Genomic DNA, 57,671 nt, shown 5'->3' on the forward strand with positions numbered 1-57,671 from the left:
ACGATCTTCCTCTCCCAACCCGCCCAGGTCATAAGATGATAGCCATCGCCTGACTCACCTCATCTTGACGGGTAGGGCTGACGCTGAGTCCGAGGACTATGCTGACGCCGTCGCCACCTATCTCGGCATCGCTGTGACGCGAGGAATCGACCGTCAGACGTCTGTATCTTCCTGGGATTCGAGTCCCAGTAAAGAGCAGGTGCGTGGGGTCTTTGCTCGTCAGGCTATTTCGATGGCTTGGGACTTTGCTGAAATAAACCCTTTTGTGAAGTCCAGTGGGACCTGGACTGAGAGCGTGGACTGGGTTGTAAAAGTCCTTGAGTTCCTGCCTGATGTCGAACGTCAAGGGGAGGTAAGGCAGGCTGATGCGGCGAGCCGCCCGTACTCCTCTTTTTTGATCAACACCGATCCGCCTTATTATGACAATATTGGCTACTCTGATCTTTCCGATTTTTTTTACGTCTGGTTGCGGCGTACGCTGCGTGGGATTCACCCCAATCTTCTTGCGACAATGCTTGTGCCAAAAACAGAGGAACTTGTTGCAAATCCGTACCGCCATGATGGTAAGGTGGGTGCTCAAGGCTTCTTCGAGGCCGGATTTCGGCAAGTTTTCACCCATGCTCGTGCCACAGCAATGACCGAATACCCCATTGTGGTCTGGTACGCCTTCAAGCAGAGCGAGACAAGCGACGCCGGGGAAGCGTCGACCGGCTGGGAGACGCTTCTCGAAGGCATGATCCATTCAGGGTGGATGATTACAGCAACTTGGCCAAGTCGGAGTGAGCTGGGTAACCGGATGCGAAGCATCGCCTCCAACGCGTTGGCCTCATCGATCGTGCTGGCTCTACGTCCTCGCCCTGAGGACGCTACGACGACGGACCGGCGCGGTTTCATCGCAGCGCTGGAGGCCGAGCTGCCGGATGCGCTGCGAAGGCTTCAGCAGGGCCAGATTGCTCCAGTAGACCTGCCGCAGGCGGCGATCGGGCCGGGGATGGCGGTGTTCAGCCGGTACGGTGCGGTCCTCGAGCCCGATGGCAACAAGATGACAGTGCGCTCCGCGCTGGCGCGGATCAACGAGATTCTTGACGCGGTCCTCGCCGAGCAAGAGGGCGACTTTGACCCGACCTCTCGATTTGCGATCGCGTGGTATAGGCAGTACGGCTATGGTGTTGGCAGGTTTGGAGACGCTGACAGTCTTGCCAGAGCCCGCAACACCAGCGTCGAGGCGATGGACCGGGAGGGTATCCTGCGGAGCCGGGCCGGCAGAGTGCAGCTCATCAAGCCTGCCGATCTTTTCTGGGGCTACGACATACTGAACGACGGCCACACCAGTAACTGGGAGGCGCTCCATCATTTGATCAAGATTTTGGAGCGTGATGGTATCGACCCTGCCGGCAGCTTTCTGCAGGCGGCATTGGGTCGACCGGACGGAGCGATCGACGCGGACCTGGTCAAGGAGCTCGCACATCTGCTCTTTCGCATCGCTGAGGCCAACGGGTGGACGAAGGATGCCCTAAGCTTCAATAGCCTCGTGACGACCTGGCCGGAGATTCTGGAGGTCGTACGTACGCAGAAGAAACCCACCGAGAGGCAGTCCACGATCGACTTCGACGAGGACGACTGACATGGCACTGAGTAACCGCGACCGCATCGACCGGATGTTCCAGATCCTTGCCCCGGCTCTGGATGACTTCATCTCGTCGGTGATCGGCCAGGTCGATCCGGCGTTGGGGGCTGAGTGGACGAAGCTGGTCCACGGGAAGGACGTCAAGAACGGCGCCTCGGCAGACAAGAGCTACGACCCACTGGACCCGCAGGTTCAGTTCCGAATTCTAACTGAGGGTAACATCACTGGCGGCTACAAGAGTGGCTGGTACCCGTTCAGTCAGACGGTGGGACGCGTCGGCGAGACCTACGCCAGCGAGCTCCGCGAGGTCCGCAACGGGTGGGCGCACAATCGTCCGTTCACCGACGACGACGCCTACCGTGCGCTCGACACCGGGGAGCGCCTGCTCAAGCTCATCGGGGCGAACGCCGAGTTCGACCAGGTCCACGCTATTCGGCTCAACCTGCGTCGGGTGACCGCTGACAAGGACGACAGGAAGGTCCTCAAGGCTGCCGTCGACAACCCCGAGGCCACCGGGCTCAGGCCGTGGCGCGAGGTGCTCCAGCCCCATGACGACGTCGCCACCGGCAACTTCCACGCCTCCGAGTTCGCTGCCGACCTCTACAAGGTTGCCACCGGCGGCGAGGTCGACTTCGACTACGCCGATCCGGTCGAGTTCTTCAGGCGCACCTACCTCACCGAGGGCCTGCGTGACCTGATCGGCCGCGCAGTGCGGCGGCTCTCGGGTGACGACAACGCCTCGCCAGTGGTCAATCTGCAGACCAACTTCGGTGGCGGCAAGACCCACTCGATGCTGTCGCTGTGGCATGTTGCTGCCGGGCTTCCAGTGAACTCCTTCCCGCAGGAAACCCAGGAGTTGCTCACAGCCAACGGCTATGCGGAAACCGCGGTGAATCGGGTTGCGATCGTCGGCAACCACTTCAGCCCCGCTGGTGTGACCAAGGATGACGGCACCCAGGTCAACACGATCTGGGGTGAGCTGGCCTGGCAGCTTGGCGGTGCCGAGGCCTTCGCCATCGTCGCCACCGCCGACAGCAGCCGCACCCATCCCGGCGACGCGCTCCATACGCTGCTGGCGCGGTACGCGCCTGCCGTCATCCTGATCGACGAGTGGGTTGCCTACGCTAGATCGCTCGTTGGCCGCGACGATCTCGCGGGTGGTACTTTCGACGATCAGTTCACCTTCGCCCAATCGCTGACCGAGGCGGCGAAGGGCACCTCAGGCCTCCTCCTCGCGATCTCGATTCCCGCCTCCGAGAAACCGAATGGCTCCAAAAATCAGGATGACCCCGATATTGCTGCCGGGAACGCCGAAGAGGTAGGCGGCGCCAACGGCCTTGAGGCCTTGAAACGGCTCCAGAACGTCGTACGACGGGTGGCTGACCAGTGGCGCCCGGCGTCGTCGGACGAGGCCTACCACATCGTCAAACAGCGACTGTTCAAGCAGCCTGATGCTGCCGCGCTCGCCGCGATCGGAGCGACGGCCAAGGCGTACGTGGAGCTGTACCGCAAGTACACCGACGACTTTCCGCGTGAGGCGCGCGACCCGGCCTACGAGTACCGCCTTCGGCGGACCTATCCGATCCACCCGGAGCTGTTCGATACTCTCTACGAAGAATGGTCCTCCCTGGAACGCTTCCAGCGGACCCGTGGTGTCCTGCGTCTGATGAGCACGGTGATTCATGCGCTGTGGACGGGTGAGGACGCGTCCCCATTGATCATGCCGGGTTCAATCCCGCTGGCTACAGCGAATGTGAATGCCGAGCTGACCCAGTACCTCCAGGACTACTGGAAGGCGGTCATCGACGCTGACGTCGACGGCCCGAACTCCGAGCCGGCACGTATCGACAAGGAGAAGCCGCTGTTCGGCCAGCGGGCTCTGACTCGGCGACTCGCCCGTACAGTTTTCTTCGGTGCTGCCCCGACCGTTGCCCCCGGCTCGGTCCACAAAGGCATCGGTACCCAGCGGGTGTTCCTCGGCACCGCGATCCCTGGCGACGTCCCGGGAAATTTCCATGCTGCGCTGACTCAGCTCGGTGACCGAGCGACGTACTTCTACTCCGGGTCTGGCAAGTACTGGTATGATCTCCAGCCCAACATCACCCGGACTGCCAAAGACCAAGCTGAGCGTCTCCACAAGGAAGTCGTGTGGGAGGAAATTGTCGCACGGCTACTAAATCAGGGCCGCGTGAAAGGTGACTTTGTGGGCGTTCACGTCTGCCCGGAGTCCAATGCCGATATCCCCGACACCGGCGAGGCGCGGCTCGTCATCCTGCATCCCAAGTTTGCCCACAAAAGGGGCACCGAGTCGGCTGCCAGGATCTTCGCGCAACAGGCGACTGAACATCGTGGCAACGCCAACCGGACCAACCGCAACATGGTCGTCTACTTGGCCCCCGACGAGGCCCGGCTGGAGGAGCTCGACACCGCCACTCGCGACTATCTTGGCTGGAAGCACGTTCTCGACAACGATGCCGAGCTTGATCTGACGCAGAACCAGAGGAAGCAGGCCGACCAGCGCCAGGCCCAGGCCGACCAAACGGTCACGGCCAGGCTGCTGCAGACCTTCACCTGGGCGCTGGTCCCGGCCCAGCCGGAACCGAAAGAGCCGTTCCTCCTGCGTGAGACCAAGATCGAAGGACAGTCCAACTCTCTGGCCGAGAGGGTGTCCCGCCGCCTCGGTAACGACGGCGACCTCGCGACGCTGCAGGCAACCGCGAACATCAAGCATTCGATCAGTAAGGTCCCGGGAATCTGGAAAGATGGCCACGTCTCGCTCGGAGCACTATGGGGTCTCTACACCCAGTACCCCTACATGCCTCGTCTGCGCGACCGGGCTGTTCTCAATAAAGGTCTCACCAACCTGCCACTATACTGGCAGGCCGATGGCTTTGCGCTCGCCACCGGCTACGACGAGGTGGCCGGTCGCTATATCGGCCTCTGGATACCCGAAGACAAGACCACCGCGCCACCACCGGCCGATTCTCTGCTGCTGGTACGTGCCGACGTCGCCGCCAAGCAGCGCGCCGCCGAAGTCCCCGACGAGCCGGACCTGCCCGATACCGGGGGTGAAGACAGGAGGAAGGAGGAATTCAAAGAAGAAGGTGAGGGTAGCGGCGTCTTTCGTCGCGAGGCCAAGACGCGGTTCTTTGGTGTGAAAACTCTCAACTCCGACAAGATCGGTGCCGACTTCAAGAACGTCGCTGATGAGATCATTGCGAATCTCCGTCAGGACGGCATCGAGCTTTCCGTGAAGGTCGAGATTGAGGCGACAACGAGTGCTGGCTTCGAGGAAGGCCGGGTCCGCACTGTCTTGGAGAACGCCAAGACCTTGAAGTTTGACCAGTCGAGTTTCGAGGAGAGCTAAGATCGACGGTGTTGCCCCGGTGGCGTCGTCGACGGCTGCCGAGGTGGAAACTGGTACCTGGACCGTCGATCACTGAGAGGTTCGTGAATGACGAGGCCAGACGATTTGCCCGGCGAGCAGGCCAACTCGGTTGAGGCTTCCTCACTGCCTGGCGCGCCTGATGGGACGGGCAGCGCCCGGTTGGCTCGTCTTGACGACCCCGAGCGCGACGAGCCAGATGCCGGCGCGCCAAGCCGTGACCGCGGCGCTTCGCTACGTCCTGTGGACTGGGACGGCTCGTCCAGCCGGGTCTGGGACGCCCGCCGCGGCAACGACGTGACCAACCAGCTTGCCGCCGAGGCCGACGAGCGATGGTCTGAGGAGATCCTGCAGCAACTTCGGGAGGAGCAGCAGGAGGCCGAGCGCGAAGAGTGCGACGACCGAGACTGAGCGGGCTGTGTGAAAACCGGCCTGGGTACGGTCGCTCACCAACGGTCCCGTCTCGGCTCGGGCTGGAACAGACGCTCGGCGGGACCACGCTCAGGCCGGATCGCCTGGATCGCGTAGCCCAGGGCCTGACGCGCCCTGATGGTGTCCGGGTGAAAGGGGCCGTCCTCGCGCATCCGCTCGCGTGACGCATCGCGGTAGAGATCGACGGCGGTCTGGAGGTGGCCCGCCAGGCGATACAACTGGCCGAGGCTGTGCTCGTTGTCGCGGGTATCCGGGTGGGGACGTCCGAGAACTTCTCTGCGGACCGCGAGGATCTGCTCGCTGAGTCCGATGGCTCGAGGTAGGTGCCGTCGGTCGGCGGCGCGATAGAGGTTGATCAGGTCGTCCGCGGTGCGTAGGGTGCGGGCGTCCGCGAGACCGGTGGTTCGGGCGTGATGTTCCAGTGCCCGCTCCAACGGCGGTATGGCCTCCTCGTGCTGGCCGTTGCGGCGTAATGCGGTGGCGAGGTCGGCCTGGGTGTCGGCAGTCCTGCGGTGCGCTTCGCCGTGGACCTGGACGTGTCGATCGAGGGCGAGTTCGAGGTGGGGGACGGCATCGCCGGGACGGTCGAGCCGCAGATAGGTCGCAGCGAGCAGCTCCCGGGCAGGATTCGCCGTCGGGTACTCCGGGCCATCCCTGCGCTCGTTTGCGGCAAGCACCCGTTCGAGGTGGGGCACCGCCGTCTCCAGCCTGCCGCTGATCACATGCACCTGGGCGAGGTGGTAGACGCTTTCGACGGTGTCGGGATGGTCGGGGCCCAGCACACGGTCGCGTTGCCTGGCGGCGTTGTCGAGCACGGTCACGGCCTCGTCGCGACGCCCGGCCCGGGCGAGATCTACACCGAGGCGGTGCTGGGTGTGCAGGGTGTCGGGGTGGTCTTCGCCGAGGATCGTGGTGCGGGCGGTGAGGGTGCGGTCGAGGAGGGGGAGGGCGTCGCCGAAGGCGCCGCGGCGGCTGTAGGTGACGGCGAGCTGGTGGGTGGTTTCCAGGGTGGCGGGGTGGTCCTCGCCGAGGAGGCGGCGGCGGTCGGTGCGTACGGCGCGCAGCAGCTCGAGGGCCTGGTCGGGGTGGCCGGCACCGTCGTGGGCGCGGCCGAGCTGGTGGCGGGTGGCGAGGGTGTCGGGGTGTTCGGCGCCGAGCAGGCGGGTGCGGTCGGCCAGGGTGTGGGGGAGGAGCTCCAGGGCGCGGTCGAACCGGCCGACACGTTCGTAGACGGTGGCGAGGGTGGCCTCGCTGGCGAGGGTGTCGGGATGGTCCTGGCCGAGAATGCGGCGGCGTTCGGCGAGCAGCTGGGTGGCCAGTGGGCCCGCTTCGGCGAGGCGGTCGGCGGCGATCGCGGCGTGGATGGCGGTGGCGCCGGCGGTGAGGGTGTCGGGATGCTCGGCGCCTTGGAGGCGTCCGCGGGTTTCGACGGCCCGCAGGGCCAGTGGCAGGGCGTGCCGGCCCTGGTCGTGTTCGACCAGGTAGGCGGCGGCATGCTCGGCGAGCCAGGCGGCGTGCAGGTCGTCGTCCGCTCCGTTCCTGCCCGCAGCCAGACGGCCCTCGGTGCCATCGGTGCCGTCAGCGTCGTCGGGGCGGTCCAGGGAGGCGAGGACGTGGGGGAGCAGCTCGCGCCAGGCTGGCCAGGCGTCGGGGGTGGCGGTGATCTGCTCGGGCAGGGCGGTGCGCAGCAGGCGGCGCAGCGTGTGGGTGAGCTCGGTGGCGTGGTCGGGGTCGGTGTCGGCGCGGACGGCGGCGCGGACCAGGCGGTGGGCGGTGACCGACGGGCCGTCCCGGTGCGCGAGGCCCGAGCGTTCCAGGGCGCCGACGGTGTCGGCGAGGGTAAGCGGGTCGGCGAGGGTAAGCGGGTCGGCGGTGAGCAGGCGTAGGGGCAGGCCCTGGGCGTCGGCGCGGGCGACCAGGCGGAGCAGTTCGGCGGCGGTGGGGGAGTCGGCGGCGAGCGTCCGCAGCGACTCGTCCCACAGGTTCGCGGCGGTGATGCCGGGGCGGCCGGGGGCCTCGCCCTCGGCGAGCAGGCGCCGTGGGGCGTGGATGAGTTCCGCGAGGTAGGTCTCGGCGGGTAACCGTCCGGCGAGGATGCGGTGTGCGGCCTGGTCGAGGGCGAGGGGATGGTCGCCGAGCTGCTCGGCGATGCGGCCGGCGATGGTCGCCTCGATGCTGGCGATCCGGTCGGTGAGCAGCGCGACGGACTCCCGGCGTTCCAGCGGCGCCAGCGCGACGGTCATGCCGAGCCGCTCCCAGTCGGGATTGCGGGAGGTCACCAGCACCCGGCCCGACCCGGATGGCCCCGGGACGGGCAGCCACCGCGGCAGGGCCGCGTCGGGTGCGTTGTCCAGGACGATCAGCCAGCGGGCGTCGGCGCGGTCGAGCTGGGCGAGCACGGCGGCCGGCTGCGTCTGGGTGGGCAGGCCCAGCTCCGGTGCGAGGGCGCGGATGCGTTCGTCGAGCAGCCGCGGCCGGGCGGCGGGCACCCACCAGACGGCGTCGAACTCGGCGCGGTGCGCGTGGACGTACGCGGTGGCCAGGCTCGTCTTGCCGACCCCGGCGAGGCCGGTGACGGCGACCAGCGGCGCCCGGGCCAGCGCCGCGTCCACCCGGGCGAGGGACACCTCCCGGCCCACCAGCGCCGCCGGTGGCGTCGGCACGTTCCACACCGCGGGCAGCTCGCTGGGATGCGGCGCCAGGTAGGGATGCCGGGGCGGAGCGCCGACGCGGGCCTCGCGGGTGTCGCGGCCGGGGCGATCCCCCCACACGGCGCCGAGCAGCGCCTCCCGTCCGACGCGAGCGCTCAGGTTGGCCAGGTCGATCGGTGCGATCTGGCCCAGCAGCCCGGGGATCGGCTGGTCGGTGACCCGCGCGACCAACAGTCTCCGGCCATGTTCCTCAGGCTCGCCGTCACCTTTCGGACGTCCGGGGGAGTCGCGCCGAGCGGACCAGGCCACCGCCCACTCGTCCACCGCGGTGGTGGAACGCAGATAGCCGTCGGAGACCACGGCGATGGTCTGGCGGGCGTCGCTGGTGGACCGGTCGAGCCAGGCGATGCGGTGGGTGCCGGGCACCACGTCCCAGCAGTCGATGGCGACCCGCAGGCCCTCGCTTTCGAGGGTGTGGGCGATCCACTCGGCCCAGGGACGCGCGTCCTGCGCGTACGACACGAAACAGTCGGGAGCGCCCTCACCGCCCCCGCCGGTCACCCGATCAGCATGACATAGTCACGTGAATTGACCTGTCTGCCCGGGTGTAGTCCATGACGGGAGGAGGATGCGCTCTCGCGGGTGGGACAGTCTCAAGGCGTATAGGGAGGGAAAGCCATCGTGGCCACCAGCTCCGCCGATCCCGATGACCTGGGCACCTATGTCACGGATGCCACCGCGGCCCGCACGACGCTGTCGACGGCGGCGGCCGGTGTGCGGGCTTATTACCACGAGGTGGTTGCTCGGTTCGGGGCGCAGTACAGCCTTTCGCATCCGGATCTGTGGGCGAAGCTCGATACACATCTGGCTGATGCTGGGAGCGGGACCGTTTCGTCGGGACGGTGAAGGACGCGTTCGTACCCGCCGACCGGGGCTCGGCGGGTACGGTTGCTGGAACGGTCACGGTCGACGACAGCCGGATCGCCGCCGGCCTGGCGGCGGCCGGCATCGGCTCACTGCCGACGGCTTCCCTGACTGTCGACGCCCCGTAGCTGCTGGCCCGCACGCCGGACAGCGGTTTCGCGGCTGATCCGGTGTGCACAGCGAACGGCAACCTCGTCGAGCAGGAGATTGACCTTCCGTTGCCTGGTCGGGTGGGGCCGGCCGGGTGGCGGCGGACGTACAACTCCCGTGCGCACGACCGGCCCGGCGCGCCCGGGGTGGATCGGTCGACCCAGCTGCCGCTGCTGGGCGCGACTCTGCACGCCGACGGCGCTGGTTTTCGTTTCACCCGGGGGCCGGGGGAGACCTGGTGGTACGACGAGGCGGGCCAGCCCCCTCGGCGGGCAGCGCATCTTCGAGTGGACGCCCGGCGGGCGCCTCGCCGCCGTCACTACCCCGATGGCCCGCCGTGAGACCTACGGCTATGACTGGGCCGGTCGCTGGGTGTGGACCAGCAGCCCGTCCGGGGCACGCACTCTCTACCGCCGCGACGACGCCGGCCGGTTGACCGCCCTGGTCACCCCCGCAGGCCGTGAGACGACCTGGGAGTACGACGCCCGCGGCCAGCTCGCCGCCTGGACCGACCCCCTCGGCGGCCACCACCACGGCAGGAGTCAACACCCCGCGGCACCGAAGCCACCATCGCAAGGACGTGGGCGGGGCAGCCAGGGCGCGTAACTTCACCTTCAGGGACCTGCCTTATGGGAAGCTGGGCGAGACCGACGGGAACGGCAACATCTTTATTCGGCGCGGCCTGACCGGTTGGGTGTTCATGGAAACTCTCCGGCGCGAGACTGTTTATTCGATTCTGACGCCGCCAGCGCCACTGAACAAAATCACTCTGGCCTTGTATGAAAAATCAAGGAGCTACCGGTATGTAGAGGAGGTTGCGGCCGAGGCATACGGAACGGGAAGTCTGTGGCAGGGCCTCAGGTTCCCGATCGCCAGTGGGTATGTGGGGATACCCGGGCTGGCCGCAGAGCTGGCGGGAGTTGGCGCGGCGACCGGCGCCGCCGGATATGGAATTTACGAAGGTGTGCGATGAGGCGACTTGCACGATTTCTTTGCCTGTCGAAGGGAAATATTAGCAAAAATGGTGCCGCGGAGCTTGCGCAGGCCGAGTGCGCCAGGCGCGGCCTCCCCTGGGAAGAGTCCGTCAAGGTGCGTCGCGACTTCGGGGACTGGGAAGTGTTGTGTGGCGGGGTGTGGGTGGCGATATCATCCATCGTGCAGAAAACCTGGAAGTCGTTCTGAGTCCGGAGGGTCAAGTGGTGGCAGTGATGACGAAGTGAGTAATCTGAATCTTCTCCAGCCTGGCCAATTTACTTGAAAATGTGGTCAAGGCGGACGAGCAAACTCTTCATGATCTGGTTAATGACGTTGAAAGGATTCGCTTCACTCTCCTTCCTGAGGGCCAGCGGCCTGCCGTGTGTGATGTTCTTGTGAAAGCGGAGGTGATTTTTATGCGTTACAGCTAGCTTATGAACAAGATCAAGTATCCTGATGTTCGGTACCCGGCGATCTGAACGTCGGCCAGCTCACCTTCGGTAGCACGCGAGTACTCGCGGTCAAGATGACAGGTGCCCAGGGGTGGCCAACGTGAATCCTCATGTAGATCCCGTGTCGGAGAACCTGGCTGTCTGGTTCGCAGCCCGAGGCGGTAGGATTCCCGAGAACTGGGAGATGCGGTAGTGCACCGCATAGGGCGGCAGAGAAAGGGCTACCGGAACAGGTATCCCTCGGGTTCTCCGATAATTGGCTAGGGTGGAAGCTGAAATGGTGGCACTGATACCGATGGCGGAGCTCCCGGAGGGTTTTTCCTACCCCGAGGATTACTTGCGAGTCATAGAGCTCGGGCTGACTGATCTCGAGCCATGGTGGATCATGGACGGCGCCATTCTCTTCAATATATACCGCGGACTCGCCGAGCGTTATCCCGATGACAGTTTTGTGCCTTTTGCGAAAAGGGAGGACAACGACGATGTTGCCTGCTGGGATCTGGCCGGAAGGAACATTGTCATAGTGCATGACTATGCAAGCCCGGGTCGGCATCGGCGCGGAGAGTTCAAGGACTTCTACGCCTGGTTCAGGCAGGCAGTCGAAGACCTGATCGAGTTCGACGGATAGGGTGAAGAGCGGCCTGCTGGCAGCGGCCGGGTCGGATGCCGCTTCGCGGTGGTGATCGTCGGGTTGGTAGGGACGAACGAGGCGTTCCCACCGGCTACACCGCGAGCATGCCACGAGCCCTGGCGGCGCCTCCCGTCCGGCGCGGGGCTCAGATCGGCCAGGTTGATCGGAGCGATCTGCCCCAGCAGCCCGGGGATCGGCTGGTCGGTGACCGCGCGACCGCAGACAGCCGTCGGAGACCACGGCGATGGTCTGGCGGGCGTGACAGGTGGACCGATCGAGCCAGGCGGTGTGGTGGGCGCCGGGCACCACGTCCCAACAGTCGAGAGCGCCCTCGTCATCAGGCCGTTACCGGCCGGGCGACGGTGAGGTCGAGCCGGGCCTCCGGACGCTCGAACCGGACGACCTCGAGGCCCGCCTCCCGCAGTCGGGTGTGCAGCTCCTCGATCGGCGGCGTCCAACGGGCCAGCTGGTGCCGGTCGGAATCCTGGTAGATCGCCAACATCGCGTGCCGGTCGCGAGCGAGCTGCGACCAGGTCCCGAGGATCAGCAGGCCGTCGTCCGCCAGTAGCGAGCGCATGAGGACGAGCGCGTCCTGCAACGCGTCATCGTGGTCAAGAGCACGGTTCCAGCCGAAGTGGGACAGGGTGCCGAGCATGCAGGTGATGGTGTCGAACGGGCCGGTGTCCGTCGGCACGGTGAGGAAATCCGAGCATTCGACCCTGATCCGGGTCTCCTGTGGGCAGTGTCGGTCCAGGGCGGCCTCGGTGAACCGGACACAGTCGAGATCCTCGTCAATGCCCACGAGCTCGCCGTCGGGGCGCACCGCGTCCCGCATGAGCAGGAGGTAGCGGCCGGTGCAGGTGCCGACATCCAGGTAGCGGCCCACCTCCCCCCAGCGGCCCGCAGCGGTGAGGACGGCGCGCACCCGCGCGGCCTCCGCGGCCTTGAGGCGGGAGTCCACCCGGTCGAGGTCGAACTCGTAGTCCACCAGCCAGTTCGACGTGTAGCTGATGTGGGTGCGCGCCGAGTCGAACGCCCGCTGCATGGCCTCGTGATCGCCAGCGGCTCCGCTACAGGCGGTACCGCACTCCTGGCCCGGGATCTGACATGGGCCTCGAGGTGAGCTGTGCGTGGGTTTGCGGCGGCGGGGGGACGGTGCCGGGTGGCCCACAGGGGGGTCCGGCCGGACCACCAGCGTCATCCGAACCAGCAGCGGTGCGGTTCAGGGTTGGCGTGGTGCGGATGGCGTCGGCTGGCGGTGGTGGCACGATCCCGGTGGGCGGCTGACGGATGGGCTCTGCCCGACAGCGAGCAGCCACAGGCGCGGTACAGCTATGACCCGGCCATCACAGTCCGATCGGCGAGATCAACGCGTCTGGCCGGACGACGCGGCTCGCCGTGGACACGCTCGGCATTCCGTCGTCCGCGCCGCATCGGCCATCGGTATGATCAGCCCGGCGACGCCGCGCACCCGTACGGACGGATCGGGCGAGAGCGCGAGGCAGGGGCGGCAGCGGACCGACGTGGCCAGAAGGACGCCTTTGTTGCCAACGAGATGTGCCCGCCGGCTACTTCCGGCCGGCCGCCACCGCGGATGCGGCGGGGCTTTCCAGGCTGGACTTGAGATCCGACAGCTTCAGCGGCCAGCCGTTCGTGACCATGCGCAACACCGCGCTGTCGGGGTCGAAGCCGTCGTGGATGACGGTGAGGCGGACCTGGTCCTCGTGGGGTTCCAGCTCGAAGGCGACCCTGGAGCGTGGTTCCGCCGCGGCGGCGGCGAAGGTCGCGTCGTCCAGGCCAGTGTGCTGCTGCACCTCGGGCGTGAACGTGTGGAAGGTGAAGGCCAGACGCCGGTACGGGTCGTAGTCGAGGACGACCTGCTCCGGGCTTTCGATGCGTAGCCGGTCCTCGTCCCAGACATAGGGCGAACCGATCTTCCAGTCGGTCACGAGACCCATGCCGAGATAACGGCGGGCGAAGACGGGATTGGTCAGTGCCTCCCACAGCCGCTCCGGCGTGGTCCTGATGTAAGTCGTGTACACGAACTCGGGACGGGACATCGGTTCCTCCAGAACGCGTCTGAGATCCGCGAGCGCCTCCATGCGCTCGCGGCTGTACCGGTCGATCCACCGTTCCGCGATCCGGTTGATCGGCTCGGCGTTGAGGTAGTGCAGCTTCTGTCGGCCCTGGCGCACGGTCGTGACCAGCTGGGAGTTCTCCAGCACGGCCAGGTGCTTGCTGACGGACTGGCGGGCCATGTCCAGCTGGGCGCACAGCTCGCCGAGGGTCTGCCCGCCGTGGGCGTTCAGGCTGTCCAGGAGAAGGCGGCGGCTGGGATCTGCCAGCGCTCGGAACACGTCATCGAGCGTCGCGTCCAGTGCGCTCACCTCCCGCCCGGATCGGAGCTCCGCCGTCACCCTCATGCAGCCGACTAGCTGCCTGTTAAGATTATGTAGCCCATCGGCTGCATGTCAAGGATGGAAGGGGTGGCCGCTGAGGCCGGTGATGTGGGTGCGCAGTACTTCCAGCCCGGTGGCGGTGCCGTTCTCGATCTGACTGATGCTGGCCTGGGTGAGGCCGAGCTGTCCACGGATCTCGCCCAGCTGCGCGCCACTGACGGAAGCGAGCATCCGCCCCCGCATCTCGGCGCGGCGGGCTGTCCGCGCGGCGCTGTCCCATGCGGGATCGGCCGCGCGGGCGCGGGCTTTGACGTCACGCCAGTTCGACGGTGCGGTCATGACCCCTCCTGCTCCTTCGGGTCTTTCGGATAGTCGCTGATTCTTTCGTCAGCATGCGCTGCTGCACGCTGACCCGGGATCTGGAACGGCATCGAGCGTGATCTTTGGATGGGCCTGGGTGGGTGTCGGGAGGCGGTGCCGGGTGGCCCACAGGGGGCGGTCCGGTCGGACCCGCGACATACCCTTGCCGATGGACGAGGACGCCGACGAGGCCGGGCGCGCCCCGTGAACACGGGCGGGCACGGGTGCGAGGAGTAGGGACGTCGATGAGGATCGCCGAGGACATCACGCACCTGGTGGGGAACACCCCGCTGGTGCGGCTGCGCCGGGTCACCGAGGGTGCGGGGGCGCAGGTCGTCGCCAAGCTCGAGTCGTTCAACCCCGCGCACAGTGTGAAGGACCGGCTCGGTCTCGCGCTCATCGACGCCGCCGAGGCGGCCGGCGCGATCGGGCCGGGCACCGTCATCGTCGAGCCGACCAGCGGCAACACCGGGATCGCGCTGGCGATGGTGTGCGCGGCCCGCGGTTACCAGTGTGTGCTGACGATGCCGGAGACGATGAGCGTCGAACGCCGGATGCTGCTGCGGGCCTACGGCGCGCAGCTCGTGCTCACCCCCGGCCCGGAGGGAATGGGCGGCGCGATCGCCAAGGCCGAGGAGCTCGCCAGGAGTGACTCCCGCTACTTCATGCCGCAGCAGTTCGAGAACCCGGCGAACGCGGCGATCCACCGGGTGACCACCGCCGAGGAGATCTGGCGCGACACCGACGGGCAGATCGACATCCTCGTCGCCGGCGTCGGCACCGGTGGGACGATCACCGGTGTCGCCGAGGTCATCAAACAGCGCCGGCCGTCCGCGCGGTTCGTCGCCGTGGAGCCGGCCGCGTCCCCGGTGCTCTCCGGTGGTGCGAAGGGGCCGCATCCCATCCAGGGCATCGGCGCCGGCTTCGTCCCCAAGGTCCTCGACACCGCCATCGTGGACGAGATCATCCAGGTCGAGGCCGAGGACGCGATGGTGCTCGCCCGCCGGCTCGCCCGCGAGGAGGGGCTGCTCGTCGGCATCTCCTCGGGTGCCGCGGCGGTGGCGGCGCTGAAGGTCGCGGGCCGGCCGGAGAACGCCGGGAAACTGGTCGTCGTCGTGCTGCCCGACTTCGGGGAGCGGTACCTGTCCACCCCGCTGTTCGCCGGCCTCGAGGACTGATCATGTCCAGGCCCGCTCCGCGCAGGCTCTCCCCACCCCTGCCGACCCGGTCCCGGCCAGCCGGCTCCGGATCCGTGTCCGCGTCCGGTGTCGGCTCGGGGTCCGGCTCCGCTTCGGGCGCTGGTGCCGGTGCTCGTCCGGTGGCGGCGACGGACCGAGCGGCCACGTCCGGCTCGACGGGACCCCGCCTGACGGCCGCTCGGCTGGGCGGGCTGGGCCGTGCCGGGCTCGGGCAGCTGCGCCGCGACCTGCGCGCCGCCCGCGACCGTGACCCGGCCGCCCGCTCCAGCCTCGAAGTGGCCCTGTGCTACCCGGGCGTCCACGCGCTGTGGGCCTACCGGGTCAACCACTGGCTGTGGACGCACGGCCTGCCGCTGCCCGCCCGTGTCGGCGCCACCGTCGCCCGGGCGCTCACCGGCGCCGAGATCCACCCGGGCGCCCAGGTCGGCGACGGAGTGTTCATCGACCATGCCACCGGCGTCGTCATCGGCGAGACGGCCGAGGTCGGCAACGACGTGACGATCTACCACGGCGTCACCCTCGGCGGCACCAGCCTCGAACCCACCAAACGCCATCCGACGATCGGAGACCGGGTCGTCATCGGCGCCGGCGCCAAGGTGCTCGGCCCGTTCACCGTCGGCGCGGACAGCCGCATCGGCGCGAACGCCGTCGTCGTGCGCAAGGTGCCGCCCGGTGCGGTCGTCGTCGGCGTGCCCGGCCAGATCATCACCCGCAGCCGTCCGCAGCCCGCCCACCACGACGACTCCCTGCCCGACCCGCTCGGTCTGAGCCTGCAGTCCCTGCTCACCCGCGTCGACCGGCTCGAGGCGACCGCCGCCCTCCAGGCCGCCACCGCCACCACCGCCGGGGCCGACGGCGACGCCAGCTCCGGCGGCGCCACCGGCACCACCGGAAGTGGGGACGGCGGTGCGGCTCGCCCGGCGCGCACGGGTGGGGCTCCCGGCATCGGCCGGGCCGCGGGGGTCGGGGGCTCAGGCGGTCGAGGCCGCTCCGGCTCGGGCGGCAACCCGCCCCGGGTGACGATCCGCCCCCCGAAGGGCGGCGTCTGGCAGGGTGAGGACTTCGCGATCTGACGGCGGTGGCGGGCTGACGGCTCAGGTGAGGTGATGCAGCTCGTGCAGGAACAGACCCGGTAGCAGGTCCGCGTTGGAGACACTCTCCGCCACGGTGAAAGCGACGCTCACCTGCTCGTCCAGTCCGCCAAGGACGACGCTCAGCGGCCCCTGGCCGCGCAGCGGGAAATGGGCCAGCCCGGTGATCCGTCGCCCGCAGACGGCGAGCGGGCCGGACATACCACGCGGATTGCTGACCGAGATCGGGTATTTCGCCTTGTTCGGATCGCCGAGACGCGTGGAGGTCGTCGCGATCTGGCGGACCAGCGACGCCGGCAGTCGGGCGACGACGGTCCGCTCGAGCAGCGCCGGCTCGGTGTCCCTGAGCACGCGGGTGTGGTTCGAGACACGCTGCAGGCGCAGGTGACGATCCGGTTCACCGACGGGCAACGGCACCCAGACGACTGACGAGTAGTTGCTCAGGGTCCGCGCCTGGTCGGGCGGCCGGACGCTGAGCGGCATCGCGGTGTGCAGGAGTGGATGGGCGGCGAGATCCCAGCCCCGCGGTGCCCAGGCGCGGACGGCGCCGGCGAGTGCGGTGAGAAAGATGTCGTTGATGGTCACGCCGTGGCGCCGGCCTGCCCGACGCAGGGTCGTCAGGGTGGTCTCGGCCAGATGATGCCGGTTCGGCCCCGTGGGGCGACCGCCCCAGATCGTCAGGTCGTTGCGCCCCAGCGGGTTGTGCCGGGCCCGGTTGGCCTCGGCGAGCAGATCACGCGGTCGCACCTGCGGACGGGCCCGTAGCCGGCCGATCGACACCGGTTCCGAATCCTCGCCGAACAGCATCCACAGTGCACTGTGCATGGCCGCACCGTCCTGCTGGATGTGGCTGCAACGGTAATGGATCATAAAACCGTCGGCGTTCCCACCGCCCCGGCGAACGAGGAAGACCCTCCACGGTGGTCGGCTCAGATCAAGACGGGTGGAGGCCGCGATCTCGTCAATCACCTGTGGCCCGGATCTCCGCGGGTCCGACCCGGTCGGCTCAGGCCAGACCGCGGCGTGGTAGTCGATGTCTGCGTCGTTCATCGGAATTGTTGACCACACCGGTTCCCCGCGCCGGTTCGTCGCGAGCCGCTCCCGCAGCGCCGGCTGGCGGGCCATCTGCCCGGCCACGTGGGCCCGCCATTCCTGGTCGCTCGGTGGGCGTCCGTCGACGAACAGCAGGGTCCCCTTGTCCAGGGCGACGCTCGGCGCGCCCTGTTGAAACCCGAGAAAAGCCTGGTCGTACGGGGAAAGACGCCGGGATTCAGGCTCCTCGTGGCTGGTTGGGGAATTCCGTTTCATGGTCTTGATGGACATGTGCGCTCCTCGGCGGGAGATGACCTTCCGGCGGTACGAGACGCTAGCTTTGTGCTCGTGACCCATGCCTTGGATGCAACACGTTCGACATAGCCCGACCGGGCCATTAGCGCTCACGTTCGGCGGTGTCCGGTCCGACCGTATTCAGTCGGAAATATCGTCGTTCCGGGGTGGTCGAAATCAATGACCGGTCTTCTTCGTTGATCGCTGTACACAGACCCCGGTCTGGCCCGGTCCGGCAGCGTGCCCCGGGTGCCCCGGGGCTCAGTGACGGTGATCGGTGGTGGCGGCGAGCAGGGTGCGTACGAGGGCGGTCGGGAGACCGATGACGGTGTCGAGGTCGCCCTCGACACCGATGACGAACGCGGCGGCGCCGCCCTGGATGGTGTAGGCGCCGGCGGCGTCCATCGGCTCGCCGGTGGCGATGTAGGCGGTGAGTTCGGCGTCGCTGACGTCACGCATGGTGACCATGGTGATGGCGACCCCGGCGTGGGACGTGTCGGTCGCCGGGTCCAGGACGAAGACGGCGGTGACCACGCGGTGGGTACGTCCGCGCAGGTCACGCAGCATGGCTAGGGCGTGGTCGGGGGACTCGGGCTTGCCGAGGACGCGGCCGTCCAGGTCGATGACGGTGTCGCTGCCGAGGATGATCCGGTCGGGGCGTAGCGCGGCGACGGCGCGGGCCTTGCGTTCGGCCAGTTCGGCGGTGAGACCGGGCGCGTCGGTGGCGACGGTGGACGACTCGTCCACGCCACTGACGACCACCTCGAAGGGCACGCCGAGCCGGGCCAGTAGCTCCCGGCGCCGCGGTGACGCGGAGGCGAGCACGAGTGGAGCGTCGGCGGTCATGCCACCGGAGGCTATCCCGATCGGGCCATTGTGCGGGGCCGTTCGTCGGGTCGGCCGCGGGGCCGATGGTCGGGGTGGTAACGGGGCGGTCGTCGCGGTGCGGGTGGGCCGGCAGGCCCTCGACGAGCTGCGAACTCCCCTCTCCACCCGCGGGGGAAGGCGTGCGGGAGAGCCGGGAGAACACCAGGTGCGGGCTTTGGCCGCCAGGCCGATGCCGCCGGGTGCGCGTCGATCGTGAATGTCGACGATGAGGCCGTGCGACCTGCGTGAATGACGCCGGGGAACGTATCTGTGCCAGGAAAACAGGCGGGTGCCGGTTAAGTATCTCTCACCGGCCCGGGAGTCTGGATTCGGCCATCGCCGTACTTACACTGGCGGCACCAGGGCACCATCCCACCCACCCGGCGAATCCACATCATCACCAGGAGGGTGACAATGGCTATTCCACCGCGTCAGGCGATTCGGGTCGGCGCCTATCTGGCGAAGCAGAAGATCCTGCGCCGCGAGAAGTTCCCGATCACGCTCGAACTGGAACCGCTGTTCGCCTGCAACCTGTCCTGTGAGGGCTGCGGGAAGATCCAGCACCCGGCGGACGTGCTCAAGCAGCGCATGCCGGTCGAACAGGCGCTGGCCGCGGCCGACGAGTGCGGAGCGCCCGTGGTGTGCCTCGCCGGCGGCGAACCGCTCATGCACCCGCAGGTCGAGCAGATCGTCGAGGGCCTGGTCAAGCGCAAGAAGTTCGTCTACCTGTGCACGAACGCGCTGCTGCTGCCGCGTAAGATCGACAAGCTGACGCCGTCGCCGTACCTGTCGCTGGCGGTGCACATCGACGGGCTCGAGGACCGCCACGACGAGATCGTCGCCCGCAAGGGCGTGTTCGCCCAGGTCATCGACAACATCAAGGATGCCCAGCGGCGCGGTTTCCGGGTCACCACGAACTCGACGTTCTTCAACACCGACTCCCCGCAGAACGTCATCGAGGTGCTCGACTTCCTCAACAACGAGATCAACGTCGACGGGATGATGCTCTCCCCGGCCTACGCCTACGAGAAGGCGCCGGACCAGGACAACTTCCTCGGTGTCGAGGAGACGAAGGAGCTTTTCCGGAAGGCCTTCGCGGAAGGTCGCCGCAAGAAGTGGCGCCTCAACCACTCGCCGCTCTACCTCGACTTCCTCGAGGGCAAGGTGGATTTCGGGTGCACCGCGTGGGGAATCCCGTCCTACTCGCTGTACGGCTGGCAGCGGCCCTGTTACCTGATGAGCGACGGGTACGCGAAGACGTACAGGGAACTCGTCGAGACCACCGACTGGGACCGGTACGGCCGCGGCAAGGACCCGCGGTGCGCCAACTGCATGGCCCACTGCGGGCATGAGCCGACGGCCCTGGCCGCCACCCTCGGTTCGCTGCGCGAGACGATCCGCGCCGCGATCCCCGCGTAGACCCGCACGGTCAGGGTGTGATCCGTGGTCGCTGGGCGCGGTGTGGAGCCGGGCTGAGCGACCACGGAAGGATCGTCGGGGATTCACGCCAGGTGAGCTAGAGCCCGCGGGGGCGGGCGGGTTCACGGGTGATGGTGGCCAGGGTGTGCGGGCGGTCGGACGGTCCTGCCGTCGACACCCGGTACAGCGTCGACACCCGGTCACGGTGGATCGCCTCGGCCGTGGCCGTCACCGGCTGCGACGCCTGCGCGGGTCGCAGGTGCGTGATCCGGATGCCGGTGGTGCGTTCGGGGCCGTCCGGGCCGGCGAGGGCGTCGGTCACCAGGTCGGACAGGCACAGCAGCACACCACCGTGCACCGTCCGGGCAGGGGTGCCGAACACCGAATGTCCGGGCAGGATGAGCCGGCCAAGCTCGCCGTGTCGGGTCGGCCCCGCCGCGGCGAGTCCCAGGGCCTCCAGCAGGCTCCCGTGCGGGGCCGGCCTCCTCTCACCGTGCGTGCCGGTCCCGGTGTTGGTGGCGCTGCCGGTTCCGGTGCTGGTTCCGGTTCCGGCGGTGGTGGCGGCACCGGGGGTGGGGGTGGGGGTGTCGCCGGGCGTCCGGTAGGCCCAGCGGAAACGTCCGGTGGCGAGGGCGGCGAGTCGTCCGGCGCTGTCGCGGACCTCGCAGACCGCCACCGCGCCCCGTTCGTCCCGGCCGCGCAGGCGGGCGTCGGCCACCAGGTGCGGGCCTGACCAGGGCGGTCGGGTGACGATCTCCAGTGACAGTTCGGTCAGCACCGCCCGCACGCTCGGCACGCCGTACGCGCCCGCGGCCTGCGGCGCGCCCGGTACCTCCGGCGGGGACGCCAGCTGGACGAGCCTGCCCAGCGCGTCGTCGACGAGCACGCCGAGCGCACCCGCCGTCGGCTCGCCACCCGGGCCGACCAGCCACGGCCCGAGCTGCGCGACCAGCCGCACCCCGAGCGCGCTGGGGGAGCGCGGCCGGGGATCCACCCGGAACCGGCTGCGCGCGTCCTCCCCGCGTCCGTCCTGCCCACCCCCGTCCCCCCACCACGATGGCACCGCCAGCGGCGGTGTTCTCGGTGCGGGTGTGGTGCGCGCGGCCGCGGTGGTGCGCGCGGCCGGGGTGGTGCGGGTCGCCGAGGATCTGCTCATGCTGCGGCTCGCGTCATCGCCATCCTGCCTGACCGGTAGGCCGTGCGGCCTGACCGACTCGTCCGTTGTCCTACGGATCGGTACGTCCGGGGTGGCGGCGCATCCTCGGGGGTCCGGCATGCGGCGGTACCCGAACGGCGGGGGTGGCTGGGGATAGGGTGAATATCCGGAGGCACCTCCAGATTCGTTCGGGCAGTTTCACTCCGGGAGGACAGGCATGGACATCGGCCTGCACATCGCCGACTTCACCTGGTCCGGCGGGCCGTCGACGCTCGCGAAGGACCTCACCCGGGTGGCGACCGCCGCCGAGGACGCCGGCTTCACCAAACTGAGCGTGATGGACCACGTCTGGCAGATCACCGGAGTCGGTCCGCCCGAGAACGACATGCTCGAGGCCTACACCACGCTCGGTTACCTCGCTGCCCGCACGTCCCGCATCGAGCTGCTCGCCTGGGTGACCGCCGTCGTCTACCGCGAGCCGGGACTGCTCGCCAAAATGGTCACCACGCTCGACGTTCTGTCCGAGGGACGGGCCTACCTCGGCATCGGCGCGGCCTGGTTCGAGCAGGAGGCCCGCGGTCTCGGCCTGGACTTCCCGCCCACCGCCGAACGCTTCGAACGCCTCGAGGAGGCCCTCGAGATCTGCCTGCAGACCTGGAGCGACTCGGACGCCCCGTACCAGGGCAGGCACTACCAGCTCGAGCGCACCCTCGGGGTCCCGCGCCCGCTGCGCCGCCCGCACCCGCCGATCCTCATCGGCGGCGGTGGCGAACGCAGGACCCTGCGTCTGGTCGCCCGTTACGCCCAGGCCTGCAACCTCTTCGGCGGCCCCGACGTCGCCCACAAGCTCGACGTCCTGCGCGCCCACTGCGCGGACGTCGGCCGCGACTACGCCGAGATCGAGAAGACCGTCATGATGCCGCTGGACCCCGGGCCCGACGGCAGGCACATCGACGACCTCCTCGACCAGCTACGCGCCCTGGCCGCCCTTGGCATCACCCACTGCCACGGCTGGGTCCCGGGTGTCGATGCCATCCGCCCGCTGGACCTGCTCGCCGAACGCCTCATCCCCGTCGCCGCCACCTTCTGATCATCCTCGGGATCACCGGATGACGCCTTCGGGCATCCGGTGATCCGGGCCACCGGGCCGCGGACGTGCGGGCGGGGAAGCGGGTCCGTTCGGGGGAGTGCGCGCCGGTGGGATGAGGGGTAGTGATCAGGGTATGTGGTCGAGCCTGAAACGAGCGGTGTCGGGGCGGGGACGGGCCCGCGCGGCGAACGACGGTGCCAGCGGTGGCGGCGGTGCCAGCGGCGGTGGCAAGGGCGCGGCGGGGGTCGCCGGTGGCACGGGGGCGGTGGGCAGCGAGGCGTGGAATCCGACGGGCTGGTGGTGGTGCATGGATCATGGCCGGCCGGAGAATCCGCCGGACGCGCCGGGGCATCGCCGGCTCGGACCGTACGACAGCGCCGAGCAGGCGACCAACTGGCGTCAGCGCCTGGACAACCGCAACGAGCAGTGGGACGAGGAGGACCGCCAATGGTCCGCCGGCCCCGACCGCTGACGGGCCGGACCGCTGACGGGCCGGATGGCCTGAACGGGTCAGTCGGGGTGGGAGCGTGGGCCGGGGCTCGCGCCGTCCACCTCGGCGGAGCCGGCGAGGCGTAGCTTGCGGGCGGCGCGTTCGTAGAAGGTGGTGTGGCCGAGCCGGACGACCTCGACGGCGCCGGGGCGCGGGTGGACGGTCATGGTGGCACCGGCGGTGAGATGGCCGACGACGGTGCCGTCCACCTCGACGGCCAGGCGGGCGCTGCCGGACAGGACGTCCAGCGCCAGGCGGTCGTGCACCGACAGGACGATGCCCCGGTTGAACGCCGAGTGCGGTGCGACCGGGGTGACCAGCAGGGCCTCCACCGACGGGCTGACGATCGGGCCGCCGGCGGAGAAGCTGTAGGCGGTGGAACCGGTCGGTGTGGACACCACCACGGCGTCGGCGGCGTAACGGACGAAGGGCCGTCCGTCCACACGCAGTTGGACGGCGGCGCTGCCACCGTAGCCGGGGACGCGCACGACGGCGATGTCGTTGAAGGCGGTCGCGGTCATGGTGGCGATGTGGGCGTCGACGGCGAGGCGCGGCTCGACGGTGTACTCGTGGCGGTCGATCGCGGTGAGCGCGGCGGACAGTTCGGGGACGTCCACTTCGGCGAGGAAACCGAGCCGCCCCAGGTTCACACCGAGGACGGGGGCCCGGCCGGCCTCGGCCAGACGCATGGCGCGCAGCATCGTCCCGTCCCCGCCGAGGCTGACGAGCAGGTCACTGCGCTCGGCGAGCTGCGCCGACTCGACGGCCACCGCCGCACAGCGCAGCCGCTCGATCTCCCCGGCGACCCCGAGGACGGTCACCCCACGCGACGACGCCCAGCTCAGGATCTGCTCGACCGCCAGCGTCGAATCCCGCCGTGGATGCAGCACCACCCCGACCGTGCGCACAACCGTCCCCGTCCCCGCTGCGACTGCCACTGCCCTTCCCACCGGCCACCGGTCGTCCCAGCAGGCTATTCCTGCGCGGCGGACGTGACACCCGGGACCGGGGCCGCGTCGGGATCCCAGGGGCGCGGCTCGGCGGGGACGGCGGGTAGTGGTGTGATCAGGGGCAGGTGGTACCAGCCGAGGTCACGCCAGGCGCCGAGCTTGTGGCCGATCCCGGGATACACGGCGACCGGGGTGAACCCGGCCGCCGTGTGCAGCCCGACGCTTGCCGGATTCGGCAGCGTGATCCCGGCGTAGACGTTCAGATAGCCAAGGGCACGCAGTTCGGCGAACAACCGTGCGTACAACCGCCGCCCGAGCCCCCGCCGGTGAAACGCGGCCGCCAGGTACACCGACGCGTTCACCGACCACCGGTAGGCCGCCCGCTGCCCATGCGGCGCGGCACAGGCGTACCCCGCGATCACCACACCGGCCCGCCCGCCGTCCGATACGCCGTCCGGTGCGCCGTCCGACGGGAGGGTGGGCGTGGCCTCGGCGACGAGCCAGGGCAGGCGGGGGACGGCGGTCATGCGGGCGCGGATGGCCTCGACGGTCGGGATCTCCTCCTCGAACGTCGCCGGGCTGCCGGTCACGAACGGCCCGTACACCGCCTGGATACCCGCGGCGTCCGACAGCCGCGCCGCCCTGATCCTGACCACCGATCCCATGGCCCTCCGTCCTGTCTGATCCGGTGCCGTCACGCGTCACGCGTCGTGCGTCCCGCTTCGTGCGGTGCTGTCCGGTGCCGCTTGAATTATCCGACCGGGACGATCGGTGCGGCCGCGAACAGGGTGTTCAGTTCGGTACGCAGGATGTCCAGACCGTCCCGGCTGAGCACCGACTCGGGATGGAACTGCATCCCCACGAACGACGGCCCCCGCAGGGCATGCACCGTCCCGTCACCGCGATCCCGCGCCAGCCGCACGGGCCCGAACCCGCTCCGAAACAGCTCCCCTTCGGACGAACCGCCTTCGGATGGGTCGCCTTCGGACGAGTCGCCCCTGGTGCTGGCCACCGCCGCGAACGTGGAGTAGTAGCCAACGCGGCGCGGGCGGCCGAACAGGTCGATGGTGCGTCCCAGGCCCTGGTGCGGGTCGGGACGTCGACGCAGCGGCAGGCCGAGGACGTCCGCGAGCAGCTGATGGCCGAGGCAGACGCCGAGCAGCGGCCGTCCCAGCGCGAGCCGGTACTCGGCGAGCCGACGCAACGCGACCATCTTCGGATCACCGCCGCGATACGCCAGTGGATCACCCGGCCCCGGCCCGAGAACCAGCAGATCCACCGCGTCCACCTCAGGCACCGCGTCCACCTCGGGCGCCGGGGCGGTGCGGTCGTCCGTCGGCGGCGTCACCTGCGACCAGGGGCGGACGGTGACCATCAGCCCAAGCGAGCGCAACTGGTGGGCGAGCATCACAGCGAACGCGTCCTCGGCATCGACGACCAACACCGACCGTCCCGCCAACAACGGTTCCGCGGAACCGGGGTGGGACGGGTGTTCCGCGGAACCGGGTGGGATGGCCTGGGGTGGGAGGGGCCGTCGGGGTGAGCGGTGGAACCAGAAGGTGGCGAGGTCGGTGTTGCGGCTGGCGAGGACGGCGGCGATGACCGGGTCCTCGGTGCGAGGGGTCGGCCGGGTCGGCTGGGTGGGGGCGGGGCGCAGGCCGAAGGCGGCGAGGATGGCGGCGGCCTTGGTGTGGGTTTCGGCGGTTTCGCCCGACGGGGTGGAGTGGCGGACGAGGGTGGCGCCGACAGGGAGGCGGAGCCGACCGTCGGGGGTGAGCTCGGCGGTGCGGATCAGGATGGGGGCGTCGAGGGTCTGGCGTCCGGTGGTGTCGAAGCCCAGCAGGGCGGCGACGCCACCGTAGTAGCGGCGGCCGCGGCGTTCGTGGCGGGCGAGGACGCGCAGGGCGTTGTGCAGGGGGCTGCCGGTGACGGTCGGGGCGAACATCGTCGCGCGCAGGATGTCGCGGACGTCGGCGTCGCTGTGGCCGGTCAGGAGGTACTCGGTGTGCACGAGCCGGGACATGCGTTTCAGGTGTGGTCCGACGACGCGTCCGCCGTCATCGGTGAGCGCCGCCATCATCTTCAGTTCCTCGTCCAGGACCATGGACAGCTCGTCGATCTCCTTCGCGTCGTTGAGGAACCGCATCAGCCCCGCACGCGCCGCCCCGGACGGATCGGACAGGTCGAACGAATCAGGCGGGTCGGACGGTAGTCGGTGGGTGCCGCAGATCGGGTTCATGGTCACCTGGCCGTCGACGGCGCTGACGTGGCGTTCCGGTGTCGCGCCGACGAGGGTGCGCCGGCCGGTGTGGATGAGGAACGTCCAGTAGGCACCGGGTTCGGTGTGCAGCAGATGGCGCAGCGCGGCGAGGGCGGCGTGCGGCGGTGGGCCGTCGAGGGTGGCGGTGTACGTCCGGTGCAGGACGAAGTTGGAGCCCTCACCGTGGCCGATCTCGTCCCGCACGACCGCGCGGACCTGCTCGGCGTACTGGTCGTCGTCGAGGTCGAATCCGCCGCCGTGGACGGAGGGCCCATCGGTGGGCAGGACGGCGAGGGCGTCGCCGAGGGGAACGCGCAGGTGCTCGGTGACGCGCAGCGCCTCCAACGGGCTGCCGTCGTCGACGCAGGGCAGACCGACCTCGGTGAGCTGGCGAAACGGCACGATCGCGAGGACACGCGGCCCGGTGCCGCCCGGCGGCAGCGGCAGATCGGCGATGCGCGCGACGGTGATCAGCTCGCCGCGCAGCAGCTCCAGCTCCAGCTCCAGCTCACCACGGTCGGCGTCGGCGTCGGTCCCCGCGCGCCGCAGCAGCGCGAACGGCCCGGGATCCTCACCGGCGGCGCACGCGGCGACCAGCCGGCGCAACACCTCGGCCGGCGGTGGTTCGGTCGACGGCGGCTCGGCCGGCAGCAGTTCGGCCGGCGGCAGTGCGGGGTGGTGTGGGTTCATCGGTGACGACCTCGTCGAGTGGGACGGGACGCGACGCCGTGGACCGGGGTCGTCCGGTGCCCGTTCGCGAGCTCGTCCCAGGTCGAGAAGAGTGACCCGAGGGAGATGCCCGCCGCAGGAGACAACAGCGACCGCCGGAGGGGCGGCCGCGTGCTCGGATGCGGGTTACGCGCGCGTGGAGACGGCCGCCAGGATGACGGCCCGCCACAGACCTCTGCGCGCGAACATGCTTCTACTCTAAGGGATATGACGACCCCGGACGCCGCTGCCCAGCTCGCATGGCAGCGCGGGTTGCCCCGCAAGCGGATGAACGCGGCGTGTCTGCTGGTCGACGGTCACAGCCGCGTCCTGCTGGTGAAACCGACCTACCGGCCAGGCTGGGACCTGCCCGGCGGAGTCGTCGAGCAGGACGAGTCGCCGTACGCCGCGGCCCGCCGGGAGGTCGGCGAGGAGCTGGCCCTGGACCGCGTCCCCGGCCGACTGCTCGCGGTGGACTGGGTGCCGCCCTCGCCGCTGCGTACCGAGGGCCTCGCCCTGGTCTTCGACGGCGGCCTGCTCACCGACGACGCCGCCGCCCGCATCCGCCTGCCCGCCGACGAACTCGCCGACTGGACCCTCGTCCCCGAGGAGAACCTGTCCGACGTCGCCCAGCCGCACATCGCCCGCCGCCTGCACGCCTGCCTCGCCGCCCTGCGCACCGGCAGCTCCCTCTTCCTGGCGGACGGCCTCCCACCCGGCTAGTACTGCAACGGCACTTGTGTTGACCGTGATGGATGGATGGATGGATGGATGGATCTGGGCTGTGGTGGTGGAGTCATGGGCAGCTGAGCTGGACGGTTGGTGCGAGCGGATCGGTGGCCGGTTCGGCCGGGCGGAGCCGCGTCGGCAGGTGGCGGAGTATGTGTCGACCAGGTGTGTCGTCAGCTTGCCCGCGAGGCGCGGCCGTTCCCGAGGCTGCGGCTGGCCTCGGCGGCCAGCCTGTTCGACTGCACCTACGATCATTTCGCGCTCGACGGCTACGATCCGCATCCTGCCATCGCCGTGCCGGTGGCAGTGTGATCGGGCTTGTCTGGGCGCAGTCGGTGAACGGCGTCATCGGCCGTGATGGCATGCTGCCCTGGTATCTGCCCGAGGACCTGGCGCACTTTCGCGCTCTGACCATCGGCGCGGCCGTGCTCATGGGCCGGCCTACTTGGGAGTCGCTGCCGCCCCGATTCCGGCCGTTGCCCGGTAGACGCAACCTCGTGCTGTCCGGCACGGCGCAGCCCGGTGTGACGACGTTCCCCGACCTGCCGCAGGCGCTTGCCGCGGCATCCACAGAACCATGCGCCCGACATCGGACGCCCTCCCGACAGCCGCGGAGCGTGGCAGGAGTCATCCACCGGCCTGCACTACCGGTTCCTCACCTGGAACTGAGCGGCACTCGACTGATGCCGTGATCACGCCAGCCTTTCAAGGTGAGCCGAGGCGGCCACCGTCCCGTCGGATCAGTGGAAATCGTGGACAACCTGTATCTCGCCGATGATGTGGGCGTTGAACTCATCGAGTTCTTCGGCCGGAACCCATAGTTCGAGGATCGTCTGTCCGCCTGCCTGCTGGATGGGGTGCCGGGAGAGGAACTCGGTACCAACCTCGAAGCAGGTCACGAAGCCCGCCCCATCGTGCTTCACGTTCCAGTCCTTTGCGATCCGGATTGCGTAGTCCTCGTTGAGAACCGGATAGAAGATCGACTGCTCGGGCAGCCGGGGCGGCCAGGAGCGTCAGTCGAGCTGTCGCACCATCTCCATTTTCTTGGGACCGGCTGTACGCCACAGGGTCTTTGTTCCAGGCTGGCTGGTCATCAGATCACCCTCTGTGGCTCATCCAAGCAAAGGAGCTGGTCAAGAAGGCAGATGGTACTCTGCTATGGACGGTTGGGCGGCGCGATATCACGCGAAGCCGGCCGTGGACACTGAAGGATCCATGCGTCACATCAGGCGGATAGTCAGCGCTGTACCGGTCTTGTCCTTTTCTGCAATACGGGCCGGGTTACCGTTCGACGCCGCGTAGCCATCCGAAACCGGTGAACTTGTCGCAGCCGCTGGGCTTGTTGAGCTGGCAGTGGGGTCAGGCGGAAAGGTGAGGTCGTCGAGGCCGGTGGGGCGCGGGGAGTCGAGAGTGGTGGCAGAGGCGCTGCGGGCGGCGAGTTCGGGGGCATCGATGGTGCCGGAGCACACGACGTTGCAGGTGATCGCGCCGGTCACGGTGAGGGCGGCTTCGTCTAGTCGACGCCGAGTCGATCCCGGCGGTTCCCTCTTGCCCAGCGGGTGCTCCTGAGCTGTGCGGTCGCTGGGACCGTCGGCCCGGTATCTTGACGTGGTTTCTATTCATGGAGTCGAACGTCGGGTGCTGGTCGCCATGCACATCTACATTGGGCCTCTGGGTGTCAGTGGACTCTCTGGGGCATTGTAGAGTGCGCGGCATGCGCAGGGCGTCCGGACGATCAATGAGGCCCGGCTCGGCACAAGGGGGCTCGCGGATCGTGGACGAGTCCCCGGTCGCCAGAAGAAGGGAAGAGCGTCGTGGCCACCAGCTCCGCGGACCCCGAGGATCTGGGCACCTATGTCACGGACGCCACCGCGGCGCGCATGACGCTGTCGACGGCGGCGGCTGGTGTGCGGAGCTACTACGACGACGTGGTCGCTCGATTCGGTGCGCAGTACAGTCTTTCGCATCCGGATCTGTGGGTGAAATTAAGTGCGCATCTGACTGACGCCGAACAGCGGGATCGTTTCGTTGGCACGGTGAAGGATGCGTTCGTCGCCGCCGACCGGGGCTCGGCGGGTACGGCCGCCGGCACGGTCACGGTTGAGGACAGCCGGATCGCCGCCGGGCTGGCGGCGGCCGGGATCGGTACGTTGCCGACGACGACGCTGACGGTCGATGATCCTGTGCTGCACGGCCACCCGCCGGACAGTGGTTTCGCGGCCGACCCGGTGTGTACCGCGAACGGCAACCTGGTCGAGCAGGAACTCGACCTGCCGTTGCCCGGCCGGGCGGCGCCGGCTGGCTGGCGGCGGACCTACAACTCCCGCGCGCACGATCGGATCGGCGCACATGGTCGGGGCTGGTCCAGCTGGGCCGACACCGCACTGGACGTCGGCGACGAGCAGGTCGAGTGGCGGGCCCCGGACGGCGCCCGCTCTGTGCTGGTGCGTCCCGGCGTGGGCCGGCCGACCGAGCTGCCGCTGCTGGGCGCGACCCTGCACGCTGATGGCGCGGGCTTCCGTTTCACCCGTGGGCCGGGGGAGACCTGGTGGTACGACGAGGCCGGCCAGCCGGTGCGGGTGCGCGTCGACCGGGCGGAGTTGCTGCTCGCCTGGTCGGACGGCCGGCTGAAGCGGCTGTCGCATCCCCGTTCGGGCCGGTCCCTGGAGCTTGTGTGGGATGACGAGCGTGCCCTGGTCGCGGCGGTGCGGGCCAGCGATGGCCGGCAGGTCCGATACGCCTACGACACCCACGCCAACCTGGTCGCCGTCGAGGGGGGCCCACAGGGTGCCCGCCGCTACCGTCACGCCGACGAGGCAGGCGCCGGCACCGGACCGCTTGCCGAGATCGTCGACGCGGACGGTGTGACGCTGGCCCGCACCACGTTTGACGAGGCCGGTCGGGTGCTGACCCAGCTCAGCCCCGAGGGCCGTCTCGTCCAGTTTGCCTACCGGGAGGGTCGTCGCACCCTGGTCACCGATGCGGCGGGCGGGGCGATCAACGAGTACCGTCATGATTCGGCTGGTCGGCTGGTCTGCGCGGTGGATGACGCGGACCGTCCATTCTACCGGGTGTTCGACGAGGCTGGGCGGCTGCGCGGGATTGAGGAACGTTCCGGCGCGCGTTGGACGATGGACTACGACGACGCGGGCAACCTCGTCCACCGTGCCGGCCCCTGCGGCATCACCGAGCGCTGGTCGTGGGATTCTCTCGGTCGTCTGACCGGTTACGTTGATCCGCGTGGCCATCTGACCCGATGGGTCTACGCGGCCGCCGCGCGGACCCCGGTGGAGATCGTCGACGCGGCAGGCGCACTGACCCGGATCACTGTCAACGATGATGACCTACCGACCTGTGTCGTGGATCCGGACGGGGTCACGACGAGGTTCCGCTGGGACGACGACGCCCAGCTCATTGACATACGGGTCGCTGGCGGTGGGCGGACCAGGCTGCGCTACGACCCCGCCGGCCGGCTGGCTGCGATCACCGGACCGACGGGCCAGACCCGTGAATGGGACAGCGACGACGCCGGGCGGGTGGTCTGCGAGCAGGGCCCGGACGGGGCAGGCAGCTCGTATCACTACACGCCTGCGGGCCGTCCTGATGGCTATGTCGACCCGGCCGGGGGACGGTGGGGTTCGTCGTACGGTCCGCACGGGCGGGTTGAGCAGGTCGTCGACCCGCTGGGCGCGACGCTGGGCTTTGAGTACGACCTGTTCGGTAACACCACGCTGATCGTCGCCCCCGATGGCGAGAAGTTCCACTTCGACCACGACGGTCTCGGCCGACTGGTGGCGCTGAGCGACCCAGCGGGCGCGACGTTCCGCCGTGGCTACGACCCGGACGGCCGCCCGAACGTCGAGTCGGACGCCGAGGGCCACGAGTGGCGGGTCGAGTATGACGAGGCCGGGCGGGCGTTCCGCCGGACCAGCCCGGACGGGCGGGTCTGGCAGCGGGCGTATGACCCGGCCGGTGCCGTCATCGCTGAAACCGACCCCGCGGGCGCCGTTAGCCGTTACGAACATGACCCGCGCGGGCGGGTGGTGGCGGTCACCGACCAGCTGGGCGGGCGGCGCACCCTCGAGTGGACTCTCGGTGGACGGCTCGCTGCCGTCACCACGCCGCTGGGCCGCCGCGAGTCCTATGGCTATGATCGGGCCGGCCGTTGGGTGCAGACGACCGCGCCGTCGGGAGCGCGCACCCTGTACCGGCGCGATGCCGCGGGCCGGTTGACCGCGCTGGTCACCCCCGCCGGTCGCGAGACGACCTGGGAGTACGACGCGTACGGCCGGGTCGTTGCGGTGACCCGGCCGGGCGGGCGGCGCACGACGATCGAGCACAACCCACTCGGCCTGCCCGTGGCCATCACCGACGGCACCGGCGCCGTCCGACGCTACACCTACGATGCGCGCGGCGCCCTGACCAGCGCCACCGACCCGCTCGGCGCCGTCACCCGCTACACCTACGATGCCCGCGGCCAGCTTGCCGGCTGGAGCGACCCCCTCGGCGGCCGCCACGAACTGCGCCACGATGAGGTCGGACGCCCGACCGCCACGACCGACCCGCTCGGCCGGACCACCACCGTCGTCCGTGACCACAATGGTCGCGTCCATGTGGTGCGCCACGCGGACGGCACCGGGACGCGCAGCTGGTGGGATTCCGCCGGGCGGCTGATCGGACGCGGTCTGCCGGACGAGCGGGCCCCGCGGTTTCAGTACCTCTATGACGCGGCCGGCCGCCTCGAGCGTGTGCGGACTGCGTCGGTGGAGGGTTCCGCGGATCCGCTGAGCGGGACGGGCCGGGAGGGCACCGCAGACCCGGATGTCCAGGTGGCGTTGGACTACGACCTCACCGGACGGTTGACCGCACGCACCACCGCCGCGGGCCGGCTCGCCTGGTCCTACGACGGTGATGGGCGGTGTGTGAGCGTCGGGCGGGCCGGTGGGACGCCGGTGCGCTATGAGTATGACGACGACGGACGCCTCCGGTCGGTGGCGCATCCAGCGCTCGGCCGCCGTGTCATCGCGCGGGACCCGGACGGTCGGCCTGCCCGAGGTCCCGGCCGGACCGTGGAACGTGACGGTGCCGGCCGGATCATCCGGGTGGTTGACGGCGGGGAAGACCTGCGGTTCGGCTATGACCGGGCCGGCCAGCTCGTCTCGGCGCGAGGGCCGTGGGGCCGCTGGGCCTTCACCTGGGATCCGGGCGGGCGCATGGTCGCCGAGGACCGGGGCGATCCCGAGTCCGTGATCCGCTGCACCTACGATGCCGCTGGCCGCCTGGTCGAACGTCGAATCGGGGACGGCCTGCCGACCACCTTCGGCTACGACGCCGCCGGGCGGCGGCGGACAGAAGACGGGCCGACCGGCGTCGTCTGCTACGACTGGGACGCGCTGGGCCGGCTCCGCGAGGTTCGGCGAGAGCCGACCGGCACGATGGCGACCGGCCCGCATGCAGCCGGCCGGTCGGACCGGCTTGTGGTCGACGCCCTCGGGGATCCGCTTGAGGTGAACGGCCAGGCCGTGCTCTGGGACCCGGTGGCCTGGCCGGGCCAGGCGCATGCCGTGGGCGGGCGCACCTACGCTCGCGCCGGGTCCGCCATCGGTGTGATCGAGGATGCCGTGACAAGCGGCTCGGGTGCGCTCCCTCCCGCGACCGGGCGGTGGCTCGAGCTTGACTGGCAGGGCTCTCCCGGCCATCACGACGTGTGGGGCCTGCCGATCGCGACAGGCGCCGGCACCCGGACCGGCTCCGGTTCGGCTGCGGCCGGGTCCCGCCTTGGAACCGGGGACCTGCCCGTAGGTGCACCGGGCCTGGACAGTGCCCTCGGCTACCGCGGTGAGCTGGTCCTCGGTGATCTGGTCTGGCAACGGGCCCGCGTTCTCGATCCGCGGACCCGTTCCTTTCTCTCGCCCGATCCGCTCGCGAACATCCCCGGGATGCCGGGCCAGGCAAACCCGTATCACCACGCCTGGAACGACCCGGTCGGAATGGTCGACCCGACCGGTCTGCGCCCGCTGACCGACGCCGAGTACGACGGCTACCGCAACCAGGCTGGCAAGGGCATGTTCGAGAAAGCCTGGGACAATGTCAGAAAGGATCCATGGGGGAGCCTCGGCGCCGCCGCGGTCATCGGTGTCGGCGTCGGGCTGATGTTCGTCCCCGGAGGGCAGGCCGTCGGCGCCGGAATACTCATCGGTGCCGGAAGCTCGGCAGCCATAGGCCTCGTCACGGGAAACTTCGACCCACGCACTGTCGCCCTCGCCGGAATCGCCGGCGGCGTCGGTGGCGGAGTGGCCGGCGGGCTCGCCAGAACAGGACTCTCCGCAGCGGCCAGCAACGCCATCGGCGGCGCGGCCCAGGACCTTGCCACCCAGAGCATCGTCCACCCCGGACAGCTTAACCTCGGCGAACTCGCCTTCAGTACCGCCACCGGGGGCCTGGCCGGAAGGTTTGGCGGAGCGCGCTCCGTGGCGGGTGGGGACGGCCTCGCAGCCGCGGAGATCGGGGTCGCATCGAAGCTTACGGGCGCGCCGATCCGCATCTACAGGGGTTCCAGCCGTGTGCTGGAAGAATATGGCTTCGAGGAGACGGGCCTGGTCATGAGCGATGCTGCCCTGCACGCCTATGGCGCCACGGGTGATCTCAGCGCGGCACTGAGAATCTCGCAGGAGGCACACCAGGCAGGAATCGCGGCCTGGGGAAGCGAGCCGGCCTATGCGGAGGCCCACGTCATGTTCGGTACAGATATAGACGAGATCGGGGAGAAGTCGATGATATCATTCACGGCCGACCCGGGTGTCGCGAAGCGATTTGCCAACGGGGGAGTGGTCTACTCGACAACGATAAATCCCGGCGATGGCATAGTAATACCAAATTCATCGGATTCGGAAATCTTGATACGACACATGATTGGAGTGGAGCGTTGGTCGCAATAAAAGCCGAGGTAGTCGACTATGAAGTCGACTTCTGGCCTGCAGGTGTGCCGTTCGAGAGTGTCGGTGAGGTGCGCAACTACTTTCACTGGGAGGATCCGTACTGGGCCTCCCGGGAGAATGTGCGGCGTGTCACAGCTCGGTTCTTCGGGCGTGCGCCGGTCTACTACCTGGTGCACTGGAACGAGGGGGCGCTGCCTGCAGACCTGGACGCGCGGGTCGCGGACGGCACTGTGTGCGCGGCGGACTTCGAGGGTGCGGTGCTGGCCGAGCCAACGAACTACACCTGCCTGTTCTGCGACGCGCAGCTGCGGGCCGCGGTTGTCGACGGCGCCAACCCGATCCTTGGCAAAGGCCGTGCCGCGCGACTCCGGGCTCACACCTTTGTCCGGAAATGTCCGGTCTGCCACCATGAGATCGCGGGGGGTGTCGTGGAATTCCTACCGCCGCTCTGACTCCAACCCTCGACTGGAGATCGAAAAGACGGCCTCAGCGTCGGACGGGCAACCTCAGAGAAGACGCGTCGGGCGGGATTTCGATCTGGGAGAGCAAGGTGGCGGAATGCAGGCCGTGTGGCTGGCGAGAGGAGGTCTGGCATATAAGAACCACATCTCCGACAGGATTATCGAGTGTAGGAGGTGGCGGAGTCGGCATGCCTGATCTCATTCCGCTGACCGAGCTGACGTCGGGGTTCAACTATCTGCCGGAATATCTTTGGTCCTCGAGTTTTCCCTGGCCAATCCTGATCCGTGGCGGATCGTGGAGGGCGGCGTTCTGTTCGCTATCGAAAATCTTCTCGCCGAGATGTTTCCGAGCGAGCGGATCGTGCCCTTCGCTAGTGTCCTGAGTCGTTAATCCGTGCGCAGTAGGCGGCGAGGGTCTCGAGTATCTCGTCGGCGGTCCTGGCCCAGACGAACGGCTTGGGATTCTTGTTCCAAGATTTGATCCATGTGTGGATGTCGGTTTCGAGTTCAACGACCGAGCGGCGCGTCGATCGGCGCAGCTTGCGGTTCGTCAACTCGGCGAACCAGCGCTCGACCAGATTCATCCACGACGACGAGGTGGGGGTGAAGTGCAGGTGGAAGCGGGGGTGGCGCAACGGCCAGTTCTTCGCCGCCGGAGTCCTGTGGGTGGCGTAGTTTTCCAGGATCAGGTGCAGGTCGTAGCCCTTGGGTACCGAGGCGTCGATCAGTTTCAGGAACCGGAGAAACTCCTGGTGGCGGCGACGCCGGAACGACTGGGAGATCACCGACCCCGAGGTCGGGTCCAGCGCCGCGAACAGGCTGGTCGTGCCGTTACGGACGTAGTCATGCGTCATCCGCGCCACCGTCCCCACCGACACCCCGACGGCCTCCGCCACCTGGCCGTTCGTCCTACCCTCCGCGCGCTCCAACACGATCCGCGACCGCAATGCCAGCGCTGTCTTCGGGCGACACATCCAGCCAGCCAGAACCTCCCGCTCAGCGTCGGTCGGCATAATTTCCACGGCACGCGGCCCAGGCATGCCCCAAGCCTACGATCCACAGGCGAATCAGAGACTCAGGACACTAGTGCGGCAGCCGTCGTTTTGTGATTATTTGATGTGGGTGGGCTGCCGGTGGGTGGCTGGTACCGGTGCTGGAACGTGAACAGCCACCGGTGATCATGGCGGGTTTGTGAGGACGCGTCAGGATCTGCTGGTGGCTGCGGGCCCCAGCATAGACAGTGATCGTTTTCAGGGTGAGTTCGAGGGGCTTCTGGGGCTGGTGAGGCCGCGGTTCACGTGGGCGGCGAGCCGTCGGCGGGTGCGGTCGTTCCTGCTGGGGTTGCTGGCGGGGTTGCCGCGGGCGAACTGCTGGACGGTCGCGGAGCATGCCGGGGACGCCAGTCCGCACGGGATGCAGCGTCTGTTGGCCCGGGCGGTGTGGGACGTCGACGCGGTCCGCGACGACCTGCGCGGCTATGTGGTCGACCGTCTCGGGAGCGCCGGGGCGGTGCTGGTCGTGGACGAGACCGGGGATCTGAAGAAAGGCACCCGGACCGTCGGGGTGCAACGTCAGTACACCGGCACGGCAGGCAGAATCGACAACGCGCAGGTCGCGGTGTATCTGGCCTACGCGACCGACCGGGGGCACGCGTTCATCGACCGTGCTCTCTACCTGCCCCGCGGCTGGACGCAGGACCCCGCGCGCTGCCAGGAGGCCGGCGTCCCGGAAGGAAGCGGGTTCGCCACCAAGCCGGCGCTGGCGCGGCGGATGCTCACCGCCGCCTTCGACGCCGGGGTGCAGGCGGGCTGGGTCGCCGGCGACGAGGTCTACGGCAACGACCCGAAACTGCGCGGCGAGCTCGCCCGCCGCGGTGTCGGCTATGTCCTGGCCGTGGCGAAGAACCATCCGATCGTCACCGGGATCGGGACCCGCACCGCCGTCGAACTCGCCGTGCGCCTGCCCGAGAAAGCCTGGCAGCAGCGTTCCGCCGGCCCCGGGTCGAAAGGCCACCGCTCCTACGACTGGGCCCTGATCGACACCGTCGACAAGGACCTTCCCGGCCGCCACTGGCTGCTGGTCCGCCGCCACCAGACCAGCGGCGAGTACGCCTTCTACCGCGCCCACGCCGCCGGCCCGGTCCCCCTCGCCGCCCTGGTCGCTGTCGCCGGCCGACGATGGACCGTCGAGGAAACCATCCAGACGTCCAAAGAACTCACCGCCCTCGACCACACCAGGTCAGAACCTGGACATCCTGGCACCGCTGGACCATCCTCGCGATGCTCGCGCACGCCTTCCTGGCCACCACCACCACCGCCGCCGACAACAGACACGACCAGCCCGACAACCCCACCCTGATCCCGATCACCGTCAACGAAACCCGCCGACTCGCCCTCGCGATCATCGGCCTGCCCGCCGCGACCCTCGACCACGTCCTGCACTGGTCCCACTACCGACGCCGCAACCACCAACCCAACTGATCACAAAACAGCGGCTGTAGTACTAGGCGGGCCACTGAACGTTTCCGGCTGCGGAAGCGGCTGCGGGCCGCCACCTTCTCGCCCCGCCGCCGCGTCCCTCGCGGGACGGCATCCCTCCGGCTGACCGCGGCGTGGCCGGGGCCGCGATGGCACCTGCCGGGTAGCCCTGACGCGCGGCCGGCGGTGCGGTGACCGGCGCCCATGGCGAGTGGCTTGACCTGCGCGGATGTGCGTTGCCGCGAGGCGTCCAGGCCAGGGGTGGGGCGCTGTAGGCGGTGGCCCGGTCAGGCGGAATGGCCTGCCCTTTTTGGCTGCTAAGACAGTATTTGCCCAGATGTTCGGGCCAGTGAGTTCGCCATGTGCTGCCGCCGTCGCCGCGTTCCGATCAGGTGGGAGTCTCCGCATGCCCCAGTCGCGCCAGGTCCCGGGCTCCCCTCGAGACGGCGCGGCCACCTCGCGTGCGCGGTGGCGGGCCCGCCTGGCCGGACGGTCGGCGCCAGCCCAGCACGACCTGCTCCTGGCGGCCATCCGCACCGCCATCCACGATGCCACCGCCACACCCAGCCCTGCCGCCACGCCTAGCCCTGCCGCCACGCCCAGCTCCGCGGCCGCACCCAGCGCCGCTCCCAGCAGGGCCGCTGCCGGCTTGGACGCGCAGGCGTCGTGGCGGGCGCTGGGGGTGTACCGGGGGATCGCCGAGCGGCTGCGTGCGGTGCTCGGGGAGGAGACCGGGGTCGTCCTGCCGGCGACCATGTTGTTCGATCTGCCCACACCGGACGCCCTCGCCGGCCATCTGCGTCGCACGCTGCTCGGGGAGCCGCGCGACACCGCCACGTCAGCCGGCCCGGGCACCGCGTCCGACCCGGTGGGCAGGCCGCCTGCGCTGGCGGACGATCCGGTGGTGATCGTCGGGATGGGCGTCCGGTTGGCGGGGGGCGTCGACTCGCCGCAGGCGCTGTGGGAGCTGGTCGGCGCCGGCCTGGACGCGACCGGTGACCTGCCGGACGACCGGGGCTGGGACCTCGACGCCCTCTACGACCCGAGTCCGCATGCGAGTCGGGCGGGCACCGCCTACACCCGGCGGGGTGGGTTCCTGGCGGGCATCGACCGGTTCGACGCGACCTTCTTCGGCATCGGGCCGCGGGAGGCGGCGGCCATCGACCCGCAGCAGCGGCTCATGCTGGAGACGTCCTGGGAGGCGCTCGAGCACGCCGGGATCGACCCGCGTTCGCTGCGCGGAAGCCGCACGGGGGTGTTCACCGGCACCTCCCTGACCGACTACGGACCGTCCTGGCATGTGGCGCCGGCCGCCGCCCAGGGACAGCTGCTCACCGGGACCGCACCCGGGGTCATCGCCGGACGGGTCGCCTACACCTTCGGCCTGGAAGGCCCCACCCTGGCCGTGGACACGCAGTGTTCCGCCTCGCTGGTCGCGGTGCATCTGGCCGCCCAGTCACTGCGGGCGGGGGAATGCGAACTGGCGCTGGCCGGCGGGGTCACCGTCATGTCGACGCCCGGCATCCTGGTGGAGTTCAGCCGCAAGCGCGGCCTCGCCCCGGACGGACGGTGCAAGGCCTTCTCCGTCGACGCCGACGGCACCGGCTGGGCGGACGGCGCCGGTGTCCTGGCGCTCGAACGGCTCTCCGCCGCCCGGCGTCACGGCCACCGGGTGCTGGCCGTCATCCGGGGCAGCGCGGTGAACTCCGACGGTGCCAGCAACGGGATGACCGCGCCGAACGGGCTGTCCCAGCAGCGCCTCATCCGCGCGGCGCTCGCCAACGCCGGACTGCGCGCCGCCGACGTCGACGCCGTCGAGGCCCACGGCACCGGTACCGCTCTCGGTGATCCGATCGAGGCGTCCGCGCTGCTGGCCACCTACGGTCAGGACCGCCCGCTCGACCGTCCGCTGCGCCTGGGGTCGCTGAAGTCCAACATCGGCCACAGCCAGGCCGCCGCCGGTGTCTGCGGCACCATCAAGATGGTGCAGGCGCTGCGGCACGAGACCCTCCCGCGGACCCTGCACGTGCGCGCCCCCTCCCCGCACGTCGACTGGTCCGCCGGTGCGGTCGCGCTGCTCACCGACCCGCTGCCCTGGCCGCACCACCCCGGTGGACGCCCCCGCCGCGCCGGTATCTCGGCGTTCGGCATCTCCGGCACCAACGCCCACCTCATCATCGAGGAAGCCCCACCCGAGCCCGAGCCCATCCGCGTCCCCCCGGCTGTTCCCGCGGCCGGCGCGCGGCCGGTGGCGCTGGTGCTGTCCGGACGGACCGACGCGGCGCTGCGCTCGGGCGCCGCGCGCCTCGCCGCGCACCTGCGCACCCATCCACACCTGGATCTGTCGGACGTCGCCCATACCCTCGCCGGACGGACCCGCTTCGAACACCGAGCCGTCGTGCTCACCGACCTGTCCACCCCGACCTCGGTGCGGACAGCCGCCCTGTCACCCGTGCCTGCCGCGGTGTCGGCTGCCGGCCAGGTATTGGCTGCCGGCCAGGTGGCGGCTGCGACTGCCGGGGTGTCGGCTGCCAGCCGGGTGGCGGTGGTGCTGGAGCGGCTGGCCGAGGGGCGCGGCGCGCCCGGCGTCGTCCGGGGTACCTGTGCGCCCGGTGCGCGGGGGCGCCTCGCGATGCTGTTCACCGGCCAGGGCAGCCAGCGCCCTGAACTCGGCCGCGAGCTCTACCAGGCGTTTCCGGTGTTCGCCGCCGCACTGGACGAGATCGCCGCCCGCTTCGACGCCCAGCTGGGACGTCCACTGCTCGACGTGATGTTCGCCCCGGCGGGCACCTACCTGGCCGCCCTGCTGGACCGCACCGAATACACCCAGCCGGCCCTGTTCGCCCATGAGACCGCGCTGTTCCAGCTGGTCACCTCGTGGGGGCCGCGTCCGGCGCTGCTGGCCGGCCACTCCATCGGCGAACTCGTCGCCGCGCACGTCGCCGGCATCTGGACCCTCGACGACGCCGTCCGTCTGGTCGCCGCCCGCGGCCGACTCATGCAGGCCTGCCCGGCCGGCGGCGCGATGATCGCCATCCGCGCGACCGTCGACGAGGTGACCGCCGCGCTGGCCGGCACCGGCGGACGGGTCACCCTCGCCGCCGTCAACGGGCCGTCCGCCGTCGTGATCGCCGGCGACACCGACGCCACCGCACACGTCGCCGCCACCTTCACCGCCCGTGGCGTCGCGACGCGCCGGCTCACCACCAGCCACGCCTTCCACTCCCCGCACCTGGACGGCATGCTGGACGACTTCCGCGCGGTCGCCGCCACCCTCACCTACCACGAGCCGATCATCCCGATCGTCTCGACGCTCACCGGCGAACTGTCCCCGCGCTGGATGCTCGAACCCGACTACTGGCCCCGCCAGGCCCGCGGCACGGTGTACTTCGCCGAGGCGCTGCGCCGCCTCGCGGCGGAAGGCGCCGACAGCTTCCTCGAGCTCGGTCCCGACGCCATCCTCACCCCCCTCGTCCCCGCCACCCTCGAAGACGACGACACGGGCGCCGGTGCCGGTGCCGCCGCTGGACGGCGTACGCCGTTGGCGGTCGCGACGGCGCGGGCGCGACGCCCGGAGCCCGAGATGGTGCTCGGCGCGGCCGCGGCTCTGGACACCCACGGCATCGACGTCGACTGGCACGCCGTCCCCGGCCGCCCCGGCCGCCCCGGCCACCTCGTCGACCTGCCCACCTACCCCTTCCAACGCCGCCGCCACTGGCTGGGCACCCCCGCCACCGTTCCCTTCGAGCCATCCACCCCGCCTGGACCATCCACCCCGCCCGGGTCATCCACGCGTCCGTCGTCGACGGGATGGCACTACCGCACCGTCTGGCAGCCACTCGCCGATGCGGACGTGACCGCCGTGCTCACCGCGTTCGCCGGGATCAGCCCGTCCGGCCGGAGCGGCCCGTCCGGTCAGGGCGGCCCGTCCGGTCAGAGCGGCCGGGTCGGCCAGCGCGGTCAGGTCGGCGGCGATGATCCGGGCGGGCGATGGCTGGTGGTCGTCCCACCGCGAGGTGCGGACCGGACGTTGGTCGCCCGGCTCGGCTGGGTCCTCGAGCGTCTCGGCGGCAGCGAGATCATCCAGCTCGAACATGCCGACCGTGCTGAGATCGCGGCCCGGCTCGCCGCTGTTCGGGCTGGTCACCCGACGCCGATCGGCGCCGTCCTCTCCCTGCTCGCGCTGGACGACACCCCCCATCCGGACCACCCGGGACTGACCCGCGGCCTCGCCCTGTCCGTCGTCTGCCCGCAGGCACTGGCCGACGCGTCCATCGACGCCCCGCTCTGGATGATCACCACGGGTGCCGTGGCCGCCGACGACGACCACCCCGTGACCCAGCCCGACCAGGCCATGGCCTGGGGCCTCGGCCGCACCCTGGCCCTGGAACGTCCCCACACCTGGGGCGGCCTGATCGACCTGCCTGGTCTGCCTGGCGGGGACAGCGGGGACGGCGGGGCTGGCGGGCGTGGGATCGATGACCAGTCGCTGCTGTGGCTCGGTGTCGCGCTCACCGTGGGCGATGCGGCTGGCGGCGAGTTCCAGTTCGCCGCGCGGTCGACGGGGCTGCGCGTCCCACGGTTGGTGCGGGTGCCGATGCCGGCGGACGGGCTCGCGGAGTCCGGGTTGGAACCCGCGTCGGGGTCCGCGCCGGGGGCGGGGACGGGGCGTGCGGGTGGGCCTGCCGCGAGGTTCGAGCGGGTCGGGCGGCGGGTCGGCTGCGTGCTGATCACCGGCGGGACGGGGGCTGTCGGTGCGCACGTCGCCCGGGCGCTCGCCCGCGGCGGGGTGCGACGGCTGGTGCTGGCGAGTCGGCGCGGGCCGGCGAGTCCGGGTGCGGAGGCGCTGGTCCGCGAGCTTGACGCGCTCGGTGCCCGGGCCAGTGCGCAGGCCTGTGACGTCGGCGACGAGTCGGCGCTGGCGGCTCTGCTGCGCCGGCAGGTGGACGCCGGTGAGCCGGTGACCGCGGTCGTGCACGCCGCTGGTGTCGTCGGAGCGTGCCGTCCCCTGCTTGAGCTCACCCTCGGCGAGGTCGCGGAGGTCGTCGCCGGGAAGGTCGCGGGTGCGAGCGCCCTCGTCCGGCTGCTCCCGACCCCGGACGGTGACAGCATCACCGAGATCGCGTTGGTGTCCTCGATCGCGGCGGTGTGGGGCAGCGGCAACCAGGCCGCCTACAGTGCGGCCAACGCCTACCTGGACGCCCTGGCCGGACGCGCCGACACCGGCCGCTGCCGGATCACCGCGCTCGCCTACGGCCCCTGGGACGGCGACGGTCTGGCCGCCACACCCGCCCTACGCGAGTTCCTGACCCGTCGAGGCCTGCGTCCCCTCGACCCTGCCCAGGCCGCGGCCATCCTCGCCGCGTCGCTCGGTGCCGGGTCGCTCGGTGCCGGGTCCCTCGGTGCCACGTCCCTTGGCGCGGGGCATCCCAGCGATCCGGTCGCCGCCGGGGCGCGTACCAGGACCATCGTCGACGTCGACTGGGACCGCTTTCTCCCGTCGATCACCGCGGCCCGCGACAACCGTTTCTTCACCGCGCTGTCGCACCCCGACCCGTCCGCGGCGCCGGGGGCGGGCGGTTCCGCGGAACACCTCGGGATCGCGGCGCGCACCTCGGGCGGTTCCGCGCGGCATCCGGGGGACGCGGTGACCGCGTCGGACGGTTCCGCGGAACACCCGGGGGCCGCGTCGGTCGCGGGGGAGCCGTCCCGGTGGGGGCTGGTCGAGCTGGTGGAGCTGGTGCGCGCGCAGGCGGCGGACGTCCTGGGGTACGAGTCGGCGCAGGAGGTGGAGCTCTCGCGTCGCTTCCTCGAGCTCGGCTTCGACTCGCTGGCCTCGGTGGAGCTGCGACGCAGGCTGGTCGCCGCGACCGGGCTCGGATTCGGGACCCAGGCCGTGTTCGAACATCCCACCGTCACCGAACTCGCCGCCCATCTCGCCGGCCTCGCCGCCGCCGCCCCGGCCACCATGCGTCCGGCCGCCGTGCCTTCGGCCACCACGAGTCCGGCGGCCGTGCCCTCGCAGCTCGCTCGTCCGGCGTTGGCCCACCCGGCGGCGGGCGGCGAGGCGGTGGGGGTGCGGGGGGTGTACCGGCAGGCGTGCGCGGAGGGGAAGTTCGCGGCGGGAGTGGGGGTGCTGCGGGCGGCGGCGAAGCTGCGCGCGGTGTGCACGTCCGTGGAGGGATTCGGGGCGCCGGGACGGCCGGTGCGCCTGGCGTCGGGGCCGGCACCGTTCGCGCTGGTCTGCCTGCCGTCCATGGTGGCGCCGTCCGGGCCGCACACCTTCGCTCGCCTCGCCCTGCACCTGCACGGACGCCGCGACGTCCACGCGCTGGCGCATCCCGGCTTCGGTGACGGTGAACCGCTACCGGCGACCGCCGACCTCGTCATCGCCCGGCACGTCGACACGATCACGCGGGCGTTCGCGGGGCGTCCGATCGTGCTGGCCGGCTACTCCTCCGGTGGCTGGCTCGCGCACGCGATCGCGTCCGTCCTCCAGGATCGCGGGATGCCCCCGGCGGCCGTCGTGCTGCTCGACACCTGGCTGCCCACCGACCGCATCCCCGAACACGACATCCAGGAGGAGCTGCGCGGCATCGCCGTCAACGAGCAGGCCTACGCGCTGATGACCGAAGCGCAGGTCACCGCGCAGGGCGCCTACCTGGACCTGTTCGAGAACTGGCGGCCCCGGGCCGTCGCCGCGCCGGTCATGCTCGTGCGGGCCCGCGTCCGCCCGCGGCGCGGCGGCCATCCCAGCACCGTCGCCGAGGACGTCACCGGCATCGGCCAGACCTGGACGTCCGAGTGGACCCTCGAACACGACAGTTTCGACGTGGCCGGCGACCACCAGTCGATGATGCACGAGCATTCCGCCGCCACCGCCCACGACCTGCACCGCTGGCTCAGTGGCGTCGAGGGACGACAACCAGCGCATGCGGCGGGTCCGCCGACGCCCTGACGGATGCACCCAAACAGCCCTCGGTTTACGGCCTCACAGGGGGAGGGCTGCCTGGCGGTGACGGCGGCGGTGGGGCAGCGGGGTATCGTCACCCATCCCCGTCATGTCCTGGCCGGGGTCAGGTCCTGGCCAAGGTCGGGCCGTGCAGCTGCCGGAGCGTGGGTCGGGCGGCGGGTGCGGGGCTCGCGGCGTCCATGCAGGCTCGCGGCGGAAGGTTCCACCATGGCTTTCGGCGGCCCCCTTTATGCGTTCTACACCCGGCGGCTGCGTCGGCAGGTGATGGACGGGCCGCTGCCCGCCCACGTTGGCCTGGTCATGGACGGTAACAGGCGGTGGGCCCGGGAGATGGGGATGGCCAACCCCAGCCTCGGGCATCGTTACGGCGCCGAGCATGCCGAGGATGTGCTGTCCTGGTGCGAGGCGGTCGGTATCCGCCACGTCACGGTGTTCGTCTGCTCGACGGAGAACCTGCAGAGCCGGGGGGACGCCGAGGTCGCCTACCTGATGAGCGTGATCGAGCAGGTGGTGTCCGACCGGCTGGCACGTCCGGACGCACGGTGGCGGGTGCACCTGGCCGGCATGCTCGACGTGCTGCCCGACTCGACCGCGCGGGTGCTCAAGAACGCGGTCGAGACCACCCGCGCCTGCACGACCGGCTTCCATGTGACGCTCGCCGTCGGGTACGGGGGGCGTCAGGAGGTCATCGAGGCGATTCGGGAGCACCTGTACGAGCGGGCCGAGGCCGGCGACTCGCTGGCGGACGTGGCCGCGGCCCTGACCGGGGACGACATCGCCCGCAACCTGTACACGGCCGGGCAGCCGGACCCGGACCTGGTGATCCGGACGTCCGGCGAGCAGCGCATGTCGAACTTCCTGCTGTGGCAGAGCGCCTACTCCGAGCTGTACTTCTGCGAGGCCTACTGGCCGGCGTTCCGCGAGATCGACTTCCTTCGGGCACTGCGCAGCTTCGCCGCCCGGGAACGCCGCCACGGCTCCTAGCCGGTCTCGCGCGGCGCCAGCCGGGCTGTCCACGCGCGTTTCCCACGGTGGTGACGTGACCGCGACGGCGCGTGTCTGGCGGGGTGGCAGGGTCTGGCGGGCTTGCGGCCATCTTCGCCGAGCTTGGGTGAACCGCTTTTCTTTGGCACCCGGTGCCACTACAGTTCTGCCCCAGCGGGGCAGGAAAAGGTCCCGTCCGGACCAGCAATCGTCCAGGCCATCCGCGTCCGGACTTCCCTTGTCCGGAGCGTGACCATCCGGGCTGGTAGCCGTCCGGATCTTGGCTGTGCGGCCCAGGGGAGTGTGTATGGAACCGACCGCGATCCAGATCGACCAGACCGTCGAGGCGTCCGAGGCGGAGGCGCCCATCGTGGCGGATCTTCTCGTCGAGGAGGTCTCCATCGACGGCATGTGCGGCGTCTACTGAGCGCCGATCCGGCCACGTCCGCTGGACCCTCCGGACCGGCCGCGTCCGTCCTTCCCTCGACCCCCGGCAGCGTCGCCGGCGGCGCAGGTGGGGCGGACGCGGCCTCCGTGGCGGCTCCCGGTCCGGCCGCGACGCCCCGCGGGTTCGATCTGGACCGGGCGTGGCGGCTGCATCCGCAGGTGTCCGTGCGGCCTGAGTCGTTCGGCGCGCTGCTCTACCACTTTGGTACCCGGCGGCTGTCGTTCCTGAAGGAGCCGGGGCTGTTGGCGCTGGTCGAGGCGCTGGCGACGCACGATTCGGTGCGGGCCGCGGCTGTTGCGGCGGGGTTGCCCGCCGCTGACCTCGGCCGATATCAGGGGGCACTGGCGACCCTCGCCGCGTCCCAGATGCTCGTCGAGGGGAGCGGTCCGTGACCAGCACGACGATCAGCATGGCGACGGCGACATCCGGTGCGCCGGCGACATCCAGTGCGGTGGCGCCGACGCGGCTCATCGACCACTTCGCGCGGGGGCTCGCGGCGCCGATCTGTCTGACCTGGGAGCTCACCTACGCCTGCAACCTGGCCTGCCGGCACTGCCTGTCCAGCTCGGGGCGGCGTGACCCGCGGGAGCTCTCGACCGACGAGTGCAAGGCGGTCATCGACGAACTCGAGCGGCTGCAGGTGTTCTACGTCAACATCGGCGGCGGCGAACCGACGGTGCGCGCCGACTTCTGGGAGCTCGTCGACTACGCCACCGAGCATCACGTCGGGGTGAAGTTCTCCACCAACGGCGTGCGGATCACCCCCGAGGTGGCCCAGCGGCTGGCCGCCAGCGACTACGTCGACGTGCAGATCTCCCTCGACGGTGCGACGGCCGAGATCAACGACGCGGTGCGCGGCGAGGGTTCGTACGACATGGCGATCCGCGCGATGGAGAACCTGGCCGCGGCCGGGTTCCGCGGGTTCAAGCTGTCCGTCGTCGTCACCCGGCACAACGTCTCCCAGCTGGACGGGTTCGCCGAGATCGCGAACCGCTACGGCGCGCAGCTACGGCTGACCCGGCTGCGTCCGTCCGGGCGCGGCGCCGACACCTGGGACGAGCTGCATCCCAGCGCCGCCCAGCAGCGTGAGCTCTACGACTGGCTGGTCGCCGCCGGTGAGAACGTGCTGACCGGCGACTCGTTCTTCCACCTGTCCGCCTACGGTCAGGCGCTGCCCGGGCTCAACCTGTGCGGCGCCGGCCGGGTGGTCTGCCTCATCGACCCGGTCGGGGACGTCTACGCCTGCCCGTTCGCCATCCACGACGAGTTCCTCGCCGGCAACGTGCGCGACACCGGCGGCTTCACCACCGTGTGGCGCGAGTCGGAGCTGTTCGAGGTCATGCGTGAGCCGCAGACCGGCGGGGCGTGCGCGTCCTGCGGGCACTACGACTCCTGCCGCGGCGGTTGCATGGCGGCGAAGTTCTTCACCGGTCTGCCCCTGGACGGCCCCGATCCCGAGTGCGTCCAGGGCCATGGAGTGGACGCCCTGCTGGCCCGCGGTGAGGTCGCGCCGCCGCGTTCGACGGTCGACCACTCCCGTCCGACGCAGGTGGGCGGTGCGGCTGGCCGGTCGAGTTCCCGGTCCCGGCCAGGCGGCGGTCGCCGGGGTGGCGGTGGGCCGGTGCCGGTCACGATCGGGCGGGCACCGAGCACGCTCTCGCCCGCGCTGCCCCCGGTCAGCGCCTGCCAGGAGGACCCGCTCGCCGGCTTCGATCCGGTCGCGGCGGCCGCCAGGCCCTGATCCACCGGATGGGTCGGTGGCCGGACGCGCCGGTAGGCCGCCCAGACCTGTCGCCGAACGTCGATCACAGGCCGCCCGTGCCTTCGCGCGCGGACGGCCTGTGGCGATCCCGCGATCCCGCGGTCCGGCGCCCAGGGGCGAACCCGGTGGGCTGGTAACAGTTGCGGTGGCGGCCGGACTGTGGGCATGGTGGTGATCCGGGGTATGTCGGCGTAGTCGGTGTACGTCCGGGGAGCACTGACCGAGGGAACACCGCACCAAAACTTAACGTTGTTAAGTTGCTGGCGGGTGAATGGGTCGGTATGCAGGTAGGTAGGTAGGTAACCAAGTAGCGGCGCGGAGTGGGAGGGAGTGGGGCTGATGCCAGGTCACGGACCTCGCCTCCCGCGGGCGCTCGTCGCGGTGCCGGACGCTGCGCACGCGCCGCTGTTCTCGCCCCCGCTACGGCTGGTCGCGCGCTTCCTGTTCGATCAGGGCTTTCCAGCCCCGCATCAGGGCGGCGAGCTGAAGATCGAATGTCTGGTCGACGGATCTCCCGGTCGCCTCGATCACCCGGCGCAGGTTTCTGGTCCGGTCGATACCGGTCGGCCCGACACCCGTGGTGGCTCCGCCGTCGGAACCGCTCGCGGCACCCGGCTCGGTGGCCCTGGGGGAGTCGAGGCCCAGGCGGGTGGCGACGGGCAGGCGGTTGGGGTTCATCAGCGCCGAGCCGAACGCCAGGATCTCCGCGCTCTCGATGATCGGGTAGCACAGGTGATCGGGCACACCGCCGGTGAGCATCCGTCCCACCATGTGCTCGCGGGCGGTGTTGCCGCTGTAACTGGTGGGCAGGCTGCCGGGGGCCAGCAGGGGTGCGGCGTTGGGGTGCGAGACGAGCACGTGACGGAAGCTGGTCGTCGACTCGACGAGGATCTCCTCCCAGCTGCGCGTGGTGTCCTGCGGCAGGACCGCCTGCGACAGCACCATGGACACGACGCCTCGCAGAATCTCGTCCTTGTCCGTGAAATGGTGGTACAGGGCCGCGCCACTCACGCCGAGTTCGGTGCCCAGGCGGCGCAGGTTCAGTGCGGCCAGCCCCTCGGCGTCGATGATGTCGAGCGCTTTGACGATCGCCTCCCTGCGGTCCACCAGTGGCGATTTGGGCCGTCCCACGTGTCGATCTCCTTTGCGCCCCGACCAGTGCCGCGCCCGAGCGGCCATCCGCATGCGGTGTTCGTGCCCGGTGCCTCACAGTCTGCCTGGCCGGCCGCCCTTTCCGCGAGCGTCCCGGACAATCGACCGCGTTCGCCGGTCGCCCACCACCATCCGTACCGCCGGCACCGGCTGCGCCGTCACCCTCGGCGTGGACGGTTCCCGCCCCACCGGCGGCCCGCCGCCGTGCTTCCAGACGTCATCCACTCGGTGAGAGCGCACCAGGAGTAGCGAATGTCCAGAGTTCTCGATTTCCCCGTCTTCGACGCGGACAATCACATGTACGAGACGACCGACGCGTTCACCAAGTACCTTCCGGCGAGCCACGCCGGCCTGGTGAAGTACGTTCAGATCAACGGTCGCACCAAGATCGCGCTGCGGAACGTCATCAGCGAGTACATCCCGAACCCGACGTTCAACGTCGTGGCGCCCCCCGGCGCGCAGGAGATCGAGTTCCGGCTGAAGAACCCGTCGTCCAAGACGAAGGCCGGCGACATCGAGGCCGCCCCGCCGCCCAGGTACATCAAGGCCCTCCCGGCGTTCTTCAACCCGGCCGACCGGCTCGAGCTCATGAACGAGCTCAGCATCGACCGGGCGATGATGTGGCCGACGCTGGCCAGCCTGCTCGAGGAGCGCCTGGCCGACGACCCGGAGTCGACCGTCGTCGTCGTCCACGCCCTCAACGAGTGGATGTTCGAGCACTGGTCGTACAACTTCGAGGAGCGGATCTTCCCGACTCCGGTGATCACGCTGCCGTTCGTCGACAAGGCGCTGCGGGAGCTCGACTACGTCTTGGAGCGCGGCGCCCGCGCGATCCTGGTCCGCCCGGCACCCGTGCCCGGCTACGGCGGCGTGCGCCGCTCGTTCGCGCTGCCCGAGTACGACCCCTTCTGGAAGAGGGTCGAGGAGTCCGGCGTCGTCGTGGGCATGCACGCCTCCGACGACGGCTTCCAGCGTTACATCAACGAGTTCGAGGGTGTCCGCGGCGAGTTCCTGCCCTTCGACAGCAAGCCGTCGGCCTTCTCGCAGATCCTCAACAGCGAGCACCGCTACATCAAGGACGTCGTCACCTCGATCATCGCCCACGGTCTGGCCACCCGCTTCCCGGCCATCCGTTTCCTGCCGGTCGAGAACGGCAGCTCCTGGGTCCGTCCGCTGGTCAACCAGTTCCAGAAGCACTACGACCGCAGCCCGGGCATGTTCGACGAGGACCCGATGGTCACCTGGCGGCGCAGCATCTTCGTCCACCCCTTCCACGAGGAGGACGTCGTCAGCCTGGTGCAGACCATTGGCGCCGACAACGTCGTCTTCGGTTCGGACTACCCGCACCCCGAGGGCCTGTTCGACCCGGTGACCTTCGTCGACGAGATCGAGAGCCTGCCGCTGGCGGACCAGCGCAAGGTCATGGGCGAGAACCTCGCCAAGATCATGGGTGTCGACCCGGCCAAGAAGGCCCTGGTCACTGCCTGACCGCTGCCCGGTCGCCGTCTGATCGGCGGCCGATGACCAGCTGATCGCGGGCGTCCCAGGACGCCCTGACCGCACCAGGACGGGGCGGGTCCCACGGGACTCGCCCCGTCCTCGCGTTGCGGCCGGATGCGCCGGAGGGGGCCCGCGGTTACAGTGGCACTCGGTGCCAAATCAAATGGCATCCCCTGGTGGACGAGGCGGGAGTGCGATGGCCAGCACGAAGGATTGGTTCGAGACGGTCGCGGAGGCCCAGCGGCGGGCGAAGAAGCGGCTGCCCAAGGGCGTCTACCTGGCGCTGGTCGCCGGGTCCGAGGCCGGCGTGACGATGGACGACAACCTCGCCGCGTTCGCCGAGCTCAAGGTCCGCCCGCACGTCGCCGACCTGCCGCACACCCGCGACCTGTCCACCACGGTGATGGGGCAGGAGATCAGCTTCCCGGTCATCATCTCCCCGACCGGCGTGCAGGCGGTGCACCCCGACGGGGAGCTCGCGGTCGCCCGGGCCGCGGCCGGCGCCGGGACGGCGATGGGCCTGTCGGCGTTCGCGTCCAAGCCGGTCGAGCAGGTCGCCAAGACCATCGACAAGCTGCTGTTCCAGACCTACTGGCTGGGCTCCCGCGAGGAGATCCTCGCCCGCGCCGAGCGGGCCCGCGCCGCCGGCGCCAAGGGGCTCATCGTCACCCTGGACTGGGTGTTCGACTCCCGCCGGGACTGGGGCAGCCCGTTCATCCCGGACAAGCTCGACCTCAAGGCCATGGCCCGGTACGCCCCGCAGGTCGCGATCAGGCCGCGCTACCTGGCCACCTGGCTGCGCAGCGGGTCGCTGCCCGACCTCGGCGTGCCCAACCTCGGGCCACGCGAGGCCACCCCGCCGACCTTCTTCGGCGCCTACGGCCAGTGGATGGGCACCCCGCCACCCACCTGGGCGGACCTCGCCTGGCTGCGCGAGCAGTGGGACGGCCCCTTCATGATCAAGGGCATCACCCGGCCGGACGACGCCCGCCGCGCGGTGGACGTCGGCGCCAGCGCCATCTCGGTGTCCAACCACGGTGGTAACAACGTCGACACCACACCGGCGTCGATCCGCTGCCTGCCCGGTGTGGTGGACGCGGTCGGTGACCAGATCGAGGTCGTGCTCGACGGCGGCATCCGCCGTGGCAGCGACGTGGTCAAGGCACTGGCCCTCGGTGCCCGCGCGGTGATGGTCGGCCGGGCGTACCTGTGGGGGATGGCGGCCGGCGGCGAGCGCGGCGTGATGAACGTGCTGGAGATCCTCCGCCAGGGCGTGAGCGAGACACTGCTTGGCCTGGGCCACTCCTCGGTACACGAACTGTCGCCCGAGGACCTGCTCGTCCCGGCCGGCTTCGCGTTGGACCGCAAGCTCTGACCCTAGCGGTTCGCAGGCTTCACCGTAAACCCTTTTGACGGTTTGTCCTACCGGATCGCAGGTAGGGCGCGATTCGATCGGATGTACGCGGAAAGAAACGCGTGAGATACATTCGAGTTATCGGCAGGAAACTCGGCCGCCCCGGGTGGAAGTAAAGGCGGGTGCAACGCCCGGTTGCACCCGGGGCGAAACCGACTTGCACGGTTGTCCGTGTCTGCTGGGGTGTGCACCATAGTGGCATGCCCTGTCGCCCTCGCAATGCGGCCCCCCTGGTCCCCGCCCCCCGGCGTCCGGATGAGGTCATTTCCGGACCGGACAGCATGCCGAACGTTCCGGTGGAATTCCCGGAGAATCTCCCGGTGGTCGGTGGTGAGAATCCTTTCCGCGGTCGCGTCGTGGTGCCGGCCGGCCGGCTGGTCCGGCGGCCCGTGCTCCAGGCCGGACGCTGTTTCCGGCGGCCCGGCGGCGGAATGACCGGCGTGAATGCGCATGCCGAATGACCCCGCCGAGCCCGCACCGGCCGGGCCCGCGCACCCCCAGCATCCCGGCCCTGCGCCTTCCCTCACCGGCTCTGTCGGCCCCGCGCATTCCGACCCCGCGCATTCCGGCCCCGCGCATTCCGACCCCGCGCATTCCGACCATGCGGGTCGCGGGCTCGCGGACACCGAGCCATCGGCTGGTGGCAGCACGGGTGCCGATGTCCCTGCGGGCGGCCCAGCGGCTGCGGGCGTTGCGGGTGCCGGCCTCATGGTCGGCGGCATGGACGCCTGCACGGTCGCGAGCTGCGACGCTGCGACGGGCGGCCCGGCGACGTGTGGGGACGGGGATCTCGGGGACGGGGATCTCGGGGTCGCGGCTTGCGGGATCGGGAGCGGCCGGGCGGCTGCGGGCGATCGCGCGGGGAACGCGGCCGCACCGGCGGGAGGCGGGGCGGCTGGCGGCGTGGATGGGGCTGCCGGCGATGCTCTCCCTGCTCCTGGTCGGGATCTCGACCTGCACCCGCACGCCCGGTATCGCATCGTCGTGCGGGGATACGACCAGCATCCCGGGGCTGACGAAGAACGAGATCAGGCTGGGTCTGGTGCTGCCCGACTCGGGGGTGCTGGCGCCCGGCTACCGGGCCGTGCGGGCGGGCGTCGACGCACGTATCGGCGCCGTCAACGCGGCTGGGGGAATCAACGGCCGTAGGATTTCCTACACCTGGCGAGACGATGTGGGCACCGCGCAGGGAAACCTGATCGCCGCACGTGACCTGATCAACGGCCAGGGCGTGTTCGGCCTGCTGGAGTTCACCAGCGCCGCGGCTGGAAGCGCGCCGTTTCTCGCCAGCCGGGGAATTCCGGTGGTCGGTTCGGCCACCGAGGATGTCTGGCTGCGCAGCCCGAACATGTTCGGGATCGTGAACTCCGTTGGCGGCGCGGTCGACACCTATGGCCGCGCGGTGGTGGCCCGGGGCGGCACGCGGGCGTACGTCGTCCGTACGGGAATGTCCTCCGGTGTGGCCGGGGCCGCCGACCGGATCGGTCAGAGCCTGCGGGCGGTCGGTGTCGATGTGGTCGGCGACACTCCCTATCTGGCCGGTGCGGACAATGTGAGCGCGCTCGCCGCCCGGATCGTCGACTCCGGCGCCGACACGGTGATCACCATGCTCGCCTCGGGTGCCCTGCCGGCGCTGCTCGACGCCATCCACCAGGCCGGCGGCGAACCGGACGTGGTCCTCGCCCTCGGCGGCTACGACCACGACCTGCTGCGCACCGGCGCGACGGCGCTCGCCGGAACCCTGGTGCCCATCTCCTACCGTCCGTTCGAAACCGGCGGCCCGGCCACGGAGCGCTACCTGGACGCGATGCGCCGCTACGCCCCGCAGCTGTCCGACCCGCGGCAGGAGGGCTCCCTGGTGTCCTACATCGACACCGACCTGTTCCTGCGTGGCCTGCGCGCCGCCGGACCCTGTCCGACCCGCGCCTCCTTCGTCACCGCCCTGCGCTCGATGACCAGCTACACCGCGGACGGCCTGCTCGGCCCGACCAACGTCGGTACCGCCCGGGCCCACCCGACCACCTGCGTCGCCCTGCTGCGCGTCAACGCCACCGCCACCGCCTTCGACTCCGAGGACCGCGGCCTGTGCGGCGCCGAACTGACCCCCACCCTGTAACCCCGCACCGCCCGCGACGCCCTGTCCGACCCTGACGGCGCCCGCGCCGGGCGGGACGTAACGTGACGGTTCGGAGAACCTCGGCGCGCCGTCGCCAGGCGGGAGGGTGCGGACGATGCCGCTGTGGCAGCAGGCGGGGATCGCGGCCGGCGTGCTGCTGGCGCTGGCACTGGTGGTCCGGGTCGCGGCCAGGCTGTCCGAGCCCCGGGCATCTGAGCCCCGGGCATCTGAGCCCCGGGCGTCCGGGGGTGGGGCGTCGGGGGTGGGGCGTCGGCGGGTGCGGCGGGTGCTGGGGTTCGTCGGGGCGGCCAGCCAGGAGGCGGGGACGATCCTGGGGCTGTTCACGCTGTGGCAGATCGCGCGCATCCTCGGGGTGACGCGGGTCGGCGGCGCGATGGAACGCGCCGACTGGATCTGGCGGACCGAGCGGATGCTGCGGCTGCCCAGCGAGCTGGCGATGGAACGGTTCATGCTGCACCACGAGTCGTGGCTGCGGGCGGCGAACGTGTTCTACAGCTGGGTGCACTTCCCGGCGATGAACGTGTTCCTGGTCTGGTTGTTCCTGCGCCACCGGCGGGCCTACCCGTCCGTGCGCACGACGATCGTGCTGTTCACCGGGTCGTCCCTGCTGTTTCACATGTTCCTGCCGACGGCGCCGCCGCGGATGCTCACCTCCGTCGGGTTCGTGGACGAGGCGGTGGCGCTCGGCCAGTCGGTCTACGGCGAGTTCGGTGCCGGGGTGGCGGCGCAGCTGTCGGCGCTGCCGTCGGTGCATGTGGGCTGGGCATGCCTGATCGCCTACGAGGTGATCCGGATCAGTCCGAGCCGGTGGCGGTGGCTGATCCTCGCCCATCCGATCGTGACGAGCCTCGTCGTCGTCGTCACCGCCAACCACTGGTGGGCCGACGGGATTCTCGCCGGGGCACTGCTCGCCCTCGCGATCGTGGTCGGCCGCGCCCTGTCGGCGCTGCGGCGTCGGCTGCTGGCCCGGTCGCCGTGGGGGCGGGTCGCCCGGCCAGGCTCCGTCGTCGCCGGTTCCGCGGCGCGGCGGCCGGTGACTCCCCGAAGTGACACCGGGGCCGCGAGCGCGTGGTCCGGTGATCCGGCGGTGCCGGCCGGGATCGGGGTCGGGCTCGGGGGAGCCAGCCCGGTACGGGATGGACATCAGGACCAGGATTCCCGTCAGGATCACGCCGGTCAGTAGCCGGTGGCAGGCAGAAGACGCTCCGCGCACTGCTGTACGTTCTTCGCCGGACTGCCGGGGCGGTGAGCGCGGCACCGATGCGATCCCGCTGCCCCGGCGCATGCGGCCACATCCGGACAGCGCGTTGCTCGCCTATGACACCGGCCGGGAACCAGGCGATGTCCTCGGTGGGATGACCGCGGTGCGCGACGGTGACGCTCGGTGCAGCGACAGGTGGCCGGTGACCGGTGATCAGGTCAGGGGCCCGAACCGCCACCTGAAGCCACGCGGCCGGGTGACCAGCGCCTGACCGTCCACCCGGCGGCGGCCGCGAACTGAGGACGGCCGGCGGCCGGCGGTCGAACGCGGTGATCGTTTCCCCGGGGTGCGCGGTGGCTGCTGGGGAGCAATGTCACGTCGCTTGACAAGGTGGGCGAGCTACGACAGTGTTGTAGGAGATAAGTTAAAGCTTACTTAACCGCATGCTTCTGATCGACTGCGTCTGATCGGCTGTTCCTGATCGTGATGCGTGCGGATGGGATCACCGAGGAGGCACCGTCCGAAGGGCACCGCTGAGAAGGCACGGAGCAGGCCGGCTCGGTGAGCCCGAACCCAGCCCCGGTCGCCTGCGCGCGGTGGGCATATGCCCGCCGGCCGTGGCCGCGTCGGTGCGGGGTTCCTGAACCCCGGATCCGTTTCTGCTGAGTATGACCTTCGGTGTGGTGCGGCGTGACACTTTTCGGGTGACTGTTCCGGGCCGCCGGTGCGACTGAACGGCGCCTGTTCGACTGCCTGAAAACACCTGGCTCTGAGGTTCTCTTCGGCCTGCCCGGAAACAGGACGAAGACGAAACAGAGCGAAGACGTTGTCCTTCTGTGGGAAACCATCGACCCGGAGGTGCGAACCGCATGTCCAGCAGCCTCTTCGACGACGCGAGTGGATCGTTCCTCGCCCTGGTCAACGGTGCGGGTCAGTACTCGCTGTGGCCGACGTTTCTCGACGTCCCGGCCGGCTGGCGGGTGGCGTTCGGGCCGGATTCCCGCGGGCAGTGCCTCGACCATGTCGAACGGACCTGGACGAACATGCGGCCGGTGGGTCTCGCCAGCCCGGTCGAGCGCGGGGAGTCCCAGCCGTTCTGACCTACCGCCCGTCGTACGCGGCGTTTCGCCTGCGGCGGGCGCCGCGCGGGCGTCGTCCGCGCGTTCCGCCCCCGTCCCGCTTCCGTGGACGCCGGGCACCCGTACTGGCTCAGAAGCCGGGTAGCTGATCCCGGGCAGGAAGTGAGGTTTCCACCCGTGACCACCGACCCTCGTGCGGACACCCTGACGCAACGACGCGCGCTGCTGCGGCGGATGCTCGCCGCCCAGGACGCGGACGCCCCGCGCACCCCGGCCTCCAGCGCGGAGCCGATGCCCGGCGGGCCGTCCGAGGTCGCGGGGTCGGTGGGGTCGACGGAGTCGATGTCCGAGGTGGCCGGGGGAGCGCCCGGATCGCCGCCGCTGTCGTCGGGGCAACGGCGGATGTGGTCGTTGCAGCAGCTCGACCCGAACACCACCGGCTACAACGTGCGGATCGCACTCGACCTGACCGGTTCGGTGCGGGTGGACGCCCTGGTGGCGGCCGTCGACGCGGTCGTCGCGCGGCACGACATCCTGCGCACCACCTACCAGGTGGAGGCCGACGGCCAGCTCGGGCAGGTCGTGCATCCGGTGCTGCGCCCGGTGTTCGACGTGCGGGATCTGACCGACCTGCCCGCGGGGGAGCGTTCCGCGCGGGCAGGGGCGCTGTGCGCGGCGCTCGGCTCGACCCCGTTCGACCTTGCCACCGACTCCCCGCTGCGCGTCGGTCTCTACACCACCGGTGTGGACGCCACCGGTGCCAGCGAGCTGACCCTCCTCGTGGTCGCCCACCACATCGCCTGGGACGACAGCACCTCCGAGATCTTCTTCGCCGAACTCGTCGCCTTCTACCGTGACGGCGACGCCGCGCGGCTCTCGCCACCGAACCAGTACGCCGCCGTCGTCGCCACCGGCGCGGGTGTCGACGCGGGCAGCGCTGCCGGATCGGCGGGGGGCGCCTACTGGCGGGACGTGCTCGCGCCGCTGCCGGATCCGCTGGTGCTGCCGGAGCTCACCGGGCTCGAGGCGGCGGGGGGAACCGACCAGTCCCGGACGCTGCGCCCGGGGCTGGCGGCCCAGGTCCGGGCGGTGGGACGGGCGCAGGGCGCGTCGTCGTTCATGGTGCTGCTCGCCGCCGTCACCGACCTGGTGCACCGCTACACCGGGGCGTCCGACGTCGTGGTCGGGGTGCCGGTGGTGAACCGGGACTTCGCCGGCGCCGGACGGGTCATCGGCTATCTCGGCAACACGATTCCACTGCGGATGCGGATCACACCGCAGGACACCTTCGCGACCCTGCTCGCCCGCGCCCGCGCGGTCTGCCTGGACGGCTACGCCCACCAGGACGTCGACCTCGACGACATCGCCCGCGCCGTCGACCCGGACCGCACCCGCGGCGACGCCGGACTGTTCAGCGTCGTGCTGTCCCTGCGCTCCGGGGTGCTCGAACCGCTGCGCGGGCTGGGGCTGAGCGCCACCCGCCGGCATGTGCCCGGTCAGGACGCCCGGTTCGACCTCACCCTCGCGGTGGAGACCGACGGCGACGACCTGAGCGTCGAGGCGAACCATCCGGCCACCGCGCGGGGCCGGGAGCTGGTCGCGGGCCTGCTCGGCCAGCTCGACCGGCAGCTCGCCGCGGCCACCGCCGACCCGGACGTCCCGCTGGCCGAACTCGTCACGCTCGAGGCGGCCGAGCACGACCTGCTGCTGCGCGGCTGGAACGACACGTTCACGACGCCTGCGACCGACACGTTCCCGCGGCTGTTCGCCGCGCAGGTGGCCGCCACCCCGCAGGCCACCGCGGTGCTGCACGACGGCGGCCGGCTGACCTACGCCGAGCTCGCCCGCCGCGCGCACCGGCTGACCCGTCTGCT

42 protein-coding genes and 3 pseudogenes (1 of these 45 running past the window's edge) are annotated in these 57,671 nt (G+C 70.2%); 31 read left to right on the forward strand and 14 right to left on the reverse strand.

The genetic code is table 11. The annotated features are described in order from the left end of the window. Positions 1-346 precede the first annotated feature (346 nt). The 3 genes and pseudogenes from MXD61_RS17495 to MXD61_RS17505 all read left to right on the forward strand — a co-directional run. Positions 347-1,624: pseudogene (locus tag MXD61_RS17495) on the forward strand (DUF1156 domain-containing protein); the annotation flags it as partial. Between the two features lies 1 nt (position 1,625). Further along, positions 1,626-4,994: a Swt1 family HEPN domain-containing protein gene (locus MXD61_RS17500; RefSeq protein WP_248814552.1), complete on the forward strand. Its 3,369-nt coding sequence runs from the start codon at positions 1,626-1,628 to the stop codon at positions 4,992-4,994. An 87-nt stretch (positions 4,995-5,081) separates the two neighbouring features. Next, the gene (locus MXD61_RS17505; protein WP_248814553.1) at positions 5,082-5,423 is read left to right on the forward strand and encodes a hypothetical protein; all 342 of its coding nucleotides are present in this window, start codon (positions 5,082-5,084) and stop codon (positions 5,421-5,423) included. A gap of 35 nt (positions 5,424-5,458) precedes the next feature. On the opposite strand, the gene MXD61_RS17510 is transcribed toward MXD61_RS17505, so the two are convergent. Then, entirely contained in the window at positions 5,459-8,656 is a 3,198-nt protein-coding gene (locus MXD61_RS17510; RefSeq protein WP_248814554.1) for a toll/interleukin-1 receptor domain-containing protein, read from the reverse strand. A gap of 120 nt (positions 8,657-8,776) precedes the next feature. Between MXD61_RS17510 and MXD61_RS17515 the strand changes: the two genes are divergently transcribed. From MXD61_RS17515 to MXD61_RS17540, 6 genes are all read left to right on the forward strand, one after another. Then, a complete protein-coding gene (locus tag MXD61_RS17515) occupies positions 8,777-9,001 on the forward strand; it encodes a hypothetical protein (RefSeq protein WP_248814555.1) in 225 nt (74 codons plus the stop codon). Further along, positions 8,998-9,147: a hypothetical protein gene (locus MXD61_RS17520; RefSeq protein WP_248814556.1), complete on the forward strand. Its 150-nt coding sequence runs from the start codon at positions 8,998-9,000 to the stop codon at positions 9,145-9,147. Before MXD61_RS17515 ends, MXD61_RS17520 begins: the two co-directional genes overlap by 4 nt. A 42-nt stretch (positions 9,148-9,189) precedes the next feature. Beyond that, positions 9,190-9,510, forward strand: coding sequence for a DUF6531 domain-containing protein (locus MXD61_RS17525; protein ID WP_248814557.1), 321 nt, complete (start codon positions 9,190-9,192; stop codon positions 9,508-9,510). Next, complete coding sequence (locus MXD61_RS17530; RefSeq protein WP_248814558.1) at positions 9,497-9,775, forward strand: RHS repeat domain-containing protein; 279 nt, start codon at positions 9,497-9,499, stop codon at positions 9,773-9,775. The genes MXD61_RS17525 and MXD61_RS17530 overlap by 14 nt, the downstream gene beginning before the upstream one ends. Beyond that, positions 9,750-10,142 carry a hypothetical protein gene (locus MXD61_RS17535; RefSeq protein ID WP_248814559.1) on the forward strand — a complete coding sequence of 131 codons (393 nt, stop codon included), beginning with the start codon at positions 9,750-9,752 and terminating at the stop codon, positions 10,140-10,142. The genes MXD61_RS17530 and MXD61_RS17535 overlap by 26 nt, the downstream gene beginning before the upstream one ends. 731 nt (positions 10,143-10,873) lie before the next feature. Next, positions 10,874-11,224: a hypothetical protein gene (locus tag MXD61_RS17540; protein ID WP_248814560.1), complete on the forward strand. Its 351-nt coding sequence runs from the start codon at positions 10,874-10,876 to the stop codon at positions 11,222-11,224. A 340-nt stretch (positions 11,225-11,564) separates the two neighbouring features. Here the strand turns inward: MXD61_RS17540 and MXD61_RS17545 are convergent, their stop codons facing one another. From MXD61_RS17545 to MXD61_RS17555, 3 genes are all read right to left on the reverse strand, one after another. After that, entirely contained in the window at positions 11,565-12,272 is a 708-nt protein-coding gene (locus MXD61_RS17545) for a class I SAM-dependent methyltransferase (RefSeq protein ID WP_248814561.1), read from the reverse strand. A 523-nt stretch (positions 12,273-12,795) separates the two neighbouring features. Further along, the gene (locus tag MXD61_RS17550) at positions 12,796-13,614 is read right to left on the reverse strand and encodes a metalloregulator ArsR/SmtB family transcription factor (protein ID WP_248814562.1); all 819 of its coding nucleotides are present in this window, start codon (positions 13,612-13,614) and stop codon (positions 12,796-12,798) included. An 84-nt stretch (positions 13,615-13,698) separates the two neighbouring features. Continuing rightward, positions 13,699-13,965 carry an XRE family transcriptional regulator gene (locus MXD61_RS17555; RefSeq protein WP_248814563.1) on the reverse strand — a complete coding sequence of 89 codons (267 nt, stop codon included), beginning with the start codon at positions 13,963-13,965 and terminating at the stop codon, positions 13,699-13,701. 266 nt (positions 13,966-14,231) lie between these two features. On the opposite strand from MXD61_RS17555, the gene cysK reads away from it, so the two are divergent. Beyond that, complete coding sequence (gene cysK, locus MXD61_RS17560; RefSeq protein WP_248814564.1) at positions 14,232-15,164, forward strand: cysteine synthase A; 933 nt, start codon at positions 14,232-14,234, stop codon at positions 15,162-15,164. Between the two features lie 212 nt (positions 15,165-15,376). After that, positions 15,377-16,258 (forward strand): serine O-acetyltransferase, encoded by an 882-nt coding sequence (gene cysE, locus MXD61_RS17565; RefSeq protein ID WP_374629134.1) that lies wholly within the window; start codon positions 15,377-15,379, stop codon positions 16,256-16,258. Positions 16,259-16,279: 21 nt separating this feature from the next. Here cysE and MXD61_RS17570 read toward each other — a convergent pair whose 3' ends face one another. Together MXD61_RS17570 and MXD61_RS17575 are read right to left on the reverse strand one after the other, a co-directional pair. Beyond that, positions 16,280-17,599, reverse strand: a complete 1,320-nt coding sequence (locus MXD61_RS17570; RefSeq protein ID WP_248814566.1) for a WS/DGAT domain-containing protein — start codon at positions 17,597-17,599, stop codon at positions 16,280-16,282. A gap of 264 nt (positions 17,600-17,863) precedes the next feature. Beyond that, positions 17,864-18,448 (reverse strand): nucleoside triphosphate pyrophosphatase, encoded by a 585-nt coding sequence (locus MXD61_RS17575; protein WP_248814567.1) that lies wholly within the window; start codon positions 18,446-18,448, stop codon positions 17,864-17,866. A gap of 435 nt (positions 18,449-18,883) precedes the next feature. On the opposite strand from MXD61_RS17575, the gene hpnH reads away from it, so the two are divergent. Further along, positions 18,884-19,888, forward strand: coding sequence for an adenosyl-hopene transferase HpnH (hpnH, locus tag MXD61_RS17580; protein WP_248814568.1), 1,005 nt, complete (start codon positions 18,884-18,886; stop codon positions 19,886-19,888). Positions 19,889-19,985: 97 nt separating this feature from the next. Here hpnH and MXD61_RS17585 read toward each other — a convergent pair whose 3' ends face one another. Further along, a complete protein-coding gene (locus tag MXD61_RS17585) occupies positions 19,986-21,044 on the reverse strand; it encodes a PaaI family thioesterase (protein WP_248814569.1) in 1,059 nt (352 codons plus the stop codon). A gap of 217 nt (positions 21,045-21,261) precedes the next feature. Between MXD61_RS17585 and MXD61_RS17590 the strand changes: the two genes are divergently transcribed. Further along, positions 21,262-22,134 carry an LLM class F420-dependent oxidoreductase gene (locus MXD61_RS17590; RefSeq protein ID WP_248814570.1) on the forward strand — a complete coding sequence of 291 codons (873 nt, stop codon included), beginning with the start codon at positions 21,262-21,264 and terminating at the stop codon, positions 22,132-22,134. A 133-nt stretch (positions 22,135-22,267) separates the two neighbouring features. Beyond that, complete coding sequence (locus tag MXD61_RS17595) at positions 22,268-22,606, forward strand: hypothetical protein (RefSeq protein WP_248814571.1); 339 nt, start codon at positions 22,268-22,270, stop codon at positions 22,604-22,606. 38 nt (positions 22,607-22,644) lie between these two features. Here MXD61_RS17595 and MXD61_RS17600 read toward each other — a convergent pair whose 3' ends face one another. From MXD61_RS17600 to MXD61_RS17610, 3 genes are all read right to left on the reverse strand, one after another. Continuing rightward, positions 22,645-23,532, reverse strand: coding sequence for an NAD(+)/NADH kinase (locus MXD61_RS17600; protein WP_248814572.1), 888 nt, complete (start codon positions 23,530-23,532; stop codon positions 22,645-22,647). A gap of 65 nt (positions 23,533-23,597) precedes the next feature. Then, positions 23,598-24,239 carry a GNAT family N-acetyltransferase gene (locus MXD61_RS17605; protein WP_248814573.1) on the reverse strand — a complete coding sequence of 214 codons (642 nt, stop codon included), beginning with the start codon at positions 24,237-24,239 and terminating at the stop codon, positions 23,598-23,600. Positions 24,240-24,325: 86 nt separating this feature from the next. Continuing rightward, positions 24,326-26,524 (reverse strand): anthranilate synthase family protein, encoded by a 2,199-nt coding sequence (locus MXD61_RS17610; RefSeq protein ID WP_248814574.1) that lies wholly within the window; start codon positions 26,522-26,524, stop codon positions 24,326-24,328. Positions 26,525-26,770: 246 nt separating this feature from the next. Between MXD61_RS17610 and MXD61_RS17615 the strand changes: the two genes are divergently transcribed. From MXD61_RS17615 to MXD61_RS28930, 3 genes are all read left to right on the forward strand, one after another. Beyond that, the gene (locus tag MXD61_RS17615; protein ID WP_248814575.1) at positions 26,771-27,265 is read left to right on the forward strand and encodes an NUDIX hydrolase; all 495 of its coding nucleotides are present in this window, start codon (positions 26,771-26,773) and stop codon (positions 27,263-27,265) included. A 171-nt stretch (positions 27,266-27,436) separates the two neighbouring features. Further along, a complete protein-coding gene (locus tag MXD61_RS17620) occupies positions 27,437-27,583 on the forward strand; it encodes a thymidylate synthase (protein WP_248814576.1) in 147 nt (48 codons plus the stop codon). Between the two features lie 50 nt (positions 27,584-27,633). Next, positions 27,634-27,963: a dihydrofolate reductase gene (locus MXD61_RS28930; RefSeq protein ID WP_251080140.1), complete on the forward strand. Its 330-nt coding sequence runs from the start codon at positions 27,634-27,636 to the stop codon at positions 27,961-27,963. Between the two features lie 48 nt (positions 27,964-28,011). On the opposite strand, the pseudogene MXD61_RS28935 reads toward MXD61_RS28930, so the two are convergent. Then, positions 28,012-28,365: pseudogene (locus tag MXD61_RS28935) on the reverse strand (hypothetical protein). 126 nt (positions 28,366-28,491) lie between these two features. Next, positions 28,492-28,767 (reverse strand): hypothetical protein, encoded by a 276-nt coding sequence (locus MXD61_RS17635; RefSeq protein ID WP_248814579.1) that lies wholly within the window; start codon positions 28,765-28,767, stop codon positions 28,492-28,494. Positions 28,768-29,085: 318 nt separating this feature from the next. On the opposite strand from MXD61_RS17635, the gene MXD61_RS17640 reads away from it, so the two are divergent. Beyond that, positions 29,086-34,209: a DUF6531 domain-containing protein gene (locus MXD61_RS17640; protein WP_248814580.1), complete on the forward strand. Its 5,124-nt coding sequence runs from the start codon at positions 29,086-29,088 to the stop codon at positions 34,207-34,209. Positions 34,210-34,253: 44 nt separating this feature from the next. Further along, the gene (locus tag MXD61_RS17645; RefSeq protein WP_248814581.1) at positions 34,254-34,661 is read left to right on the forward strand and encodes a hypothetical protein; all 408 of its coding nucleotides are present in this window, start codon (positions 34,254-34,256) and stop codon (positions 34,659-34,661) included. 380 nt (positions 34,662-35,041) lie between these two features. On the opposite strand, the gene MXD61_RS17650 is transcribed toward MXD61_RS17645, so the two are convergent. Next, positions 35,042-35,710: an IS630 family transposase gene (locus tag MXD61_RS17650; RefSeq protein WP_374629129.1), complete on the reverse strand. Its 669-nt coding sequence runs from the start codon at positions 35,708-35,710 to the stop codon at positions 35,042-35,044. Between the two features lie 232 nt (positions 35,711-35,942). Between MXD61_RS17650 and MXD61_RS17655 the strand changes: the two are divergent. The 6 genes and pseudogenes from MXD61_RS17655 (at position 35,943) to mftC (ending at position 47,293) form a co-directional block, all read left to right on the forward strand. After that, positions 35,943-37,150 (forward strand): annotated as a pseudogene (locus MXD61_RS17655) (IS701 family transposase). A 403-nt stretch (positions 37,151-37,553) separates the two neighbouring features. Beyond that, positions 37,554-44,105: a type I polyketide synthase gene (locus MXD61_RS17660; RefSeq protein WP_248814583.1), complete on the forward strand. Its 6,552-nt coding sequence runs from the start codon at positions 37,554-37,556 to the stop codon at positions 44,103-44,105. A gap of 222 nt (positions 44,106-44,327) precedes the next feature. Beyond that, on the forward strand, positions 44,328-45,104 hold the full coding sequence (gene uppS / locus MXD61_RS17665; RefSeq protein WP_248814584.1) for a polyprenyl diphosphate synthase: 777 nt from the start codon (positions 44,328-44,330) through the stop codon (positions 45,102-45,104). Positions 45,105-45,411: 307 nt separating this feature from the next. Beyond that, positions 45,412-45,531, forward strand: a complete 120-nt coding sequence (gene mftA / locus MXD61_RS17670; RefSeq protein ID WP_248814585.1) for a mycofactocin precursor MftA — start codon at positions 45,412-45,414, stop codon at positions 45,529-45,531. Positions 45,532-45,638: 107 nt separating this feature from the next. Continuing rightward, positions 45,639-45,944, forward strand: coding sequence for a mycofactocin biosynthesis chaperone MftB (mftB, locus tag MXD61_RS17675; protein ID WP_248814606.1), 306 nt, complete (start codon positions 45,639-45,641; stop codon positions 45,942-45,944). Positions 45,945-45,961: 17 nt separating this feature from the next. Continuing rightward, entirely contained in the window at positions 45,962-47,293 is a 1,332-nt protein-coding gene (mftC, locus tag MXD61_RS17680; RefSeq protein WP_248814607.1) for a mycofactocin radical SAM maturase, read from the forward strand. A 441-nt stretch (positions 47,294-47,734) separates the two neighbouring features. Here the strand turns inward: mftC and MXD61_RS17685 are convergent, their stop codons facing one another. Continuing rightward, entirely contained in the window at positions 47,735-48,445 is a 711-nt protein-coding gene (locus MXD61_RS17685; protein ID WP_248814586.1) for a TetR/AcrR family transcriptional regulator, read from the reverse strand. A 273-nt stretch (positions 48,446-48,718) separates the two neighbouring features. Here MXD61_RS17685 and MXD61_RS17690 point away from each other — a divergent pair, with 273 nt between their 5' ends. The 6 genes from MXD61_RS17690 to MXD61_RS17715 form a co-directional block, all read left to right on the forward strand. Next, entirely contained in the window at positions 48,719-49,954 is a 1,236-nt protein-coding gene (locus tag MXD61_RS17690) for an amidohydrolase family protein (protein ID WP_248814587.1), read from the forward strand. A 208-nt stretch (positions 49,955-50,162) separates the two neighbouring features. Continuing rightward, complete coding sequence (gene mftD / locus MXD61_RS17695; protein WP_248814588.1) at positions 50,163-51,341, forward strand: pre-mycofactocin synthase MftD; 1,179 nt, start codon at positions 50,163-50,165, stop codon at positions 51,339-51,341. A gap of 679 nt (positions 51,342-52,020) precedes the next feature. Continuing rightward, positions 52,021-53,496, forward strand: coding sequence for an ABC transporter substrate-binding protein (locus tag MXD61_RS17700; RefSeq protein WP_248814589.1), 1,476 nt, complete (start codon positions 52,021-52,023; stop codon positions 53,494-53,496). Between the two features lie 115 nt (positions 53,497-53,611). Further along, on the forward strand, positions 53,612-54,700 hold the full coding sequence (locus MXD61_RS17705) for a phosphatase PAP2 family protein (RefSeq protein ID WP_248814590.1): 1,089 nt from the start codon (positions 53,612-53,614) through the stop codon (positions 54,698-54,700). An 887-nt stretch (positions 54,701-55,587) separates the two neighbouring features. Further along, positions 55,588-55,818 carry an MbtH family protein gene (locus tag MXD61_RS17710; protein ID WP_248814591.1) on the forward strand — a complete coding sequence of 77 codons (231 nt, stop codon included), beginning with the start codon at positions 55,588-55,590 and terminating at the stop codon, positions 55,816-55,818. A gap of 156 nt (positions 55,819-55,974) precedes the next feature. Further along, positions 55,975-57,671: the 5' portion of a non-ribosomal peptide synthetase gene (locus MXD61_RS17715; RefSeq protein WP_248814592.1), read on the forward strand. Its footprint extends 3,289 nt past the window's final position; the window shows 1,697 of its 4,986 coding nt (coding positions 1-1,697); the start codon lies at positions 55,975-55,977; the stop codon falls past the right edge of the window.

The organism is Frankia sp. AgPm24, assembly GCF_023243055.1.
GTDB lineage: Bacteria > Actinomycetota > Actinomycetes > Frankiales > Frankiaceae > Frankia > Frankia umida.

What these genes read in the sequence shown, in the direction of transcription:
- mftA (WP_248814585.1), top strand. Translation starts at nt 45,412, where the DNA reads ATGGAACCGACCGCGATCCAGATCGACCAGACCGTCGAGGCGTCCGAG.
- MXD61_RS17500 (WP_248814552.1), top strand. Translation starts at nt 1,626, where the DNA reads ATGGCACTGAGTAACCGCGACCGCATCGACCGGATGTTCCAGATCCTT.
- MXD61_RS17570 (WP_248814566.1), bottom strand. Translation starts at nt 17,599, where the DNA reads ATGTCCATCAAGACCATGAAACGGAATTCCCCAACCAGCCACGAGGAG.
- MXD61_RS17530 (WP_248814558.1), top strand. Translation starts at nt 9,497, where the DNA reads ATGGCCCGCCGTGAGACCTACGGCTATGACTGGGCCGGTCGCTGGGTG.
- MXD61_RS17605 (WP_248814573.1), bottom strand. Translation starts at nt 24,239, where the DNA reads ATGGGATCGGTGGTCAGGATCAGGGCGGCGCGGCTGTCGGACGCCGCG.
- mftC (WP_248814607.1), top strand. Translation starts at nt 45,962, where the DNA reads ATGGCGACGGCGACATCCGGTGCGCCGGCGACATCCAGTGCGGTGGCG.
- MXD61_RS17585 (WP_248814569.1), bottom strand. Translation starts at nt 21,044, where the DNA reads ATGAGCAGATCCTCGGCGACCCGCACCACCCCGGCCGCGCGCACCACC.
- MXD61_RS17650 (WP_374629129.1), bottom strand. Translation starts at nt 35,710, where the DNA reads ATGCCTGGGCCGCGTGCCGTGGAAATTATGCCGACCGACGCTGAGCGG.
- hpnH (WP_248814568.1), top strand. Translation starts at nt 18,884, where the DNA reads ATGGCTATTCCACCGCGTCAGGCGATTCGGGTCGGCGCCTATCTGGCG.
- mftD (WP_248814588.1), top strand. Translation starts at nt 50,163, where the DNA reads ATGGCCAGCACGAAGGATTGGTTCGAGACGGTCGCGGAGGCCCAGCGG.
- uppS (WP_248814584.1), top strand. Translation starts at nt 44,328, where the DNA reads ATGGCTTTCGGCGGCCCCCTTTATGCGTTCTACACCCGGCGGCTGCGT.
- MXD61_RS17710 (WP_248814591.1), top strand. Translation starts at nt 55,588, where the DNA reads ATGTCCAGCAGCCTCTTCGACGACGCGAGTGGATCGTTCCTCGCCCTG.
- MXD61_RS17660 (WP_248814583.1), top strand. Translation starts at nt 37,554, where the DNA reads ATGCCCCAGTCGCGCCAGGTCCCGGGCTCCCCTCGAGACGGCGCGGCC.
- MXD61_RS17615 (WP_248814575.1), top strand. Translation starts at nt 26,771, where the DNA reads ATGACGACCCCGGACGCCGCTGCCCAGCTCGCATGGCAGCGCGGGTTG.
- MXD61_RS17590 (WP_248814570.1), top strand. Translation starts at nt 21,262, where the DNA reads ATGGACATCGGCCTGCACATCGCCGACTTCACCTGGTCCGGCGGGCCG.
- MXD61_RS17690 (WP_248814587.1), top strand. Translation starts at nt 48,719, where the DNA reads ATGTCCAGAGTTCTCGATTTCCCCGTCTTCGACGCGGACAATCACATG.
- MXD61_RS17705 (WP_248814590.1), top strand. Translation starts at nt 53,612, where the DNA reads ATGCCGCTGTGGCAGCAGGCGGGGATCGCGGCCGGCGTGCTGCTGGCG.
- MXD61_RS17555 (WP_248814563.1), bottom strand. Translation starts at nt 13,965, where the DNA reads ATGACCGCACCGTCGAACTGGCGTGACGTCAAAGCCCGCGCCCGCGCG.
- MXD61_RS28930 (WP_251080140.1), top strand. Translation starts at nt 27,634, where the DNA reads ATGCTGCCCTGGTATCTGCCCGAGGACCTGGCGCACTTTCGCGCTCTG.
- MXD61_RS17505 (WP_248814553.1), top strand. Translation starts at nt 5,082, where the DNA reads ATGACGAGGCCAGACGATTTGCCCGGCGAGCAGGCCAACTCGGTTGAG.
- MXD61_RS17575 (WP_248814567.1), bottom strand. Translation starts at nt 18,448, where the DNA reads ATGACCGCCGACGCTCCACTCGTGCTCGCCTCCGCGTCACCGCGGCGC.
- MXD61_RS17595 (WP_248814571.1), top strand. Translation starts at nt 22,268, where the DNA reads ATGTGGTCGAGCCTGAAACGAGCGGTGTCGGGGCGGGGACGGGCCCGC.
- MXD61_RS17610 (WP_248814574.1), bottom strand. Translation starts at nt 26,524, where the DNA reads ATGAACCCACACCACCCCGCACTGCCGCCGGCCGAACTGCTGCCGGCC.
- cysK (WP_248814564.1), top strand. Translation starts at nt 14,232, where the DNA reads ATGAGGATCGCCGAGGACATCACGCACCTGGTGGGGAACACCCCGCTG.
- MXD61_RS17545 (WP_248814561.1), bottom strand. Translation starts at nt 12,272, where the DNA reads ATGCAGCGGGCGTTCGACTCGGCGCGCACCCACATCAGCTACACGTCG.
- MXD61_RS17540 (WP_248814560.1), top strand. Translation starts at nt 10,874, where the DNA reads ATGGTGGCACTGATACCGATGGCGGAGCTCCCGGAGGGTTTTTCCTAC.